Raw genomic sequence first — 57,671 nt, forward strand, 5'->3', positions numbered from 1 at the left:
AATACCATACTCCATAACAAATTTATTTACAGCGATAATATTTTCTGATTTGCCATCCTGTGCTGCAATCAGCTCCCTATCGGTGGCGAAAATGTATCCACCGCCGGGGGCCATTATATCCAATATTTCTTTGGCCTTGGCGGTACATTCCTGTTCAGTTCCATATTGCAGTAAAGTCGACGGGAAAAGTCCGACAATGCACATGGTATCTTTCAAACTTTGCTTAATTTCTTTAAGATTTGCATGTTCAAACCAGCCAAATGATTTCTTCGCCGGTAATTCTTGAAGATGATCATAATAGCGTGACCAATCGCCTTCATAGAATCCGAGAACACAGACATTTTGGGCAGCAAAAAAGTCCATCATTTTTTTAAAGGTCGGCCAGTAGAACTTGTCAAAATCCGCCCGTTTCATCATGGTTGGTAAATGCATCGGGAATAGAAGCACTTTGGGAGTCGCTTTGGGCGGCGCCATATGAACCTGTCCCATACCGAACCTCAATATAACAGGCAATAAGGCTTCAATAGCTTCTAAGACTTCCTCCGGGCGGCGGCGCATGTCCCCGAACATTCCTTTAATGCCCCGGTACATATCCGCAATTACATCAATCGGATGAGTGAGTAGTCCATCCACTAAGAGGGGCATTCCCTGTTGAGCAAGCGCACCCGTTATCCCCCCAGATTTTGCTCCATAAATGGCAAAGTGCATGGCACCTCTGGCCAGAGCCACATCTTTCTCGGGAGAAGACTTAGACAATTCAGCAAATTTTCTTGGTAAAATCTTTTCAACAATGAATCTTAACGGATCTTTATTAAATTCGGGATATTCTCCTTCACTCATTATCCCGGCTTGTTCGTCACAATACTGGAGAATATTATCTTTACTTAAATAGTTAAAACTTTTGCTTCCCAGTGATTGGAGCAGAGCGGCAGGCCGTGTAGACACCATATGAAGCATATCTACCGGAATATCAGTGGCTACTTTCGCCATGGCTTTCGCGCATTTATCCAGATCGATATCGACTTGGGATGGAGTATAACCTGCGTAGTAGGCACACCATGTCCCATAAGTGCCAAGCACAGGTACGCGGTCAGCTTGTTCCAAATTTATTGTCTTGAAAATACGGTTCGAGCGTTCTTGATACGGTGTCATTTCGTTGCTCATGATTTATCCCACCCACCTTTGACAAATTTTCACGCCTTCAGCGGCATTCGTTGAAAAACCATCAGCACCTATGCTTTTGCAAACCACTTCATTAACCGGCACGCCGCCGATAATAACCTTGACTTTATTTCTAAGACCTGCATGATTCAGGCCATCCACGGTATCTTTCATGCTATCCAAGGCAAGCGTCAGTACGCCGCTTAAGCCTACTATATCAGGGTTAACTTCTTTCACCTTGTCCACGATTTGGTCAACAGGAACATTGATTCCAAGGTCAACTACTTCGAAACCTGCCGCTTCAGCCATCGACCTGAAGATGTTTTTGCCGATATCGTGAAGGTCTCCAAAAACTGTTGCCAAAACAATTTTTCCGGCTTTTGCTGAAGAATCTGCGCTTAAAGCCGGTTTAAGCTTGTCCATAACACTTTGCAAAACCTCTCCTGCGAAGACCAAGTCGCCGATAAAGTACTCGCCAGAATCGTAACGTTCTCCTACAAGCGTCATCCCCTGTTGACAGGCTTTAACAATTTCTTGGACTTCCGAAGCATTGTCCTCTTTGCTTAGCACTTGGTCAATAACCTTGTTTAACATGTCTTCGTCCAAATCGGACATAGCTTGGGTCATGGCATTCAAATCCACCATTATAAAATCATCCTCCTAATAATTTCTGATACACATTAAATCATGCTAATTAATTGATAGCGGTATCATATTTATACATGTATATCAGAATTATTTTTCTATATTTTTTGATGCTACGAATTACAAATATTTGTTGGCAACAGCCGCTGATAGCACTTATAAACTAACTAATTTCTAACCTCCCGTTCCTGCGATTTAATGTTTAAAGACAGGCCCCGAGAGATCGGGTGGCGTATACTTATATAATTCGGGCCACTCCAGCCACCATTTATATTTATCTATCTGTTCCGTTCCGTACCCAAACATGTCGTCAATAGCTTTCAGCAATTTTGCAGAAGATTCGTTTTGACTGCCTACCCACGTTCCTGCCTGGTGAAACCAGGAGTCCTCTTTGGAGTTCCATGGGCAAACTTTCATGCACCGCCCGCAGCCTTGACCGTTTTCGTTAATTATTCTGAGTTGTGTACAGGTATCACTGTTGAGGTTCCATCGCATATATCCGTTGTACTCGGTCTGATCCATATCAGTCGAAATTGATTGGGTCGGACAGTTTTCCGCGCATTTTTTACATACCCTGCAAAACTCCTGGATCCCAAAATCAATCGGTTTATCTGGCGCCAGTGGCAAATCAGTGGTCACAGCAGCCGCTTTATGCCGGTATCCTAAACGGGGATGAATTGTACAGTCACCGGCCCGGGACATTTCCCCTAAGCCTGCAGATATGAGAACCGTCGGCATTACAACAACATAATTGACAAAATGACTCGCCCGGGCATTATATCCAAGGGCACGGATATAGTTGGCCAAAATAACAGCAATGTTTGCGACCGCATGGTAACCCCTTAGTGACTGCGAGCCGCTAATCCCATCATATCCGGTCGACGCAAGCATAGTTTCCAAGTGTTGGTCAACCATCACGGCAATGACATAGGGCAGCCGTTCCGTTACCGGTTTAACACACTCCGACACCGGTTTGTTCAATAGTCCCGCCGGGTCAACAACCTTCTCAGAATAATATCCGAACTCCGGCATTTTTCCGATAGCGACATCGTCGGCGCGCAAAAAATAGGCAGTATCTTTAATATGTTGTGACATCTGCTCAGGATCAGGTATCGGCAATTTCTTCGGGGCGGCCGGTCCTTCAACTACAGAGTCCGACCCTACTAAAACAACTGTCATCAGCTGTGCCAATGGAAAAGGATGGGTAGGAAGCGCCAAAGACGCCAGCTGTATCCGGGGATCTGGGAGCAGCCCTCTGGTAGCACGATTAAATCCATTATCTGCTTCACTGACATTTTTGATTTTCCCAACTATTTTTGAGGTACCCAGCCACTGATCATTGCTTTCTACATAACGTATGCTGGCGCTGCCGAGGTCATGTACCGGATGCAATTTGGACCATTGTCCTTTCGCTGCAGCAGTATACCCCAGACTTCCTTCCGCCGCATTTGCCGCCTTAGAAGAAGTTTTGACCACTCCAACTGTGCCCAAGGCTATGGCTGCGGCACCGGCTTTGAGAAAATTCCTGCGGCTTAGCTGGGACTTCCTGTTGTGTTTATTAATCATCGTTTTATTCACATCCAATCAGCTTATTGTTTAACTTTCGAATTGTTAATGTTTATCTTTCCCTAATGCTGAAAAAATGGGATCCGGCGGCAAAGGTTCAGTCAGAATGCTTACAGGTGGAAGCTTATACAGTTCCGGCCATTCCAGCCACCATTTATATTTATCGACAGTTTCTGTTCCATACCCGAACATATCATCAATCGATTTTAATAATTTTGATGATGTTTCACTTTTGCTTCCAATCCAGGTACCAGCTTGATGGAACCAGGATTCCTCTTTGGAATTCCAGGGACAGACCTTCATGCATCGTCCGCAGCATACACCGTCCTCATTACTGGCCCGAAATTCAGCACATTTGTTCGTGTCATTGTTCCAACGCAAATAGCCGTTATACTGACCCATATCACTATCAGTGTTGATAGCTCCGGCAGGACAATTTTCCGCACATTTCTTACATACACGACAGAAGTCAAGTAACCCAAAATCAATTGGTTTATCCGGTGCAAGCGGCAAATCGGTAGTAACTGCTGCAACTTTATGGCGGAATCCTAACCTGGGGTGAATCGTACAATCGCCTGTACGGGATAGTTCTCCCAAACCTGCGGCGATAATAACAGGAGGCATGACACCGTTATAATCCACAGCATAATTAGCCCTGGCGTTATATCCCAGATTCCGGATATATTGGGCCATAATAGCAGCAATAACCCCTGTCGCATGATAGCCTCTGAAGGACTGGGAGATGCTAATTGCGTCATACCCTGTCGAAGCTAGCATTGTCTCCAAATGCTGATCAATCATTACCACGATCGCATATGGCAAGCGTTCGGTAACCGGCCGAACTAATTGTTCCCTGGTGAATTCCACATACTGTCTTCCCGGAAAAGGCGGATAAATACATTTTGTTCCATAATACGCATACGAAGGCATCCTGCCTATACCCACGTCATCAGCCCGCAAAAAATAAGCAACATCCTTGATGTGTTGTGACATTTGCTCAGGATCAGGTATTTCCATTTTTTTTGGGGCGGGAATACCTTCCAGAAAACCTGCCACCATACCGGCTCCCATTATGATTGCGCTGCCAAAAGGATCCTTGGTATTCATGTTATAAAGCCCCAATTGGCCCCTTTGACTGACTTTTCCCGCAGCAATCTGTTCAAATCCGCCATCGTATTCACTTGGATTTTTGATTGGGCCTATTATCTTCGATGTTCCCAACCACTGGTCGTTATGCTCCACAAAACGTATTGTTGCGCTACCCATGTCATGCACCGGATGCAGTTTGGACCACTGCCCTTTTGCCCCGGGCGCGTACTTCACGCTCTCGCCAACTGCTCCCGCCACTATGGTAGGTGCTTTCAGAGCCGTTGCTACTCCCAGGGCTGCAGCTCCGGCACCAGCTTTGAGAAAATTCCTGCGGCCTAACTGAAACTTTTTCTCTTGTTCATTAACCACCGTATTTTCACATCCTATCAGGCGTGTAATTCACCTATATTCCCCGCTTTTTTCACACCAATGAATCCCAGCAGGCGGGCCTGAACAACGGCAAGAACCACAGATATCCCCAGAAACAGGAATATTGCTGTGCTTGTGGCTTTGACATGTCCAACCGATGCGTTAATGTAGATAAAGGAAACCCCCATCCAGGTAATCCCATACCAGATAACAAACAAGGCCCAATTAACTACTGTTTTCCACATTTGTTCACGTTTAGCACGAGGTTTAATAAATAAAATACCCGCTAAGAATAATACGCCCGCTAAAAAAATTAAGAATGTACCCATCATTTTCACCTCCCTTTTGATAATTCAGTCATTTTTATGACTATAGGTACATTGTATTTAATAATTTTGAGTGAAGTTTAGTTGTATAACTAAAACTATACATCTTCAAAATATTTTTTTGTTTTAAACTGTTGACTAGAAAATTGAATAGAGACACAGGTAATTTAAAATAATACAAAAAAATACTCCATTTCTCTAATGAAATGGAATTCAAAAAATAATTTGAACAAAATGAATTGTCAAACTTAATTCTAATAAATATATTTATAAATATGCTTCTCATGGGTTAATTCTTTAAGTTTTTCCAGATCATGAATAATTATTTTGTCTTTCTTCTTTTCAATAATTTTTTGCTCCTTTAAATACTTTAATACTTTGGAGACTGTAACATAATGTGCTCCTGTTATCTCAGAGATAAATTGCAATGATAAGTCCATACGTATTTCGTAAGAATCTCCTACCGATATTCCATTGGTAAGATAAAGTCCATGCAGCAATCTTAAGATTCTAATCGTTGGATTGTAAAAGTCTCTTTCTATCGTTTGTCTCATATAATAACTTACTTTGGAAAGACAATTTCTAAGCACTTCAAAGATCATGTCTTCATCTTGACGGAAAATAATTCTGAGGTGCTCTTCGAAAAAAAGACATACTTTAGAATCTTCTATGGCAACCGCATAAGTATCATTTTCATTTTCCATCTTATACAAACGACCTAAAATTCCATTTTCTCCTGAAAAATAAATCACTCTTTCCCTGCCGTCTTCCGTCATCAGGTTCAAACTTATCCTTCCGGAAAGCACATAAACCAGCATATAATCCTTACCTCCCGGTAAGATTACATTACTGTCCTTAGCATAGGTTTTTACTACTCCTATATGCGTGAAATCCCTCAGTTTTTCAATCGGATAGAAAGTGTCAGGAATAGCCCTTGCCCCCTCGCATCTTCCATAATCGTATTGCATACGCTTCCTCCTTCCAATTATTCACCACCATTACCAGCCCAGGATTTATTTTGCCACCCACTAAATCCCTCTTGTAATAACAGATGTACGTCCCGCAACTAAATTCTACACCAAAAAACAATTAAAAACGTAACAATTGAATCTAGTCCGCGCCAGGAAGAACACATTAACCAAATACCGTACTTAAAAAGCAATGCAAATTCAATGCATATATTTTACATTATACTTAAATTTATTATACAATTATTTTTGCTATTTTAATTTAACATATAACTAAAACCTCAAGTTTTACACTTTTAATATTTCCTCTGATCAGGTATTCGACACTCAGAAAAAGATGGGGTTTTACCAACTGTTTTGTAAGCGCTAATAACGGTGCCTTGAAAAAAGATGAACCCTGGCACATTACATTTTTTTCTAAAATGGCAAGGGGACGTAACGAAACTTTTGTTTCGATGCGTCCCCTTAATAATACTTAGAAATTAAGTTAATTCAATCAACTAGGAATATTGATTTTATAAAGCTCCGGCCATTCCAGCCACCATTTATATTGGGTAATCTCTTCTGTGCCGTAACCGAACATATCATCAATGCTTTTTAGCAATGCCGAGGCGGTCTCGCCCTTGCTTCCTATCCACAAGCCAGCTTCATGGAACCAGGAGTCTTCTTTAGAATTCCACGGACAGACTTTTACACATCTGCCGCAGTTGACACCCTCGTCATTGCCAGCCCGAAATGTTGCACATTTCTTCATATCGCTGTTCCAGCGCATGTAACCATTTTGTTCGACTGGATCTTTATCGAAGCTAATGGCTTGGGCAGGACATTGTTCTGCACATTTTTTGCAAACCCGGCAGAAATCTAGTAGTCCAAAATCAATGGGTTTATCCGGTACCAACGGCAGATCCGTTGTGACTGCACCACATTTGTTACGGAACCCCATTCTAGGATGAGCAACGCAGTCACCTGTACGGCTAAGCTCACCCATTCCGGAAGCTATAAGGGCTGGCGGGACGGCGAGATCATAGTTGCCAAAGTGATGCGCCCTGGCATTATAACCTAAACTCCGAATATATCGGGCCATGATTACTCCAATATTTGCGACGGCATGGTAACACCGGAATGATTGGGATACAGATATGCCGTCATAGCCGGTAGATGCCAAATAGGTTTCCAAATGCTGTTCCACCGCAAAAGTAATAACATAAGGCAAATCCGGCTCTGTGTTCGGGATCTGATGGATCGGCGTATCCGGGGGGACAATACCTGCCGGGAAAAGCCCCTGGGGCGGAACTTGCTTAAAGCCATAATAAGCATAGGACGGCATTTTGCCAATACCGACTTCATCTGCCCTGAGATAATACGCAACGTCTTTCATATGCTGAGACATTTGTTCGGGATCCGGTAAAGGAAGTTTCTCCGGACTTGGGGTACCCATTACAATCTCATCAAGGCTAATCGGCCCGATTGCCCAACCTATTCCATCCGTTAAAGGATATCTCTTGGTTTGGGTTAGGAATCCCCATCTTGCCTTCTCACCGAGTAATCCTCTGAGAGCCAAAGTGAAACCTGAGTCATATTCACTTGATCTTTGAACCGTTCCCACAATCTTACTTGTTCCCAACCACTGGTCGTTATGCTCGACAAAACTTACTGAAGCACCGCCATAATTATTTACAGGACGAAGTTTTGACCATTTTCCCTTTGCTGGCGTATAGTTTAGGGTACTTACAGTCGCATTTGCTATCTTCGATGGAGCTGCAATCGCTCCCATTACGCCCATGGCTGCGGCAGCCACACCGGTTTTCAAAAAGCCGCGGCGGTTTACCTGCCCAGGCAGCTTTTTGCTTTCGGAATCCGACATCAATTTTCCTCCCCTCAAGCCTTTATAGACTCGTTGACCTTCTTTTTCATACCAATAAATCCTAAAATGCGGGCTAATACGATGGCCAGTACTACCGAGATCCCACCAAATAGAAAGATAGCTGTGCTTGTGGCCTTGACGTGTCCTACGCTGGCATTAATGTAAACAAATGATACCCCTATGCATGTTATAAAAAACCAAATAATAAAGGTCACCCAAACAGCCACGGTTTGCCATGTTTTATTTTGCTTGGCTCTGGGCTTAACAAAAAGAATTCCCGCTAAAAAAAGAATACCCGCCAGGAAAATTAACAAAGTACTCATTCTTTCACCTCCTTTAATCTTACAAATTGTATCCTTACACGCTTCATTGTACTCATTATTAAATGTTGGGCATTATCGGCTGTTAATATTTTCTTCGTTGCTACTAAATATTTTTTATCATTGTTAACATAATGGCCATATCTTATCTTGACAGATTATATGCCGAAACAGATTGAGTATTTTATTAGGCCCTGAAATATAAGAAGCTGCTGCCAACAAACCATAAAATTGTCGGCAACAGCTTCTTATTAGAAAATAGTATTGATTGATACTGCCAATAGTATAAAACTATTAATAGTATCTTAAAGGAAGTTATTGGTTTAGCGTTACGCTTGTTTTTATTTGCTTGGGATACTAATTTTATACAGCTCAGGCCATTCCAGCCACCATTTATATTGAGGAATCTCTTCAGTACCGTAACCGAACATATCATCAATACTTCTAAGCAATGTCGAAGCGGCCTCACCCTTGCTGCCTATCCAGAGACCCGCTTCATGGAACCAGGAGTCTTCTTTGGAATTCCACGGACAGACTTTTATACATCGGCCGCAGCTGACACCTTCGTCATTGCCGGCCCGGAAAGCCGCGCATTTCTTCATATCGCTGTCCCAGCGCAGGTAGCCGTTTTGTTCCACAAGATCTGTTTCAAAAGAAATGGCTTGGCTAGGGCAGTTCTCTGCGCACTTTTTACAAACCCGGCAGAAATCCAACAGCCCAAAATCAATGGGTTTATCGGGCGCCAGCGGCAGATCCGTTGTGACTGCGGCGCATTTGTTGCGGAATCCCATTTTAGGATGAGCAACGCAGTCTCCCGTGCGGCTGAGCTCACCCATTCCGCAAGCAATCAGTACCGGTGGTATAGCGAGATCGTAGTTGCCAAAGTGATGCGCCCTTGCATTATAACCCAGACTCCGAATATATCGGGCCATAATGACCGCAATATTGGCTGTGGCATGATAACTCCGGAATGACTGACATGCAGATATTCCGTCATAGCCGTTCGATGCCAAATAGGTTTCCAAATGCTGTTCCACCGCAAATGCAATAACATAAGGCAAATCCGGTTCCGTGTTCGGGATCTCGGAAATCGGCGCATCCGGCGGAACAATGCCTGCAGGGAACAGCCCCTGGGGTGGAACCATCTTGCCCCTATAATACGCATAGGATGGCATTTTGCCGATACCGACTTCATCTGCCCTGAGATAATACGCTACGTCTTTCATATGCTGAGACATTTGTTCCGGATCGGGAATTGGAAGTTTTTCAGGGTTTGGGACACCAATACAAATGTCATCATGGCTAATCGTCCCTATTGCAAAGCCTATTCCATCTGTTAACGGATACCGCTTGTTAAAGGAAATGAATCCCCATCTGGCCTTTTCTCCCAGTTTCCCTTGAAGCGCCAAAGTAAAACCTGATTCGTATTCACTGCCTTTTTTAATCGGCCCCACAATCTTACTTGTTCCCAACCACTGGTCGTTTTGCTCGACAAAGCGCACTGAAGCACCGCCATAGTTGGGAGTTGGGCGTAGTTTTGACCACTGTCCCTTTTCCGGCGTATAGTTTAAGGTACTTACAGTCGCATTTGCTATCTTTGATGGAGCTGCGATCGCCCCCATTACACCCATAGCTGCGGCAGCCACACCGGTTTTTAAAAAGCCGCGGCGGCTTACCTGCCTGGGCAACGATTTACTTTCAGAATGATCCGACATCCATTTTTCTCCTTTCAAGCCTGTGAAGACTCGCTGATTTTCTTCTTCGTACCAATAAAGCCTAAAATACGGGCCAACACGACGGCCAGCACGACCGAGATTCCCCCAAATAGGAAAATAGCTGTACTTGTGGCTTTGACATGCCCTACACTGGCATTAATATAAACGAATGATACCCCCATGCATGTTATCAAAAACCAAACAACGAAGGTCACCCAAACAGCCACGGTTTGCCATGTTTTATTTTGCTTGGCTCTGGGTTTGACAAATAAAATCCCCGCTAAAAAAAGAATACCCGCCAGGAAAATCAATAAAGTACTCATATTTTCACCTCCTTTGTCTTGCAAATTGTATTTGTGCAAACTTTATTGTACTTATCTTTCAATAGTTGGGTGTTATCGATGTTAATTTTCATAGAGAATTATTAATAATTTGACACTTTTTTGTATACAAATAAAGAATAGGTACTAAAACTAAGGCTTCTTTAGCTAATGCCGCCTTTAAACAGTATGCTTTTGAATTAAAAAAACTGTTGCCAGCGAACGATCAATCCGCTGGCAACAGTTTCATTTAGATACACTTATTTATTGCTTATCTGCCGGTATTCTGATCTTATACATTTCCGGCCATTCCAGCCACCACTTATATCGGGTAATCTCTTCAGTTCCGTAACCAAACATATCATCAATTTTCTTAAGCAGTGATGAAGCTGTCTGCCCTCTGCTGCCGATCCATATTCCGACATCATGGAACCAGGATTTTTCCTTGGAATTCCACGGACAGGTTTTTACGCATCTGCCACAGTTAACGCCTTCCTCGTTGCCGGTTCTAAATGCCGCACATTTATATGCATCGGTATTCCAGCGCAGATAGCCGTTAAATTCAACAGGATCCACATCATAGGTTATCGCTTGGTTTGGGCAGGTTTCGGCGCATTTTTTACATACCCTGCAGAAATCCAGCATACCGAAATCAATGGGTTTGTCCGGTAACAAAGGTAGATCTGTCGTAATTGCCGCTACTTTATTTCTGAAACCCATTCTTGGATGCGCTACACAGTCCCCCGTACGAGTAAGCTCTCCCATTCCCGCCGCAATCAATAAAGGCCCCATAACCGCTTCATAATTTCCAAAATGATGAGCCCTGGCATGATAGCCTAAGTTACGAATGTATTGTGCCATGACGACAGAAATATTGGCTGTAGCATGATAGCTGCGGAATGACTGTTCAAGGGAGATTCCGTCATACCCCGTTGAAGCCGCATAAGTCTCCCAATGCTGTTCTACAGCAACACAAATAACGTAAGGCATTGACTCCGTAACAGGTACATCTACATAAGGAGTTTCAAGGGTAACAATGCCGGCAGCATAGGCTCCTTCAGGCGGATCCATAACAGCTTTGTAGTAGCCATAGGACGGCATTTTCCCAATCCCTACTTCATCCGCTCTCAGATAATACGCAAGGTCTTTGATATGCATAGACATTTGTTCCGGATCAGGAATCGGAAGCTTATCCGGTTTCGGAGTACCACTTACAATATTGGGTTTGCTTATTTCCTGCGTTGGAAGCATTAATGCATCTCCAAGAGGATATCTTATCGCCTGCGAAACAAATCCATATTGGGACTTCGTTCCCAGCAATCCTCGAATTGCATATGGAAATCCACCGTCAGATTCATTCGTTCTCTCTACTTTTCCAATAATCTGAGATGTTCCAAGCCACTGATCATTATGCTCTACAAACCGGACTGAAGCACCGCCGTAATCCATTTTTGGTTTTAATTTTGACCATTGGCCCTTAATTGGTGTATAATCCATTTGTTTATATAATGAGTTTTTATACCCGAGATCAATTACAGCGTTTGCCACTCCGGGCGAGCTTGTAATTGCTCCCACCACGCCAAGGGCCGTTGCAGCGGCCCCTGCACTTGCCTTTAAAAAACCCCGTCGGCTTAAGCGTGTTTGCTGATTGGGTTTTTTATCATTTTTTTCCGGAATCTCTGACATCAGTTCTCCTCCTTTAGGCTTGTGACGTTTGGTCTACTTTTTTCTTCATCGTGATGAATCCCAAGATACGCGCTAAGATGATAGCCAGCACCACGGAAATTCCTCCAAATAAGAAGATTGCGGTGCTTGTAGCTTTTACGTGCCCTACGCTGGCATTAATGTAAACAAAGGAAATCCCGATCCATGTGATAAAATACCAAACGACGAATAAAGCCCATACCAGCACTGTTTGCCAATTCTTATTTTTGGCAGCGCGCGGTTTGATAAAAAGAATACCGGCTAAAAAAAGGACACCCGCTAAGAAAATTAAAAAAGTACTCATTGTTTTTCACCTCCTTTTATCTTTTCGTTAATATCCTCATCAATTTACATTGTATTGAATTTAACAAAACCAGACTTAGTCTGGTATAAGAATTTTCTTTACAAATTATTTTTTTTTATAAAGGTATAAATAAAAAAAATGCCGACAATGACTTTGTCGACAATCTAATGGTCTTTCGGCTGCTTTCAAGTTTTCATCCACTCTTCAATCAAATCTTGTAACCGTGGCAAATCATAGATAATAATCTTGCCTGAATTTTTCTTCAGAATATTTTCTTTCTTCAAATAGCGAAATAGTTTGCAGATTGTCACAAAATGAACACCGGTTATTTCGGATATCGCCTTTTGTGATACTCTTTCATCAATCTCATAAACATGGCCAACTTGGTCAACTTCTTTTCCCTTCTGACGGCAGAGTTCATAAAGCAACCTTAAAACTCGGACTGATGGTTTATAAATTGCCATTTCTTTAGATTCACGCATAAAATAAGTGCATTTTGATGCATAACAGGTAATAAATTCAATAAGTACTTCTTTATCCTGTTGAAATATACTAAGAAGTTGTTCTTTATCGAAGAAGCAAACCGTACTCCTTTCCTCTGAAACAACATGAACAAAACATTCCTCAATAGCAAATAATCGGTCCGCAAAAGTAAAAGGGTCAGCGTAAAACATAAACTTTTGCCTTCCATCATCATTCATAAAGCTAATACCCAATTTCCCCGAAAGCACAAATACAACTTTATTAATGATCTCTCCAGGCAAAACAATCGTATCTCCTTTGCGATAATTACGTATGACCCCCAAATGCGTATAATTACATAGTTTCAAAATCGGATAAAAATTACCTGGCAGAATACTATAGTGATTGCTTATTACCCTTTCCATTTTTGTCTCCTCCCCGCAAAAGAGTTCCCAAAGCAAATTCTAATAACATCCTTAATATCCTTTTTTAGCATAGGCTAAGATCTTGGCCAAAGTTGTGAAAAAACATAAAAAAACACCGCTGCCGGTGTTTAGTTTTTACTGTTCTCATTGATTATTTCCTTGAGCCTTTCCAAATCATTAATAATAATTTTATTTGTTGTTTTTTGCAAAATATTTTCTTTTTTTAGCCAGCTAAATACTCTGCAAATTGTAACAAAATGGACACCCGTCATTTCTGAAATTGCCCTTTGAGATAATTTCACATCTATTTCATAGACGTTGTCAACTACTTTACCTTCAGTAAGACATAATTCATGAATCAATCGTAAAACGCGAATCGATGGGTTGTAAAGGGCCATCTCCTTTGATCCATTCATAAAATGAAAACATTTTGATGAATAGTTTACGAGAAATTCATTAAGAATTTCATCATCCTGTTTAAAGATTATAAAAAGCTGCTCTTTGGTAAAAAAACAGATTTTGCTTTTTTCTTCTGAAATAACATGAACAAAACAATTTTCTAACGGAAATAGTCGATCAACTATGGAATATTGCCCAGCCTTGTACATCAATTTTTGCCTTCCGTCATCATTCAGAAAATTTACAGTGAGTTTACCGGAAAGTACATATATTATTCTATCTATTGTTTCTCCAGGTAATACAACGGTTTCCCCTTTTTGATAATTACGGACTACCCCCATATGGACAAAATTCTGCAATCTTTCTATAGGATGAAAAGAATCTGGGATAAGTTGCTCTTTAAGAGTTTCCTTCATAATCATTCACCCCTTAAAAAATTTAAACATACCAAAAAATTTATGTCATCTTTAGGATAATTGTTTGCATATGCTAAATTAATCATAGCGTACACCAAAAAAGGAATCAACGATATTAGCGTATGATAATATTATTGCTAAGAAAAATTTTGTATACTAATTGACCTTCTAATGTAACTGCACCGAGTTGGAAGAGGTCATATAAAAAGGTCATATTAAGCGCCATTTGGAAAGCAGTCATTATAAATAATAGCATGTATTTGTATTAAAAAAAAATTCATGCAAATATTAACAAACACTAAAATATACAAATTAGTTGATGATTATAATTTAGTTGCATCCCTCTTATAAGCGTTGCGATTTATAAAAAATACTTGACAATTTATTCTATATAATAAGGATTCTGAAAGCCCTATGCGGTTCGGACGATCTTTTAAAGGTTCGCTACATAAAAAAGATGTCCCAAAAGTTTCTTAATACTTTCGGGACACCCTCTTAAATAAATCAGAAATTAAGCAATATCACTTAGCTGGTACAGTTGGTACAGCTGGTATCTGAAATTTATAATTTTCCGGCCACTCCAGCCACCATTGATATTGGGTAAGATCTTCAGTTCCGTAGCCAAACATGTCGTCAATTGTTTTAAGAAATGTTGAAGCTGTCTCGCCTTTACTGCCAATCCACAGTCCGGCTTCATGGAACCAGGAGTCTTCCTTGGAATTCCAGGGACATACTTTGATACATCTTCCGCAGTTAACACCCTCATCGTTAGCGCAACGGAATACTGCACACTTCTTAGAATCGGTATTCCAACGGAGGTAACCATTGTGCGGTATAGGATCATCATCAAAGGTAATCGCTTGGGCAGGACAGTTATCCGCACACTTTTTACATACTCTACAGAAATCCAGCATGCCAAAATCAATCGGTTTATCCGCTACCAAAGGCAAATCTGTTGTAACTGCCGAAGATTTATGGCGGAAACCAATACGGGGATGGGCCGCTGAGTCACCTGTTCGGGTAAGTTCGCCCATTCCGGCAGCGATTAGACAAGGCGTTATAACAACCTCGTAATTTACATAATGCTGTGCCCTGGCATTATAACCCAGGCTGCGAATATAATTCGCCATGATGACCGCCGCATTGGCAGCAGCATGGTAGGATCGCATGGATTGGACAACTGAAATACCGTCATACCCTGATGATGCCATACTCGTTTCCAAATGCTGCTCTACTGCCAAACAAATAACGTAAGGTAATTTATCTTTGATAGGAACATCTGTCATAGGCGTCTGAAGCGGGATAGCGCCAGAAACATAAGCACCTAAAGGCGGGGCCATGGTGCCTTTGTAATAAGCGTAATCAGGCATAACGCCGATACCCACCTCGTCGCAGCGAAGATAATACCCGAAGTCTTTAATATGTTGGGACATCTGTTCCGGGTCCGGAATCTGGAATTTGTTTGGATTTGGCTTGCCACTGACCATTGCCGCGAGGGGTGACATCGGTATTTGAAAAGAAGCCGCCATAGGATATCTTTTGCCTTGTGTCATTATTCCGTACTTTGCTTTATCGCCTAATAATCCTCTGAAAGCTAAAGCAAATCCAGCGTCTTTCTCGTTTGTTTGAATTACTGGCCCAACAATCTTGGATGTACCTAAGCATTGATTGTTAATTTCAGCATAACGTACTGAAGCACCGCCATAGTTGTTAACAGGACGCAATTTCGACCATTGTCCTTTGGCGGGCTGATAGCTTAAACTAGCTGATGCTGCGTTGGCCATCTTGGATGGCGCTGCAATCGCCCCCATGACGCCCATCGCTGCTGCGGCTACCCCGGTTTTCAGAAAACCACGACGGCTTACTGAAACTTCCTGCCGGGGTTCTTTTTCTTTATTACTTGAATTTACGGACATTAATTTTCCTCCTTTAAGCTTGTAATGAGTCATTGACCTTTTTCTTTGCACCAATAAATCCTAATACACGGGCTAAGACGACAGCCAGAATCAGCGAAATCCCCCCAAACAGGAATATCGCTGTACTTGTCGCTTTGACATGTCCGACACTGGCATTGATGTAAACAAAGGAAATCCCCATACAAGCGATAACAAAGAAAATAACATATAAGGTCCAAATAATCACGGTCTTCCAAATCTTATCCTGCTTCGCACGAGGTTTGATAAAAAGGACACCGGCTAAGAAAAGAATTCCCGCCAAAAAAATTAAGAATATACTCATTTCTTTCACCTCCCTCCTAACTTATTCGATTATAACTTTATCAAGTTCATTTGGTACTGTCAATAATTTTTCGCAAAATTGATTTTCTGCTTGGTATAGATTTATATATATTGACCCCAGAGCAAGACTTGATATGGGGGCGGCGGATGCTACCCTAAATCAGGGGATGGGGCTTACCCAAAAGGAATACATCATTTGAGCCACATCCCGCGACCCATTGAAGCATCCGACGTAGGGTCCCATGTCAAGTCTACCCCAGAGATTTCTAGTTAAATGTCGGCATTAACCAGCTAAGCTATTTTCCTTGTTCATTTCTTCAAGATGCCTCATGCTCATATAAAGTTTAGTTCCCCAAGCTTTACTAGCCACATGTCGGAGTCGCGCACAGACCAGCATCAATGCAGAGTTGCCATCCGGGAAGGTACCAACTACGCGGGTTCTTCGGCGGATCTCCCGATTCAGCCGTTCAATAACATTGTTGCTGCGCAGTTTTGTCCAGTGAGCTTGAGGAAAATCCATATAGGTCAAGGTTTCTGAGATACTATCCTCAACCTTCTTGGCTGCTTCTTTTAATTTCATGTCTTTAAGTTTCTTTGCTACAGCGATAGCTTTCTCTTTGGCCGCCTCTTTATCTTCCTGAGCATGAATAGCTTTAAGCATCGCAGCGACTTCTTTCATCTTAGATCGCGGGGTCACTGAGAATACATTCCGGTAAAAATGAACATGACAACGTTGAAATTTAGCTTCCGGAAAGGTTTCGGTCACTGCTTCTAAAAGTCCTAAACACTTGTCGCCGATGAATAATTGTGTTCCTGTGAGTCCGCGGTCTTTTAGGCTTTTGAGAAATTCCTGCCAACTGGCTTTGTCTTCCTTCATTCCTTCAGCAGCACCAATAACCTCTCTATATCCGTCTTCATTGACGGCCAAAGCAATGAGAATCGCGACGTTCTCGTATTCACCGCCCCAATTGCGCTTGAGATAAATCCCGTCAACATACACGTACGGATATTTGCCCTTCAATGGCCGGTTCCGCCAGGTTTCGATGTGACCGTAGACTTTCTTGTTTAACTGGCTGACCGTTCCGGCGGATACCTTCGTCCCCCAGAGTGCTTCGGTGATGTCCTCCACACGACGGACGGATACACCAGCTAAATACATCTCAATTAGGGCTTCTTCTACGGAGCTTTCGCGGCGTCGATAACGCTCAATGATTGCTGTTTCAAAGGCAACGCCTTTCAGTTTGGGCATCTTCAATTTGACCTCTCCAGAAGTTGTGGTCAGATTCCGCTCATAATGGCCGGATCGATAACCTTTTCGTTCTTCTGATCGCTCATACCGGCCGGCATTCGTTAGCTCAGCGGCTTCCTGATCAAGTAATTTATTCAGGGTTTCCTCCACACTGTGACGGACTAATTCTTTCAACTCCTGCTTTATTGCACCTTCATTTAAGTGTATAATTTTCTCAGACATATTCGCAGCTCCTTCCTGGTAGATTTTGTGTGGTAACTTTATCATACCAAGCAGTTGCGTTTATGTCCTTATTTTTAGGACAATTTATGAATTTGCGAAATTAATGATACCTTATCGTTCATTTTAATTCTTTTTCAATTTTGGATATTAGCAGTTTTTAAGATTTTTAAAATAATTAAATTCCAAGATCATTTATAAATCTCGATTTGTGATGTAAATTTTTGTTTATTTTCGGGGAAAAATAAACCCCATGAATTATTTGATCATGGAGTTTGTTAGCAACCTAAATGGAGCCATTTGGGGCATTACATATAATATTTCATATTCATATCAATGGTATCTTTAAGCCTTTGCAAGTCATAGATAATGATTTTATCCGAAGTCTTCCGCATAATTTTCTCTTTCTTCAGCCATCCAAGAATTTTACAGACTGTCACCGAATGAACACCTGTTATTTCTGAAATGGTCTTCTGTGTTAACTTAATATCTATTTTATAGACATCATTAACTAACTTTCCTTTGGTTAAGCAAAGTTCATTGATCAGTCTCAGAACCCTGGCGGATGGACTATAAAAGTCCATCTCCTTGGCAACATGCATAAAAAAGCTACATTTGCACGTAAGATTTGTAATGAATTCGTCATGTGTTTCATCATCTTTTCTAAATATTTTATATAGTTGTTCTTTTGAGAAAAAACAAACCGTACTTTTTTCTTCTGCGACAATGCTCCCAAGAATTACTTGATACGAAAACAAATTATCAACGACACAATGACGGCAAGCATAAAACATTATTTTTTGTTTTTTATCTTCAAAAAAGTTTAAACTTACCTTTCCTGAAACCACATAAATGACTCTGTCAATTTTTTCTCCAGCCGGGATAATAAACTCTCCTTTTTGATATTTACGTACTACGCCCATATGAACATATTTTTGAAGACCTTTGACAGGATAAAAATTATCTGGGATTATGCAGTAATCTTTGATAATCTCATTCATATGATAACTTCCCCTCCAAAATAAAATGATACGGAGATAATCATTACGTACGCATTAACAAAGTTAGCGTGGGATAACTTTTCTTAGATAAGCGTACCATGCCATCTTCAAAAAATCTACATTAAGTTGAATAGTCTTTGTAAACACACCTTATATCCTGATTGCTACATAAAAAAGGTGTCCCAAAAGTTCTCCTGATACTTTCGGGACACCCTTATAAAACCAAACTTACAAATTAAATATTAATTAGGTTGGTATTTTAATTTTGTAATTTTCCGGCCACTCGAGCCACCATTGATATTTGGTGACATCTTCGGTTCCGTAACCAAACATATCGTCGATTGCTTTAAGGAATTTTGAAGCTGTCTCACCTTTGCTGCCGATCCATAGTCCCGCTTCATGAAACCAGGAATCTTCCTTGGAGTTCCAAGGGCATACTTTAATACATCTGCCGCAGTTAACACCTTCTTCGTTGGCACAGCGGAATACCGAACACTTCGTGGAATCCGTGTTCCAACGGAGGTAACCATTGTGCGGTATAGGATCATCATCAAAGGTAATCGCTTGGGCAGGACAGTTATCCGCACACTTTTTGCACACTCTGCAGAAATCCAACATGCCAAAATCAATCGGTTTATCCACTGCCAAAGGTAAATCCGTAGTAACTGCTGAAGCCTTATGGCGGAAACCGATACGGGGATGAGCTGCAGAGTCCCCTGTCCGGGTAAGTTCACCCATTCCGGCGGCAATTAGACAAGGTGTTATAACAACCTCATAGTTCCCAAAATGTTGTGCTCTGGCATGATAACCCAGCTGTCGAATATAATTTGCCATGATGATCGCTGCTTGGGCGGCTGAATGGTAAGCCCGCATTGATTGGACGACGGAAATACCGTCATACCCTGTTGAAGCCATACTGGTTTCCAGATGCTGCTCACAAGCCATAACGATAACGTAAGGCATCTTATCATTGATAGGAACATCTCCCATTGGCGTCTCAGGGGGAACAGCGTGGGAAGCATAAGCACCTAAAGGGGGCTCCATGTTACTTTTGTAATAAGCATAATCAGGCAGATTACCGATGCCCACTTCGTCGCATCGAAGATAATATGCAAAATCTTTAATGTGCTGGGACATTTGCTCCGGATCCGGAATTTCAAATTTATTTTTATTCGGCTCGCCAGTGAGCAGTTTTAATGGACTGAGTGCTGCAATTGCTGCTGAATACGAAGCCATCATAGGATATCTTTGGCCTTGTGTGAGAAATCCGTATTTTGCTTTTTCGCCTAATACTCCTCTGTAAGCCAAAGCGAATCCAGCATCTTTCTCATTTGTTTGAATCACTTTTGAAACAAGCTCCGTTGTCCCGAGCCACTGATCGTTGTTTTGAGCATAACGGACAGTTGCTCCGCCATAACTCGCTTCAGGACGCAATTTTGACCATTGTCCTTCGGCAGGGGGGGTATAAGTTAGGCTGGCTGATGCTGCGTTGGCCATCTTGGATGGCGCTGCAATCGCCCCCATGACGCCCATCGCAGCAGCTGCTACCCCGGTTTTCAGAAAACCGCGGCGGCTTACTGAAAGTTCTTGCTTTGGTCCTTTTTCTTTATTTCCTGAATTTACGGACATCAATTTTCCTCCTCTAAGCCTGTAATGACTCGACCTTTTTCTTTGTACCGATAAATCCTAATACACGGGCTAAGACTACAGCCAGAATCAGTGAGATCCCCCCAAACAGGAATATAGCTGTGCTTGTTGCCTTGACATGTCCTACACTGGCGTTGATGTAAACAAAGGAAACTCCCATACAAGCGATAGCATAGAAAATAACATATAAGGTCCAAATAATTACCGTTTTCCAAGTCTTATCCTGCTTCGCGCGAGGTTTGATAAAAAGGACACCAGCTAAAAAAAGAATTCCCGCCAAAAAAATTAAGAACGTACTCATTTTTTTCACCTCCTCCTAGCTTATTCGAATGATAATATTACTTTTATCAAGTTCATTTTAATCCTTTTTCAGTTTTTGACTTTAGCTATACCTAAAATCAATAATAAATTATTATTTTCGATATTTTAAATTATTGATTTATATTGTTAACAAATAAGTATATTTATCTATCTTGAAATTCGTTAAAGTTTTAAATCTAATTTAAATAATACACATTAAATGCAAATGCCACCTTTCGGTGGCATTTGCATTTAATGTGTATTATTTAAAATTATCATATCTTTAAGCCTTGGCAAGTCATAGATAATGATTTTATTTGGAGTCTTATTCACAATTTTTTCTTTTTTCAGCCATCCAAAAATTCTACTGACACTTACAAAATGAACACCTGTTATTTCGGAAATTGTCTTTTGTGTTAATTTAATATCTATCTCATAAACATTATCAACAACCTTACCTTTCGTTAAGCAAAGTTCACAAAGCATTCTTAAAACCCTGGCGGTCGGAGTATAAAGGTCCATCTCTTTGGAGATATACATAAAAAAGCCACATTTACAAGCAAAATTTAAAAGAAAATCTTGATGAGCTTCATCATCCTGTCTAAAAATTTCAAAAAGCTGTTCTTTCGTAAAAAAACAAACCGTACTGTTTTCTTCCGAAACAACATGCATGAGACTAATTTTAAATCCAAACGCCCCATCAATGGGACAATAACGGCATGCATAATACATTAATTTTTGCTTGTTATCTTCGAGAAAGTAAATGCTAACTTTTCCTGAGACCACATAGATGACCTTGTCAAGTACTTCTCCAGGAAAACTAATGGTATCCCCTTTCCGATATTTGCGTACGACTCCCATATGAACATATTTTTGAAGACTTTTAACAGGGTAAAAATTATCTGGGACAATACAATAATCTCTGTTAATATCCGCCATCAATCATTTCCCTCCCAAATAAAATTATGCGGACGACGTAGATAATCGTTACGTGCGCATTAATAATATTAGCGTAGGATAACTTTTCTGACATAATCGTACCATGCAATCTTCAAAAAATCTACATTAAGTTAATGACTTGTTTAACTTGATAAATTACTTTTATCAAGTTCATTTTAATCCTATTATAGTTTTGTACTTTAGCTATACCTAAGATCAGAAATAATTTGAATTCGATAACCAAACAAGGGAGCGCCGCAAAACCTAAGTTCTGTTGCGCTCCCTTGTAGTAATATTGGAATATCTTTGATTATTAAAGATTCGAAAACATCTTTTCCTCGGTAAGCGTATGCTCAAGCGTTACCGTGTCACCTGGCTTTACCGTAATAAACTCTTCATCCCACGGTCCAGTAAAAAGTTTCTTTAAAAAACGCGATGACCCCGTAATTGTTTCATGTTGCAATTCTAAGGATTTAGCAAAGTTCTCTGTTTTGGCCATGATTTCCTCGGGCTGGCAAGTTTGCGTATCAATGATCATTAATCTTTTATAATGATGCAGCATGGTTTTAATGATCATGTCTGCTTTGGCTGATCCGTATTTTTCTATATAATGCTGATATTCCGACAATAGGCTTTTCTCATTATCAAGCCATCCCTTGGTCAAAAAATAAGTCCCCATTTCCCGGGAAAGACTCATTCTAAGCTCGTGAGAGCCTAATAATAAAGAAATGCAATCATCTGCCTTCGGGATTATCAGAGCAGCCGTAGGTGATGTAAGCCCAACCAGGCTATTACCGCAGTAACCAAAAGCGAAGAGCACCGTATCAACATTTTCCAGCTGATTAATGGATTCCTGAAGCCTTCTCCGAAGTAAATCCGGATAGTTGTGAAGGCCCGACTCAATGAATAGTACAGGATAATCTACCCCGGTCTCTTTCAAAGCTAAACAAACTTCATCTTTTATTGTTTGACAGGCAATGATAATCTTGGACATTTTAATCAATCCCTTTCTCAAGATGGAAAACGCATCAAAAGAGCAATTCTTTTATTGTATACACGTGTATAGTTTATATTTTAATTTAATCATGTTCATATCAGATGTCAATAACCTTTCTCCACATTTATAATAATTATTTTCAGGTAATTATTTTCAATTATATTTATTGTTTATCAGTCATAGAACTTATAAAAAGAAAGCAGCCTTTATTGCTGCTTTCAGAAAATTCAATAAGATAATTAATATTAAACGACTTAAGGACTTATATATTACATATGATTCTTAAGTTTAAAAGCCTATAAATTCATGAAATTTGGAGCATTGTTAATAATCAATCCTTCTGCGCCGATAACTAACGATGCAATAGAGGCAGCATTTTTCAATGCCGTATAAGTTACCTGGACAGGATCGATGATTCCGTTTTCTATCATATTAACGTAACTATCTTCGGCAGCATTATAACCATATCCGGCAGGAAGTTCCTGAACGTTTTCAATGACGGAATCCCCGTTTTCGCCGGCATTTTCAACAATCTGGCGTAAAGGTGCCTCCAAAGCCTTTTGGACAATCCGCAGTCCGACCATAGCTTCAGGATCATCCAGCTTGATCTCTGCCAATGCATCTGTTACTTCGAGCAAAGCGATACCTCCGCCAGGGACAATCCCTTCTTCAATCGCTACCCTTACTGCATTGACGGCATCATCAATCCGATCCTTTTTTTCCTTCATTTCCAGTCTCGTTGCAGCACCGACTTTAATGATGGCTATTCCCCCTTGCAGCCACCCCAACCTTTCCTGAAGTTTCTCTTTTCTCCAGCCGGGAAGCAAAGGCTCATATTCCGCACGTACTTCAGCGCAACGCGCCTCAATTTCTTCTTTGTTACCTTGTCCGCCAATAATGGTCGTATTCTTCGTATCAACCAGAATCCGCTTTGCTCTTCCTAAGTGGTATCCTTGTACTTCTTCAAGTGGGATCCCGGCCTCTTCTGAAATAACCGTGGCACCAGTAATAACCGCTATATCCTGCAAGTAAGCTTTACGCCGCTCCCCATGACCTGGGGTCTGAATAGCAATGACATTCATGGTCCCTTTTTGCTTATTTGCAAGCAGAAGAGCAAGCAAATCAATAGAAATATCTTCGGTTATAATCACAAGCGGCTTGCCGCTTTTTACAACCTCCTCCATGATGGAGAAAATCTCATAGATATAACTAATCTTGGTATCGGTTACAAGAATATACGGGTCTTCCAAAACCTCTTCTTTTTTCTCCCAAGACTTCACGATTTTCGGGGTAAAACATCCCTTGTCAAAACGTATCCCTTCCGTAATCTCTAACCGGGTTTTCAGCGCTTGATCTTCTTCTACCATGATCATCCCATGGAAACCAACTTTTTCTACAGCTTCGCTAATAAGCCTCCCGATCTCCGGATCTCCTGACGATACAGTAGCCACCTGCTTAACCTTCTCCAAACTGGATATTTTGACTGCGCCTTTTTGAATAGCCTCAATAGCGCTTTCAATTCCATTTTCTATCCCGCTGATAAGAGAAGTGGGATTGCTTCCTGCCGCAATATTCTTCATTCCTTCCCGGATCATGGCCTGGGCCAGAACAATCGATGTCGTTGTCCCGTCACCCACCCTATCATTGGTCTTATCCGATACTTCTTTGATAATTTGGCATCCTAAATTTTGGAACCGGTTAGTTGTGGAAATGATACTGGCAATACTAGCGCCGTCATTTGTAATTTTCGGAAGACCAACCACCGGGTCTAAAACAACATTTCTTCCTTTTGGTCCCAGTGTAACTTTAACACAAGAGGCGATAAGGTCTATTCCTGCTGCGAGTGATTGTCTGGCCTTCTCCCCGGCCAACAATGTTGTATCCATGTTGATTACTCCTCATTATTCAGAAATCATCAGGCATTCAAATTACTCATCAAAACCAAAACAATCAGCAAGATGGTAAGACCATACAAAGCAAAAAGCAAAATTGTAGAAGTTTCTGTCTTTTTCTTCCCCACTTCTTGATCTTCAGGTTTCACTACGGTTTCAGCCTTTTCAGACATTCATATTCTCCACCTTTCTAACCTTTTTCTTGGAAGACAACCCAATGATCTCCCGAATTTTCCGTCCCAGTTGTGCGACCTTGTCCACAAATGTCCCAACCGGACAAAATGCAACACACCAGAACCGACGGTAGAAAAAGCTGGTAAGCAATATGACAAAAAGCAAATACCACTGATTACTGGATCCGTTTAAGCCAAATATCGTTCCAAAGGGTTCAAAACTGGAACACGAAGGGTTTATAAAGAGGAAGGCAAAGAACAAAACTAAAAACAAGATAACTTCTTTTATCGCATGGAACCATTTAACATATTTTCCGATCGGTATATTGACTTTACTAATCATGTGGGTGGCTTCCTGCAAGCCGTGGAAAGGACAAACATACGCACAGTAGATGTTTTTACCGGTTATTAAAGCAGGTGCCAATGCTCCCAACAAAACCAGATACCATATCAGATTTTCGCTCGGAGATGGGAAGTATCCAAGAAGCAGCGCACTGATGTGTCCCATCGATAATGACCTATTTAACCAAAAACCTAAAATAACGATACTAAGTCCCAGAAATACCAACCTGTACTTCGCCAATTGCTTGAAACGGGGTATGAAAACAGAAAGTATAAAAAGTAAAGCAACTGCGACTTCTTTTATTCCTATATTCCAGGAGATCTCTGCTTTTTTAGGTGTAACATTCAATTCTTGGACGGCCACGGTATGTGCAACATCATTCACAGATTTTGCGATAGCCCGTGTGGAAAGCGTTGCCCCCGATACTCTGTCAATGTCAGCGTCCAAAACCAGCGAATCACCCGCATTTTTTTTGGTGTACTGGCGGAAATAGCCGGCCTGGGCTATCTTGTTGAGATAAGAAGGAGTCTCCTTATGCTGCAGGACCACTACATCCTGAATACCCCCGGTCGGATTGATGATAGTCCCTACCATCATGGGCCCCCCATAGCCAACATTACTGCAGATTCCGACATAAGCCATAAGATTTCCATCTGCGCCTATTGCCTTGGCCGTCCGGTCACTTATCGAATCAAAATGGTCTGCTTTCGGAAACAACTGCTGGTAATACCCTTGGACAACATCCTGATCCATTTTATTGGCGTGGTACCCATATACCATTGTCAAAACCAAAATTACAATAGCAAATAATGGCATAAATTTTTTAGCGATTAAGATAAATTTTTTCATAAAACTGGCCTCTCTTTTTTATGGCTTGAAACAAATATAAAAACAATCTGTTTTTTTAACTTAAATCATGGTACTTAGATCAATTGTAAACTGATATTGTTTATCAATGACCCCTTCTGTTGTAAGGAGGATCGAAGCAATACCCATAGCCTTGTTCAACGCGGTAACTGTCACAGCAACCGGATCTACGATCCCTTCAGCCATCATGTCTACAAATTTCCCTGACATTGCATCGTATCCCATGCCAGGTGCAGCCTTGCTGGTCATTTCCACAATTTTGTCTCCGTTACCACCGGTATTACTTACAATTTGGCGTAACGGTACGGCTAAAGCCTGCCGAATGAGACGGATACCGGATAGCTCATCCTCTGAATCCGCTTTTAAATCATCAAGTACTTTTGCTGCCCTTACATAGGTTGTTCCTCCGCCAGGGACGACTCCACTCTCCACCGCCGCTTTCGAAGCCTGTACAGCATCTATAACACGGTCTTTAAGTTCTTTTAGCGCAATTTTCGTATCAGCGCCGACCCTGATAACGGCTATTCCACCAGAAAGCTTGGCGATCCGTTCTTGCAGCTTCTGGCGCTCCCCAGACTCTGATGTTTGTCTGATTAGTGCTCTCAGCTGGTTTGATTTCTCTTCAATCATTTCACTGCTGCCACCACCACCTATTACAGTCGTTTTTTGACGCGTGACAATAATTTTTTCTGCATTACCAAGCATGGATTTCTCAATATTTTCTAACGATAACCCAAGCATTTCCACTAAAACAGAACCGCCTGTCTTGACTGCCAAGTCCTCCAAAATACCAAGACGGTACTCTCCGGTACCTGGAGCCTGAACTGCGATCGCCTTGGCCTCCCTAGCCTCCGTATTATGCGTAATCAGCATTCCCAGCACATCTTTTGTTACTTGCTTTGCTACGATCAACAGGGGTTTTTTCTCCCAGATACACCAATTAAGAACGCGCTTAATTTGCTGGATATTGTCAATCATCTGGTCTGTCATCAAAATATATGGTTTTTCCAAGTTTAGAATCATACGATCGTTTTCCGATAAGAAATACGATGAGAGATAACCACTCTCCAATTCCATACCTTCCGATGTTTCAATGAAAGTACGCCGTTCAATGGTTTCCTGGACGGTTACAATCCCATTCTGTCCAACTTTTTCTACTGCCTGAGCAATAAGTTCTCCCGTCAAGCGGCTTTTAGCCGATATGGATGCAACTTGGGAAACAGTTTCCGGAGTAGCCGGAATGCCTAGCCTTCCAATTTCTTGGCTGACTGCCTGTACGGCCTTTTCCATCCCTTTTTTAAGACGGATCGGGTCTGCCCCCGCTTCGACCAACGGCATTCCACCCTTCACAATGGCTTGTGCAAGGACGATCGACGTCGTAGTACCATCGCCGACCATGTCGTTGGTTTGCCTGGCAACTTCCTTACATAAACGGGCTCCCATATTTTCCCGAGGATCAGGCAAATTAATGTGTTTCGCAACCGTTACGCCGTCTTTTGTAACCAGAGGATAACCCATCATCTGTTCAATGACAATGTTTCTTCCTTTAGGCCCAAGCGTTACTTTCACCAAATCAGCTACCTTGTCAACGCCCCTGGCCAGTGCATACCGGGCTTCTTCATTCAATGTAACCGTTGTTTTTTCCTGTGAGGTCATTGCCTTATCTCCACGACAATTCCGTCTTTAAAGACAATTTCAGCTTTGGTCGCCGTTTCCAACTTATCTCCGACCTTCAGTTCATAAGGTCCTTCCACCGAACCGATCACGATTTCTTCACCAGATTTTAGTTCATCAATCGAAACCATATTCATTCTAATTTCGTCCATCCCGACATGAAATTTTGTACCCTGCGAATCAAATTGCTGCCGGATTTGATTAAGTTGGGTAGCTTCTGCTCCTTTCAACGAGAATTCTGTAAGCATTTTGTTTTTGTTTTCTTCAAACTCTGTCTTTTCATCGTTCAAAGCTACCATTTGTTCGCGCAATTGCTTACGGGTCCTCTCCTTGGATTCTTCCGTTACAATTTGCTTGAGCGTAATCTCTCTGAAAATTTTGATAGATTCCATATGATTTTCTCCTTGTGTTTTATTATGCATTAAAATCTTAACTTAGTTAAATAAATAAATCTTTAAAACATGCTAATTAAGTATACCATAATTGCATATCCTGACAATATTTTATCGTATTTTTTGTAAAATAAGAATTATTTTTTGTTAAATAAGAATTAATGTGTCAGTATTTTGCTTAATTTCCTCTCCTTATTTTTCATCTGCTCCTAAATATCCCCACAAAAGGCTATTTTTAACCCCTCCTATCATAAAAAACATTTTTTTATTTGCGTATATTAAAGTGTGATAGACTATTTTATGATAGACTATTCCATGATAAAATAACAACAAAAAAATAAAAGGAAGTAGATTGGGCATGCATGAAATCAAACTTGGATCATACAAAGGATTAAAGCTTCCTCCAGTATCTATGTTTTCCGAAGATGATTTGAACCTGGGGGCGAGGGAAGCTGTAAAAAAACTGGCGAACCAATGGGCAAAAAATAATATGCCTGCCGTGTATGGTGATGAAGTTGTCATTGGCCTTCGTGCGGAATGCGACAATATGTTCGTTCCGGAGTTATCGAATTCGAATCTGAAGTTTACCTTGGGGGATCCTTCTGTTCTTGAGGCTTTCAGCCAGATTATCAATCACAAAGCTGGAGATGATTTAGTGCTGTCTGTTACTTTCCCCGAAGGTTTCACCGTTGAACGGATGGGCGGAAAAACAGTTACCTTTCAGATTGCCATCCATGAAGTTAACCATAGACTACCCGTTGAACTCTCGGATGAAATCGCCAGGCAAATTAATCCTGAGGTTTCTGGAATAGATGAGCTGCAGGCCAATTTACGCAAAATAATCTCTGAAAACTGGTTACAAAAGATCAAGGAAGAAAGAATTCGATCCATGATTGACGCCATTGCCTCGGGTTCAGAATATACTTTAGATCAAAAGGAATTCCAGGAAGTTCTGGATATTCTTAATGCCCAATCGCAAAAGGAGCTTTTCTCGTCAGGGAATCCTCAAAATCTTGAAGCGCTTATGTCCGGAGATAACAGAATGTTTGAAACGAAGAACATGGCGTTGGCTGAGAAAACCCTTGTCGAAGAACTCATTCTGACCGAAATTGCACGGCTGGAAAACATCGACATCAGTCCGGAAGAAATCCAGGAAGCAAAATCTTTCTTCTTAAAAACATCTCCCGACAAAACGCAATTCAGTCAGCTCTTTCCAAATGATGAATTTTTGGGGGACTACTTGTTTAGAGAAAAGATTATTCACGCTCTTTGGAAATGGAACGGTTGCGATATTTACGGCAAAAGTGATTACGAAAGAATTTTTACATTCCAATAGCCGAAAATATTTTACTATATTATCTTATCGAATTATTTAGTCCGGGTTAAACTGTACCATGAAAACTTGGGCTAAAAAAAGACCATGCCGGAAAGTTTCGCCCGGCATGTCTTAAAATCCACAAATATTGTCCGCGTAGCTTAGTACTCAACAACTTCATTGATTAAACTTTTTAGTTTTTCAAGATCATAAATATAAATTTTATTTTTGACTTTTTTGAGGACTTCTTGTTTTTCAAGTATGTTAAATAATTTGCAAACCGTTACATAATGTGTCCCCGTAATATCCGCTATTGCTTTCTGCGTGAGCTTTGAAGTTATGACATAACTACCGCCTACAAACTTCCCTTCATGAATACAAAGATTATAGAGCAAGCGGAACACTCTACTAGAAGGACGGGAATAGTTTAAATCCCTGGCATGTGCCATAAAATAATACACTTTACTGAGAATATTCTGCAAGATATCAAGGATTACTTGTTCGTCGTCATGGAAAATTTTCAGAACTTGCGCAATGGGGAAAAAACAAACTGTACTGGTTTTGACCGCATGAATTTGCAATTCATGATATTCACTGAGAAATGTTGTCATTCCAATACAACCTTCAGTGATATTAAACAGGAATTTATTATGACCATCTTCCATCCCGATACCTACGGATAAACATCCTGATTGTACATATACAATAGAATTAGATTCTGCACCTTGTCCGAGTACAATGCTTCCTTTGGTAAAGGTTCGGGTATTTGCGAGATGCGTGTACATTCCCAAATGTTCAATTCGATTAAATGTTTCAGGAATTAAAATATCAGGAATTTTTCTCTTTATATTATCATCCATCATCCTATCATCCATTAATTTTCCCCTTCTCCTAAAAAATTCGGATGATCAAAAACATAAAGATACTTCAAGTTCATTAAATAATCTAAATAATCGATTGTTTTTTTGCATTTGATTTCAAGGTTGGCATATGCTAAAATTTAGATGCTTAATTTATGATAACATGAAAGTGTTATGACTGCAATTTTCATATTATTTTTATATTAAATGGAGGCACTATCAATGCATCATTTTCAACTGGGTCAGTATAAAGGAATGAAAATCACCTCTCAGCCCATGCCTACAGAAGCGGAGTTAGAGAATGCAGTGATTCAATCTGTTTTAAAAATGATCGACCAATGGTCAAAAACCAATAGAGTCGTCGAAGAAGGGGATGAGGTTGCAGTCAGCATTTTTGCAACTTGCGACGGTTTGGCTGTTTCCGAACTTTGTTCATCCTACTTGAAATACAAAGTTGGCGATCCAATGATGTTTGACCAATTCAAAAATGCCATCGGGAAAAAGAAAGCGGATCGTTTCCAAATGATTATTGATATTCCGCAAAACAGTCCACTACAACATGTTGCAGGCAAGAAAGCTGAGTTTCTAGCTTCAGTACTAGAAGTTTGGCCGGCAAAACAACTGCAGATCACAGACGCAATTATCCATGAAGTGGATCCTGAAGTTTCGGACATGGAAATGCTGAAAGAGAAAATCCGCAGGTCCATTATAGCCGAAAGCATGCAAACCATAAAGGAAAATGATCTACAAACCATCCTAGACACTATTATCGAGAGCTCAACGTATGAATTGGACGAGGAAATACTGGCAGCAGAAACACAGCAAGTAATAACCAATGCGCTTAAAGACTATGAGATCATAAAGAACCAAAATGCAAATACACCTTTTGGCTCAAGTGAGGCTGATGAATATTTCTATGAGGACTGTGCTGTTTTTGCTAAACAACAGCTTCTCCTCAGTTTGGCTTTTAAGGAGTTAGCACGGGTTGAAAATATTTGTATTTCCGATGAAGAAGCAGAATCAGGAAGAACGCAGATTCTTGAAGGAATCCAGGGGGATCAACAAATGTTTGAAAAGCTTTTCCCTACCCCCGAACTCTTAAAACAAAGTCTGCTGCATGAAAAGATTATCAAGCACCTATATGAATGGAATATCATCAATAATTGATTTTTCTAATATTCAAAAACTTCATTAATCATATTTTTTAGTTTTTCTAGGTTATAGACATAAATTGCATCTTTGGTTTTTCTCAATACTTTCTGCTTTTCAAGGATCGTCAATAATTTGCTAACCGTGACATAATGGGTACCGGTGATTTCGCCAATCGCTTTTTGCGTCAGATTTGAGTGAATGATATAATAGTCTTCAACTTGTTTTCCATCATGAAGACATAGGTTATACAGGAAGCGAAACACCCTGCTCGCGGGACGGGAAAAATTTAAATCTCTTGATTGTGTCATAAAATAATATGCTTTTGAACCGATATTTTCAATGATATCGACAATCAGTTGTTCATCTTCGTGACATATTTTCAAAACCTCATCAATGGTAAAAAAACAAACAACGCTGTCTTTGACCGCAACGATCTGTAGTTCATGATTCTCACTTAAAAAGGTTGTCATCCCAATCGATTGCTCGCCAATTTGGAACAAAAATTTATTATGACCATCATCAGTCCCCATGCTTACGGCAAGACATCCCGACTGCACATACATTACATTATTGGTCTCACTACCCTGAGAAAGTACGACGCTTCCTTTGCAAAATGGACGCGTACATCCGAGATGTACATATTTCTCCAATCTTTCAACACGATTAAACGATTCAGGAATGATTGTTCCTGGAATCTGTCTTTTTATGCTATCATCCATCGATTTTCCCTCCCCTAACAGCAGATGAGTCAGATTGTCAAGCTATTTATCTTATGAACCAATTTGGATAACAATTTAAAAAAATTTGCAAATGCTAAAATTAATTTTACATGACCTATGATAACATTAAATCACTAATATATGCATTATAATAGGTGGGTAGATTATTTGCAGAAAACAAAAAGGTCATTGGCAGAAAGATGGAGGGTCTTTTTCAAATGACAATCAATTTCTGCAATATTTCCGATGGAAGTCATTAAAAGAGCAAGTATCCGTTTTTTGTACGCCTTTAAGCGGCAAGAGAAAAACTCCGCCGCTTAAAGATATATTTCGTAAGAAAGCTGAACTGCTTATAGCTTGGATAAATCATATCTTTCGGGCCATTCCAGCCACCATTTATATTTTCCGATTTGCTCCGTACCATAGCCGAACATATCATCAATTTTTTTCAACAGACTGGAAGAAGCTTCTCCATGACTGCCGATCCAAGTACCTGCTTCGTGGAACCAGGACTGTTCCTTGGAATCCCAAGGACATACCTTCATGCACCTGCCGCAGGAAGAGCCTTCTTTGTTTGTTGCCCGGAATATTGTGCATTTTTTAGAATCAGTGTTCCAACGCAAGTAGCCATTGTATTCAACTGGTTCCTTATCCTTCGTAATGGCGCCGGAAGGGCAGTTATCTGCGCATTTGCCACAAACTCGGCAAAAATCAAGCATGCCGAAATCAATCGGTTTGTCGGGAGCAAGAGGCAAATCAGTGGTTACTGCTGCCACCTTGTGACGGAATCCGAGACGCGGATGTGCAGTGCAGTCTCCCGTTCTGGTTAGTTCTCCCAGTCCTGCCGCTATAATGCAGGGAGGCATCACTGCATTATAATTGGTGAAATGTTGTGCTCTGGCATTATAGCCCAGGTTACGGATATAACTGGCTAGGATACAGGAAATAACACCGGTTGAATGGTATGAACGCATGGATTGGGCAGCACTGATACCGTCATATCCGGTTGAAGCCAGCATCGTTTCCAAATGCTGGTCAACCATGACCACAATCACATAGGGAAGCCTCTCCGTGACCGGTGTCGACTTAGATAAATCATCCTTAAGCAAATCTTCTAAATTAGCAGGCTTATTATAGCTATAATAAGCATACGGGGGCATCTTGCCGATTCCAACTTCATCCGCCCGCAAGAAATAAGCGCAATCCTTAATGTGCTGGGACATTTGTTCCGGGTCGGGAATCGGTAGCTTTTCAGGGGCCGGTTGTCCGCTTACCATAGGTTCAGGAGCAAGGTTCAAGGCGAATCCGGCAATAGCAGCGTTAAACGGATGCTTAAAGACAAATCCATAGCCGAACGCTGCCTTTTGAGCTTCGGCTGTAAGTTTACCACGCATCGCATAAAAGAATCCTGAGTCTGCTTCATGGCTATTTTTAACAGTGCCAACTAGCTTTGAAGTTCCAAGCCATTGATCGTTATGCTCGACAAATCGGACACTGGCACCGCCATAATCCATATTGGGATGTAGCTTGGATTTGGCTCCATTTTGGGGACCTGTCTGGCTTGCCATAGCTTCAGCTGCTTCTGCCGGCAAAACTCCGATTGCGCCAACAATCCCTGCTGCCAGCGCAGAAGCAGCCCCTGCTTTCAGAAACTTGCGGCGGCCCATTTTAAACCGCTCATTCTGTTGATTTTCTTCTTTTTTTGAAGACTTAAACATCTTTTTCACCTCTTTACGCCTTTACGCTTGGATTGATATTCTCACGTTTTTTTCCTAAGAATCCTAAAAGTCTGGCTAATACGATGGCTAGAACGATTGATAATCCGATAAACAGAAAGATTGCTGTACTTGTTGCCTTCACGTGTCCTACGATAGAGTTAATATAGATGAATGAAACCCCTATTGCTGTGATCGAATACCACAAGACGTATAATACCCAGTTAAGAACAGTTTTCCATCTCAAATCCTGCTTAGCTCGCGGCTTAATAAAAATGATTCCGGCTAAGAACAGAATTCCGGCTAGAAATACCAAGAATGTTCCCATTTTTTTCACCTCCCCCTACGCAAAATACTTTTTGGAAACGCGGTTCAGTCTATCGTAACCTTACCGGTTTCCAAGGTGCTATTTGAGTTAATCATACCAGGTTGGTGAAAAATATTAATTTAGTATGTATTAACAGCGGCTAATATTTCGTCAGATTAACAAATATTAACCGCTTTTCATTGTATAACATATCTCAGGAAGATTGCTCAAGGGAAATGAAACCTGAATGTATCAGGATAACTCCGGGAAATACCTAAAAAAGACGCCTCAATTTTTGTATATTTGAGACGTCCTCGCTATTACTAAATGAATTAACCTACTTTACGGTCTTAGTGTTTAAGTGCCGTTAGATCATATCGTTCCGGCCACTCCAGCCACCATTTATATTTTTCAATCTGTTCATCACCATAGCCAAACATATCATCAATTTTTTTAAGGAGACTGGCTGAAGTTTCACCTTTGCTGCCAATCCAGGTACCTGCAGTGTGGAACCAGGATTTTTCCTTAGAATTCCAGGGACATACTTTCATACATCTGCCGCAGGAAGAACCTTCTTTATTATTTAGACGGAATTCCGTACATTTTTTATAGTCGCTGTTCCAACGCAAGTACCCGTTGTAATCAACCAAATCCCGGTCCTGGGAAATAGCTCCTGACGGACAATTATCGGCGCATTTAGCACAAACGCGGCAAAAATCAAGCAAACCAAAATCAATCGGTTTATCCGGGACCAAAGGTAAGTCTGTGGTCACAGCCGCAACTTTATGGCGGAATCCCAAACGTGGGTGAACAGTACAGTCGCCGGTTCTGGACAATTCGCCCAATCCTGCCGCCATAATACAAGGACCCATGACTGCAGCGTAGTTGGTAAAGTGGTGCGCCCTGGCATTATAACCCAAGTTACGGATATAAGTGGCCAGAATAACCGAGACTACTCCAGTCGTATGATAAGAACGCATCGACTGGGCAGCGCTAATGCCATCATAACCTGTAGAAGCCAGCATGGTCTCTAAATGCTGGTCAATCATGACGACAATAACATAGGGCAGGCGCTCTGTCACAGGGACTGATTTCGACAGATCGTCTTTCAGCAGATCATCCTGGCTAGGAGCCTTATGCGTATAGTAGGCATACTCCGGCATTTTGCCGATTCCTACTTCGTCAGCTCTCAAGAAATAAGCGAAGTCTTTGATATGCTGGGACATCTGTTCCGGGTCTGGAATCGGGAGTTTTACCGCTGCCGGTTTTCCGCTGACCATTTGATCCGGCATCAGTGACATAGTAAACTGGGCAATCGAAGCATTGAGAGGATGCTTCATGACGAATTTATAGTGATAAAACGCATTTTGTGCTTCAGGCGAATACTTCCCACGATTGGCCATATAAAAGCCCTGTTCCGCTTCATGATACGGTTTGATAGGACCGACAATTTTGCTGGTTCCAAGCCACTGGTCATTATGCTCAACAAAACTGACACTTGAGCCGCCATAATCAACTACAGGATGGAGCTTGGACTTTGCTCCGGTTTGGGGGCCGGCTGTGTTCTTCACAGCTTCAGCGGCTTCAGCCGGCAAAACGTTCATCGCACCGACCATTCCCGCTGTAAGAGCTGAAGCAACCCCGGCTTTCAGAAACTTGCGGCGGTCCATCTGGAACCCCTTTTGACTATTTTCGTGATCCGAAGATCTAAACATTGCATTTCACCTCTATGCTTCTATATTTGTATTTTGCTGATTGCGTTTTTTTCCAATGAAACCTAAAAATCTTGCCAGCACAATTGCCAGAACGATCGATAAACCTAAGAAAAGGAAGATGGCAGTACTCGTTGCCTTCACGTGTCCAACACTTGAATTAATGTAGATGAAAGAAATCCCGGTGCCAGTAATTGCAAACCATAAAACATACAAAACCCAGTTGAGAATTGTTTTCCATTTTAGATCCTGCTTAGCCCGTGGTTTGATAAATATGATGCCGCCTAAAAATAGAATACCCGCCAGAAATACCAAAAATGTTCCCATGTTCTTTTCACCTCCTCTGTTTCCAAAACACTTCTCCTGAAGTTCGGTACAACCTGTTTTATACCATTTTCAAATGAAGCTTTATGGAGTAATCCTAGCATGATATAAAAAAAACGACGTTATCATTGCTAATAAAATTTTATTTTTAATTCTTTCTTTTATTTCTGAATCTAAATACAATTTAGGACATCAAAAATACGACGCACCTAGACGGTGCGCCGCATGAAATTGTACATTAGGCTTTTGACTACACGATGCGTTTTGACTGTACCTTTAGCTTGGCATCTTGATTTTATAGAGTTCAGGCCACTCGAGCCACCATTTATAATCTTCAATGATTTCAGTTCCGTAGCCAAACATATCATCGATGCCTTTAAGAAATTTTGCAGCGCCTTGGCCTTTGCTGCCAATCCAGATTCCTGCTTCGTGGAACCAGGAATCCTCTTTGGAATTCCAGGGACACACTTTAATACATCTGCCGCAGTTGACACCTTCTTCATTGCTGGCCCTGAAAGCTGTACATATTTTTGCATCCGTATTCCAACGCAGATAGCCGTTATGTTCCACTGGATCTACGTCGAAGGTGATCGCTTTAGAAGGACATTCATCTGCGCATTTTTTGCAAACCCTGCAGAAATCCAACATCCCAAAATCAATCGGCTTATCCGGAGCTAATGGCAAATCGGTGGTGACAGCTGCTACTTTCGTGCGGAACCCAAATCTGGGATGAGCAACACAGTCTCCTGTGCGGGTAAGTTCACCCATTCCGGCAGCGATCAGACATGGACCCATTACGGCTTCATAGTTGCCAAAATGTTGGGCTCTCGCATTATAGCCTAAATTCCGAATGTATTGCGCCATAATGACAGAAATATTAGCCGTAGCATGATAGCAGCGGAACGATTGCGATACGGAGATTCCATCATATCCAGTCGTTGCCAAGTAGGTTTCCAAATGCTGCTCCACCGCAACAACAATAACATTTGGCAGGTTACCCGTCACAGGCGCTTTTGAGATTGGGGCATCAGGGGGAACTGCACCTGATGCATATGCTCCTTGCGGCGGGGCCATTGTGCTTGCGTAATAAGCATAGGAAGGCATTTTGCCAATACCTACTTCGTCAGCTCTCAGATAATAGGCAAGGTCTTTGATATGCTGTGACATCTGTTTCGGATCCGGAATCGGCAGTTTATCAGGTCTAACGGGTCCATCCACCATATCAGGCCCGCTGATTGCTCCAAGAGGGTTTAAGAACCCAGTCCCCAGTGGATATCTTGGAGCTTGTTGGAAATACCCATATCTTGCTTTTTCACCCAAAATACCTCTAATGGCCAAGCAGAATCCGCCGTCTTGTTCATCGGTTTTTTGAACGGACCCAAGGAGCTTACTTGTCCCAAGCCACTGGTCGTTATGCTCCACAAAACTGACCGAGGCTCCTCCGTAACTCATCTGCGGCTTCAGTTTCGACCATTTACCCTTACCTGCCGCTTTATAACCCAACGCACTAACCGTTGCGTTCGCCATCTTTGATGGAGCCGCAATTGCACCCATAACACCCATAGCAGCAACTGCTGCCCCGGTTCTCAGAAAACCGCGGCGGCTTACCGAAAATTGCTGCTTGGATTCTTTCTCTTTATTTCCTGAAATTTCGGACATTAACTTTCCTCCTCTAAGCCTGTAATGACTCGGCCTTTTTCTTTGTACCGATAAATCCTAAGATACGGGCTAAAACCACAGCCAAAATCAGCGAAATCCCCCCAAACAGGAAGATAGCTGTGCTTGATGCTTTGACATGTCCTACACTGGCATTGATGTAAACAAAGGAAACTCCCATACAAGCGATAACAAAGAAAGTTACATATAAGGTCCAAATAATCACGGTCTTCCAAGTCTTATCCTGCTTCAAACGCAGTTTGATAAAAAGGACACCGGCTAAGAAAAGAATTCCTGCCAAAAAGATTAAAAATGTACTCATTATTCTTTTCACCTCCTTACTCAAATATCTTTTAGAAGTTGCATTCCATAATTTATTTTAAGCATAATTTAAATTTAAAGTTTTAGTCTCACATAAAAGTATTATTTATTAGACAAAAAATTTTATATTTTAACTGGTTTAATTAACATCCATTAACTTTTTTGTGTGTATTTTGTATTATGCTAATTGTTAAAAAGAATCAAATGGAAAATTTGTATCAAAGTTCCAGCCACTCATTAACTAATCCTTTAAGCCTTTCCAAGTCAATAACCATGATCTTATTTGTTGTTTTATACAAAATGTTTTCTTTCTTTAGAAATCCGAATATTTTGCTTATCGTCACAAAGTGTACACCTGTTATTTCAGAAATAGCCTTTTGAGATAGTTTAATGTCTATTTGATAGACATTATCAACCGACTTCCCTTGGGTGAGGCAAAGCTCGTAAAGTAAACGTAAGACCCGGACCGATGGATTATAAAGAACCATCTCCTTGGCTTCCCGCATAAAATAGCCACATTTTGATGAATAGTTTATGATGAAATCAGAAAGCACTTCTTTGTCCTGCTGGAAGATTTTAAAAAGTTCTTCTTTGGAGAAAAAACAGACTGTGCTATTTTCTTCTGCAATAACATGAACATAACATTCGTCAAATGGAAATAATCTATCGGCATAGGTATGCGGATCAGCATAGTACATTAATTTTTGCCTTCCGTCTTCATTTAGAAAGTTTATGCTCAATCTTCCTGAAAGCACATAAACGATCTTGTATATTAATTCTCCAGGCAAAACAACGGATTGTCCTTTGGAATAATTCCGAACAACTCCCATATGAATGTAATTTTGCAGCTTTTTAACGGGATAAAAATTATTTGGTAAGATGTAATAACTATTTGTTTTTTCCATACTTACATTCTCCCCTTGAATTTTTTACTGACAACTTTCTCGCAGGTAAAAATACTTGGTTTACAAAAAGATACTCCTTATACGTTTCATTCCCTATATCACTTCCTTACCTTACTTTGCTTTGCAATTCAAACAATTACAAAGCTTGGCTATATGTTATATTTTTTTTCTATATATTTTTTTAGTACAAACTAAATGCCTTGGATTTATTTAGCATTCGCTAAATTGTCCGCCATTATAACATGATAAACTCCTATGTAAATAACCACTCGATAAGAGTGGTTATTTATTATTTCCGTTCATTATTTCTTATATTTTCCAAAGGGAGGATTTATTATGGAAAATGCAAATCAGGAAACTCCTTATAGCCCCGAGATTAGTAATGGCGCTGATATTCTGGAATGTCTTAATAGAGCACTTCCTTACTTTCACAAAATGATACCTCTGGATAACATGATTGCCCTCTCTGATACCGAAAAGTATCTTAACAGTGTCGAAAGTGAAAAAACAAGGATGCCTTTCAACGTCATAGGAATGCCGCTGCCTCCGGGTGATGCCCTTGCTGAAGCGGTACGCACTGGTCAGCATACTGTTATGACAGTCCCTGCGGAAGTATTTGGTTTTTCCTTTAAAGGCTTTTCCTTTCCGGTCAAAGATGATAACGGTAAAATAATCGGAGGCATCGGCCTGGCCTTTAATCTGGAAACCCAGAATTTACTTACCGACACAGCACAATCTTTGTCTGCCTCTTCCCAGGAGGTCACAGCAACAACCGAGGAATTGTCTGCCGCTGCCATGAAACTGGCCCAGGAACTGGAAGGAATAAAATCCAGGGGCGAAAGAGTTCTGGAAGAAATCAAAAAACCGATGAAATTCTTAAGTTTATTAATGATCTAGCAGCCAACTCCAACCTCTTAGGCATCAATGCCGCTATTGAAGCTGCCCGGGCAGGCGAACAAGGACGTGGATTTGCCGTTGTCGCGGAAGAAATAAGGAAGATGGCTACCAACAGTGCTTCTTCAATCAAAGATATAAAAGAAATTGTCACTTCTATTAAAGACGAATCCACGAAGTTAATTAGTCAAGTCATCCAAGCCTCCGGATTAGGCGAAAGTCAAGCTGCTGCTTCTGAGCAAATCACAGCTTCCATGTCCGAATTGGCATTATCGGCTGAAAATATCATGAAAGTAGCCCAGATACTTTAGCTTAACTGGGGAATCGTTAAGCAAACCCTAAGTATCAATTTGTGTAAGTAAACAGGTAAATAAAAAAGCGACGTACTTAAACGGTGCGCCGCAGAAAATTTATATTATGGGTTTATAAAATTATAAGCGGCAGATATTGCACCCACCGCTTAAGATTTTATATTTGTTATTAGTATTTGATCTTATATCTTTCCGGCCATTCCAGCCACCATTTGTATTTATCAATCGTTTCAGTGCCATATCCAAACATATCATCGATAGATTTGAGGAGTCTCGCATTACTTTCTCCTCTGCTGCCTATCCATATCCCCGCTTCATGGAACCAAGAATTTTCTTTAGAGTTCCATGGACATACTTTCATACAACGTCCGCAAGAAGAACCTTCTTCGTTTGTGCACCTAAAGATCGTACATTTTTTGAAATCGGAATTCCACCGCAAATACCCGTTGTGTTCGACATAATCCTTATCAACTGTAATCGCACCGCTTGGGCAGTACTCCGCGCACTTTCCACAAACCCTGCAAAAATCCTGTAATCCAAAGTCGATCGGTTGATCAGGCACAAGCGGAAGATCCGTTGTCACTGCAGCAACCTTATGCCTAAATCCCAAACGAGGATGAATCGAACAGTCTCCCGTTCGGGAAAGTTCACCCAACCCGGCAGCAATGACGACCGGAGGCATGACAGCCCCATAATTTCTAGCATGATGTGCACGCGCATTATAACCAAGATTTCTAATATACTGAGCGAGTATAACCGTAATGTTTGCGGTTTGGTGATAACCGAGGAACGATTGCGAACCACTGATCCCGTCATAGCCGGTAGACCCCAGCATTGTCAATAAATTCTGATCAATCATGACAACGATTACATAGGGCAGGCTCTCCGTATACGGCTTTGTCCAGGTTTCAACAGGCGCTAACATTTTATCTCTTCCTACCAACGCTCTGTGCGAATAGTACGCGTAAGCAGGCATTTTTCCAATACCGACTTCGTCCGCCCGTAGGAAGTACGCGCAATCTTTAATATGTTTGGACATTTGTTCAGGATCTGGAATCTCCAGTTTCTGAACAGCAGGTTTCCCGCTGACCGCAACATCCGGACCAACATATGTAAGCCCAGCAGCGATTGATGCACTAAACGGATGTTTAGCGACAATGGTGAGCGATCCTACTCTGGTCTTTTCTCCCAATAATCCTCTTCCTGCCAGGTTGAAACCCATGTCCGCTTCACTTGTATTTTTAACAGCACCTACAATTTGAGTTGTCCCCAGCCATTGATCATTATTCTCTACAAAACGGACAGCAGCTCCTCCATAGTTTACTTCAGGGCGCAATTTTGACCATTGTCCCTTGGCCGCAGGGGTATAAAGTGTGTCACTGGCCGCATTAGCGACTTGGTTAGGAACTTTTACGGCTCCTATAATGCCCATCGCTGCTGCGGCAGTTCCTGCTTTCAGGAAACTCCTACGGTTAATTTTGAGCCCTTGTTTCTGCTCACTTTTCTCCATCTTTTCTCCCCCTTTAAGCTTGTAAAGAAGTTGGATTCCCTGTTTTCTTTATTCCAATGAAACCTAGTAATCTGGCCAGGATAACTGCCAACACTACAGATATCCCTAAAAACAGGAATATCGCAGTACTTGTTGCTTTCACATGACCAACAGATGCGTTGACATAAACAAAAGAAATCCCAATCCAAGTCATCCCGTACCAGATAATATACAAGCTCCAGTTCAGGACAGTCTTCCACCTTTTTGCCTGTTTGGCATAAGGTTTAATCAGAAGAATCCCCGCTAAAAATAAGATACCAGCTATAAAGACTAAAAAAGTACCCATAACTTTTTCACCTCCCCTTTTTAAATAGTCACCGGAAACTCTCCCTTAGTTCCATAATGGTTCCAAGTGGATATATTTTAGTTTCCAGATGCTACTTCATTTGAGAAAATATTGCTATGGGTACATTGTATAAAATGTCTTAAGAGAAAAGTTTTAATCTAGATTAAAAACCATAGACATGTTAAGAATGTTGTTTTTCTTCAATTAGACTCCAAAAATTTGCATATCATAACTAAGACTTATATAGTTATTTTGTATAAAAATATGAGTTCCCTGTGTCAGCGTTTTGAGCTTTTCGCTATCATAGATAATAATTTTATTCTTCTTCTTTTCCAAAATATTCTCACTTTTTAAACAATTCAATACTTTGGAAACGGTCACATAATGTGCACCAGTAATTTCCGAAATATTTTTTAGAGACAAATCAATATTGATTTCGTAAGAATCCTCAAGCGGTATAGACTGCGTTAAGTAAAGCTCATAGAGCAACCTTACAATTCTGACCGCCGGACTAAAACAATCTATTTCTGCAAATTGTTTTATGTAATATGACATTTTAGTTACATAGTTTTTTAATAAATCAAATACAAGTTCTTCATCCCGACGAAAAACTTCTCTAAGTTGTTGCTTAGAGAAGAAACAGATGCGACTGTCTTCTATAGCCATCACATAAATATCATTACAAGTCTCATACAAACGTCCGATTAAACCGTACTGCCCGGCATAATATAATAATCTTTCCCGTCCGTCATCAATTATTTTATCGACCCTTAACTTTCCCGAAACCACATAAATTATTACAGAAGTCGCTTCACCAGGCATGACAACAACGCTTCCTTTAGCAAAATATTTTGTGGTCCCCAGGTCAACGTGTTGTTGAAATCTTTCAACAGGAAAAAATGTGTCCGGAATCGGTACCAGATTTTTATTCAATTCTTCTTCCATATCCTAATTCCCTTACCTCCATTTTTTTCTGTCTGTTTCGGCATTACTGTTGAGGGTAAAAAAACATGTAAAGACATAAAAGATCATTAGATTGAGGTAAAGCAGTAGATATATCTACTGCTTTATTTTTAAGCAAGCGAGGTTTTATATTATTTTACCTGGTATTTAAATATTCCGCAGGTAGTCGAGACTACCTAATTTTGTAGATTTACATGAGAGACATAAATAAGGTAAATCCTATAAGCAATCCTGCTTTTGCTTCCTCACAAGGAAGAAAATCCAACATGGGCTTTAAAGCCTCATGTCCGTCCGGATATTTTGTGTAATCAATATTTTCTTGCATTAATAATTCCTCCCTTATTTGTAATTTCTGACGAATTCGCTGACAGCTAATAAATTTTCCCGATTGCAGTCCTGGGGTGCAGTTGTAAACTTGTCTGTGCTGAGAATAAGGCCCCCGTCTGCCCCAACTTCATCAATGACTCTTTTTACATAATCAATACATTGTTGCTTTGTTCCCTTGCTAATTAAATCCAGAGGTATTCCGCCCCATAAACATAAGTTCGGAAATCTCTTTCTGGTTTCGAATATATCATCCGATTCAACGTAGAAACAAAAATGTCCTTTGGGAAGTTCCTGCAAGTATTCCGTTATATGCTTTGTTGTACCTTCACTGAGTATAAACATTGTATTGCCCGTTTCGACGACCTTATCCGCAATTTCTTTAAAGTATGGCCAATAATATGTCTCAAACTGATGACGGTTTACCATATTCTGACTTAACAAGATGACGAAAGCTGTAAAACAACTCGTTGGGGAATCAACCTTTTTGATTTTATTGATCTCACTTTTGACAAAAAACTCATGATACGTATCACAAAATGCTTTTACTTTTTCCGGGCGAACCCTAAGATCCCTGGAAAGTCCCTTCATACCCCTTAAGAAATTATATAAAGATTCAAAAGCAGGGTATATTCTTGCGCCATTTTGCGCATCTAAGATGGGAGGAACCCCGCACTCATCAATAAGCCTTTTCGTTGTTTTTTCCATAGCTTGAGCGTATTCTAAAAATTTGCCCAGGGTATTTTGCAATGTTTCCAGCGGCATATCCTTCGTAAATAAAGAATACTTTCTAGGCATGATGTCTTCCCATAAGGTCTTCACAGGATTATTAATAAAATTATCATAATCTTCTTCTTTGAAGAAACATTGTTCTTTTACCATCATCGTGTTATTTTCGTCATTGATAAGATATTGATAATTACCCAGACTTCTTGTCATTTGCAATGGGTTTCTGTCGCCGATGTCCAATAGCAGGTCAAATTGATATCTTTGTTGAAACTGAATAATCGCATCTTCCACACCCTGCGTGCTTACCAAAGCCTCGCTTAATTTCATTCCTAAGTCATAATAACGCCACAGACAGTCATTGGTAACAAAGGGTACTCTGGATGGGCGTTTTTTCATACGCACGGCATCATCAAATATCTGAATTCTTTCGTTAAACAGTTGTTTGCTGTCCATAATCTCACCTTTCTTTCCATAATTATTTTTTAAATTTACCTGTCACTTGTATTAAACCATATTCTAACCTTAATCTACCCATTTCTTACAAATTGTCACGCCTTCCGCTGCATTTGTGGTAAATGCATCTGCCCCAATGTGCTTACAAGCTTCCGCCGTTACGGGGTTCCCGCCAATGATCACCTTCACCTGCTCGCGTAGTCCTGCATCCGTAATCGCTGCCACGGCATTTTTCATCGAATCCAAAGCAATGGTTAAAACCCCGCTCATACCTACGATTTGAGGCTTTATCTCTTTTATTTTTTCTACAATGGTATCGGCAGGTACATCAATTCCGAGATCAATCACTTCAAAGCCGGCTGCCTCCGACATACTCCTGAAAATATTTTTACCGATATCGTGTAAGTCCCCTTGAACAGTGGCGAGAAGTATGCTTCCGGCTTTCTCCGTATTTTCTCCGCCTAAAAGGGGTCTAAGCGTTTCAATTGCAGTAGTAAGCAATTCCCCGGCGAAAATCAGATCACCAACAAAATATTCACCCTTTTCGAAAAGATCTCCAACGATCGCCATTCCTTGCTGACAAGCATTTACAACCTTTCCGGCTTCATCGCCGCTGGGGTTGGTTGCCGCGAAATCTTTTAGAATCCTTATTACCAATTCTTCATTAAGATCTCCCATCGCCTGGGTCAATACCCGATAATCTGCCATCGTAACATCTCTCCTTTATAACATTTTTTTGATTAAGACCAGCGTTCCAACTAAATTTCTAACCATTTTGTACTTACTTCGTATAATTTTTCAATAGTTTCAGGTTTATCCTGTCCCGGAAGATTAACATCGATCTCGTAACCTTCCTTGGCAAGCATATATGAAAGGCTGGCATAACTCGGCCTATATTTTCTAAATTGCTCCTCCTGTATTACAAGCTTATTATTTGGATAAACAGGAACTAATAAATCCTTTTCGTAAATACAGTCAAAAGAAGAAATTCGCCACATATCTTCCCTTTTTTCCACTCTGAAATGCAGCCGTGAATATGACATTAAATCTACTGGAAACCCGTCTAGTTCTCCTAAAATATGAATGGTTGCCATCATCTCGGCAACAGCCCTGTATTTATTTAACCAAACTAAGGTGTTGTTAATTTTATGCTTTGCATCAGACTGCATTTTCTTGGATGCTTCAATAAACTCATGTCCTGTTCCCCTGAACCACGATATATTGACAGAAGAATCGGGATGAAAGCATTTCTCCATTTCATTCCATAACTTTTGGTCCCTGCAGTATCTTTCAAACTCAATCAATTCTCTAATATTAGATTTATCAACAACTTCTTCCACCGTGTTACTTCCCATACGTCTTTCAAACAACATACTTTTTACTCCTTACTTTTCAATAAAATCAGCTTAAATTAATCTTTAATCGTTGCAAAGATCAGTCTGTCAGCAATTAGCAAATCCATTAGTAAACATTAAATTATACTATAGTACAATTTGACAAATACATAATAGAGCCCGGCTATCCCACCTCGGAAATATGCTCATGGTTTAAAATTCGTTTGCGTTTTTGGATTTCATTATATACAATATATACAATTACACATAGCTGAACAATGTATCATAATTTAATTTTTAAGAATCAAAGGATGATTAATTCGTACTACAGCACAAACAACCATCCTTAAAGGAGCGCGAATGCGATTAACAGAGATCGTAACCCGGATCAATAAGTTTGTTACCTATTCTTTGCCTTTTAAAGACGAAACGGTAAATATTCAAACCTATGCCTTCATACAGAAGGAACAGACATATTATATTCCCGGATGCCTTTATATCGGAACAGTATCAGAATTGCCGCCAATACCCCCTAATATGAACGTGATTTTTTTATGCATCGAGGATATAGCACTTCCAAGATTATATTTGGAAGCAACACATCTTAACCTTTGTTGCATTGCTAATTCAGAAATAACCCAGCACGAAATACTCGATCACGTCTCAGTGATCATAAACGAAGACGTTAATTTTTCCTGGAACCTTCAAAAATTATTTGATGCAGTATATTCAAATCTGGGGTTACAATCCCTCATAGATACAGCCACAGAAATCTTCGGACACCCTATGCTTTTACACGATACCAGCTTTAAAATCCTGGCATTCTCCGATGAAGCAAAAAATATTATTGGAATTATTGAAGATAAAAACGGCGACAAATATATCGATGCGAAAACAATCTCATTTATCCGCGATAATCATATCTATTCAAAGATACGCAACCATGGATATTCTGTTTACGTAAAAAAATCTGAACAATATAATGGAACACTCGTTGCAATCATCCATATACACGGAATTGAAGTCGCACAGTTAGCTATCTATGAAGCAGGCAAACAGTTTCAGGAAATCGATTTCAAGCTTATTAAACATTTTCGAAAAATATTATCGATAGAATTACAAAAAAATGATTTCTTTAGCATCAATAAAAACCTGTTGCCTAACTATTTCCTTACGGACTTGCTGGATAAGAGAATTAGCGACGAAGATTCGGTCAAAAGACGTCTTGATTATTTGAAATGGCCGGAGACAACCGCTTACCAGATCATGGTGATTAATAACGGAACAGGTAATGAATTTGAAAGTAAAGTGCCGTTTATTATCCGGTCGTTACAATCTTTCATCCCGAGTCATCAATGTATCGTCTATAAAAATGAACTCGTTGTCTTTATAGATGATACAATCAGGCATATTTTATTAGATGTATCAAATTCGGAATTTGTTGAATATTTGAAAGCAAATTCTCTTTATGCCGGTATCAGCATACAATTTGCCAGATTATCAGAAAGTAGAAAATATTATTCCCAAGCTTTAAAAGCATATGAGCTTGCTCAACGCAAAAATATATATTTTTGCCTTTATGAAAAATGCACGCTGTATTTTCTTACTGAATTGATCAGTTCCCAAAGCGACATTGTTGATTATTGCCATCCCTCGATTATTCAGCTGGCAAAAGAAGAAAAGGATAACGGGACGCCTTTTTTAGAAACGCTAAAATATTATTTATATCATACACATTCTCCGAATGATGCCGCCAAAGCTTTGTGTATTCATCGCAACACGTTGTTTTATAGAATTAATAAAATAAAGCAACTGACGGGTATCACTTTGGATAACGCTGACGAACGCTTTCAGCTTTATCTTTCGATATTGTTACTAGAGTTTAATAATATAAGTCCGTCAAGTTTATCAAAGCAATGACACGGGTCAATGTGTATTCTTCTAAGTTAAATAAATATTCTTTTACTTAATCCTTGCTAAACTTTTATTGGATTAGTCGTATTATACTATGTAATAGTTGCAGTCCGTCGTTTTTGATGGAACCGCAATTGCACCCATGACACCCATAGCGGCAGCTGCCCCGGTTCTCAGAAAACCGCGGCGGTTTACCAAAAACTGCTGCTTGGGTTCTTTTTTTTAATAAATCCATTTTTCGCTTGACCATATACAGGTACTTTCCTGCTACAAAATAAAAAGGCGGTGTCGCAAAACTACTAAAAAGTAGTTAGGCAACACTGCCTTCTTCTATAGTCGAATGAAAAGCCAGCTAAATTATAAAATCATATGATCTGATTCTCCATCAGTGATGAATGAAGCAAATCATTATTTAGATGGCTGAGTTGTTTGGGTTGACGGATATCCGGCCGGCATAGGAAATAGTTCAGGCCACTCCAGCCACCATTTGTATTTTGTAATTTCTTCTGTGCCGTATCCAAACATATCGTCGATCTGTTTAAGAAGAGATGCTGATTGTTTTCCATGGCTGCCGATCCAAACGCCGGCCTCATGGAACCAGGAATCTTCTTTGGAGCTCCAAGGACAGACCTTAATGCAGCGTCCGCAACTGAAGCCCTCCTGATTACCCGTACGGAAGGCTGCGCATTTCTTAAAATCGCTGTTCCAACGCAGGTAGCCGTTGTATGCTACGGGTTCATCATCAAACGAGATCGCTTTACCCGGACAATTATCTGAGCACTTCTTACAAACCCGACAAAAATCAAGCATTCCAAAATCGATCGGCTTATCAGGGACAAGCGGGAGATCCGTCGTAACAGCCGCAACCTTATTGCGGAAACCCATACGCGGATGCGCAACGCAGTCACCGGTTCGTGTCAGTTCTCCCATACCGCACGCGATCAGTATCGGCCCCATCACTGAAGCATAATTGGCAAAGTGGTGGGCCCGGGCGTGATAGCCAAGCGAGCGAATATACTGAGCCAGCATAATGGAAATATTGGCTGATGCGTGATAGCAACGGTAAGATTGGCTTTTAGCAATGCCGTCATAACCGGTAGAGGCCATATACGTCTCCAGGTGCTGCTCCACAGCGACACAGATAACATAAGGCAGCCGCTCCATAACAGGTATTTCCTTCATGAGAAGCAGGGGGTCAACTTTACCGGTGGCATAGTCCCCATGTGTTGGTGAGATTCTATTGGAATAATATGCGTAAGGGGGCATCTTGCCGATTCCGACTTCATCAGCCCGCATATAATAACATGTGTCTTTAATATGCTTGGACATGATTTCAGGATCAGGCACAGGCAGTTTTTCCTTCCTCGGCGGTGGACCGACAACAGCTTGGTCTGTACTTATAAAACCAATGGCATAACCGAAGCCTGCAGCCATTGGGTCTCGTTTGCCCTGAGTCACATAGTTCCAACGCGGTATTTCACCCAGTTCTCCACGGATCGCCATGGTAAAACCGTTATCGTACTCACTTATATTTTTTACTTCGCCTACAATCTTTGACGTACCCAACCATTCGTCGTTATGCTCCGCATAACGCACGGCAGCTCCACCATAATTTACTTTGGGCACTAGTTTGCACCAGTTGCCGTTCGCGGGCGATGCATAATCCAACGAAACCAACGAAGCATTTTCAGCTTTCAAGACATCTGGATTAATTGCGCCGATGACTCCTGCCGCTGCCGCCGCCACGCCAGCTTTAAGGAATCCACGTCTACTTAAGTTTATCTTTTTTTCTTCCATCTTAACACCTCTTTACAGAATTTGACCATTAAGCTTGCATCGTTTGATTGCTTTTCTTTTTGACGCCGATATAACCTAATAGACGGGCCAGAACAACAGCCAATACAACAGAGATTCCTCCAAACAAGAAGATTGCTGTACTCGTTGCCTTCACATGTCCGACCGAGGCATTGATGTAGATAAATGAAATTCCAATCCAGGTTATTGCATACCACACAACATATAAAGTCCAGTTTAAAATTGTTCTCCACTTCAGTTCATGTTTGGCACGGGTTTTTAAAAAGAGTCCGCCGGCTAAAAATAAAATGCCCGCCAGAAAAACTAAAAATGTACCCATAACTTTCTCACCTCCTTTCGAGTGAAATAACCTGTTATGGGTACATTATATTTAAATTTTTATGCTCAAAGTTTTATCACGACTTTAACATTTCTATTATTTTTTTACAAAGAGAACAAATCGTTATCCAAGCTTCTGCCTTGATTACTAAAGATATGTGTTTCCTGCGTCAGGCGTTTTAAACCTTTCAGATCATGAATAATAATCGTATTTTTATTCTTTTCGATGATATTCTTTTTTTTCAGCCCGCCCAATACCTTCGAGACTGTAACATAATGTGCACCTGTGATTTCCGAGATCCTTTTCAGGGAAAGGTCGATTTTTATTTCAAACGAATCTCCTACGGCAACGCCTTTCGTCATACACAGTTTATATAATAACCTTACCACTCTGATCGTGGGATTATATAAATCCATTTCAGCCATTTGCCGCATGTAATAAGAAATTTTAGCATGATAGTTTTTTATAATATCAAAAAAAACTTCCTGATCTTTTTGAAAAATTTGTTCCAACTGCTGCTTTGTAAAATAACAAATCTCTGTTTTCTCGAGCGCAACAATATAATACTGATTATAAGCTTCAAATAATCTTCCCATCATATTGTATTTACCGGCAGTATAAATGAACCTTTCCCTTCCATCATCAACTACCAAATTTACTTTTATTCTACCCGATAGAATATAAATGAGAGCCTTGGGTTCTTCTCCCGGTATAAGGACTGCACTGCCTTTCTTAAAAGTTTTTATGGTTCCTAATTCAATATACTTATACAGTCTTTCGACAGGATACAAAGAATCAGGAATAATCATCTCAAATTTTATTTGTTCAATGCTGCTCCCGCTATTTTGCCTTTGCATTTTCTTACATGGCGTTGAAGAATTCATTTTTACACCCCATTTTAGGATTGATTTAATATTTTTACTTTCTAAAAAGAGGTCAAAACCATAATAAATTTATAAGTTCTTGCGGCAATCAATGCTTAACTTCCCAATTTTCATTACGTCCCTGATATTCTTTGATTCAGCCTTGACTTCATGTTTACATTTCCCCTTTCTAATTATTTTATTATAACTAATGAATTTACTTATCCTTAATAATTTGTGATGTTGATTTGGAATTAAATAGAACACATAGAACAAGTTAGAATCGAAACGTTCAAACGCTTATTATGTTAACTATACAATAGCAGCAACGGCTAATTGTTTAAACCATGATAACATTTTTCACGGTTTGGAAATCAATACATATTTCAATATTGCCTAATATTCATAAAAAGCAGAAACTTGTCAGATTCGAATCCGGATTCGAATCTTAGTTTTTTCCGGGTGGTCATCTTCCTGGGGATTCCGGCACAAGAGTGGGAGGAATTTATGGCCTGCCTGAAAAAGGCCTTGGAGATTGCGGCCAACATGGTTTTTTCCAGTTAGATAATGCGTGCTTAGCTGGGCACGCCAACATAAAAAAGGAGTATTCTAAGCTACTTAAATTAGTAGTTTAGCAATACTCCATAGTTAACCTGCTCTTTATTAAAGTTATTATTTATTGGTCATCATTAATGCGTCAAAATGCCATAGGCCATAGATTAGTATTTTTGAAGGCCTGGCAGCACATCAGGTGTAGGCCACAATTCCGGCCACTCCAGCCACCACTTGTACTTTTCAACTTGCTCAGTACCATACCCGAACATATCATCCATGGACTTGAGTAACGTAGATAAAGTTTCTCCAGAACTGCCGATCCATACCCCGGCATCATGGAACCAGGACGCCTCTTTCGTGTTCCAGGGACAGACTTTCATACAGCGGCCGCAGGAAGCACCTTCTGCATTTGTTGTACGAAATATGGTACATTTCTTAAAATCACTGTTCCAGCGCAGATAACCGTTATACTCAATAGCATCGTCATCCTGGGTAATGGCACCGGCCGGACAATTGTCCGCACACTTTTTGCATACCCTGCAAAAATCTTGCAGACCAAAATCAATGGGCTGATCGGGAAGCAGCGGCAAATCCGTCGTAACAGCGGCAACTTTATGACGGAACCCTAAGCGTGGATGAATAGCGCAGTCTCCCGTTCTGGAGAATTCGCCAAGACCGGCGGCAATGACGCAAGGGGTCATAACTGCTTTATAATTGCGGGCATGATGAGCCCGGGCATTGTATCCAAGGCTACGAATGTAGTTAGCAAGCGTGACCGCAACGACACCGGTAGCATGGTAACCTCTGAATGATTGCGCAATACTGATTGAATCATACCCTGTAGACGCTAGCATCGTCTCCAGATGTTGGTCAATTGCAACGACGATGACGTAAGGAAGTCTGTCCGTTACCGGCGTAACTGCATTGGCAACATCATTCATTGCCAACGCTTTTGGATTTGTAATCTTATCCGAATACCAAGCATAATCCGGCATACGGCCAATTCCAACTTCATCGGCCCGCAGGTAATAGGCAAAGTCTTTAATGTTTTGAGACATTTGTTCCGGATCAGGAATGCTCAGTTTAACAGGAGATACTTTGCCTTGCACTGCAGCCTCTGTAGCCAAAATTACTAAAGTATCATTCTCTGCAGCTCCTTCCGGAGCCTTTCTAACAAAATACATCCTGCCTCGTTGGGCTTCAGGGCCGTATAAGCCGCGGCCAGCCTGTGAAAAACCTGCTTCCGCTTCGCTTATATTTTTGATTTCACCAACGATCTTCGAGGTTCCAAGCCATTGATCGTTATATGAAGCTAATTTGACTTTTGCAGCTCCATATTGTCCACTGGGTTTTAATTTAGATTGTGCTCCATTTCTGGCAGCACTTGATCCAACAGCAGCCTCAGCAGCAACAGCAGTTTTCATACCTATTGTGCCCATAATCCCCATCGATACTGCTGCTGCAGCCCCTGCTTTAAGAAAATTTCTGCGGTTGATTTGTAACTCTCTTTTCTGAGCGTTATTCTCCATTTTTTTATCACCCCCCTGTTAAGCTTGTAATGTAGTTTCCTTTTTCTTAGCACCAATGAAACCGAGTAAACGGGCCAGGACAACTGCAAGCACTACTGATATTCCTAGGAATAAGAATATTGCCGTGCTTGTTGCTTTGACATGCCCGACTGCGGCATTGATGAAAATAAAGGAAATCCCGATCCAAGTTATCCCATACCATACAACATACAGGCTCCAGTTAAGGATCGTTTTCCACCTCAGCTCTTTTTTGGCGCGAGGTTTAATAAAAAGAATACCGGCAAGAAATAACAGACCCGCTAAAAAGACCAAAAATGTACCCATAGCTTTTTCACCTCCCCTTTTTCCAAGTGGAAATTAAATCGTTACAGGTACATTGTATTCAATCAGTATCGCTCAATTTATGTCGCGGATTAAATCTATATCCTTTTTAAGATATTTTTTTAATTTTTCATCGTCGTTGTCGATTAAATAGGACTGCTTTCATGACCGGTAAAAATATGCGTTTCATGTGTTAACATTTTAAGTTTTTTCATATCATAAACAAATATTTTCTCCCTCTTTTTTTCCAGAATATGATGTCTTTTTAAATAACCTAATGCTTTAGAAACGGTTACATAGTGGGCCCCAGTAATTTCTGAAATACTCGTCAGAGACAAGTCATTATCTACTTCACAAGAATTAGCCCCTGCTGTACCTTTGGAGTTACAAAGTTCATACAACAACCGAATGACTCGGACTGCCGGGTTAAAATAATCCATCTCGGCCACTTGCCTCATATAATAGGATGTTTTAGAGAGATAGTTTCTTATCACATCAAAAATAATTTGTTCATCCTCACGGAAAATTTTTGCAAGCTGCTCTTCATTTAATAAGCAGACCCTGCTGTCTTCCATCGCAATAATGTAAAGATTATGATACGTTTCAAATAACCTACCTACAAAAGTATGCATGCCGGCAAAATACATTAATCTTTCCCGGTCATCATCAAAAACCAAATCAACTCTTAACTTGCCGCTTAATACATAAATGATTGCATGTGGTTCTTCTCCTGGAAAAACCACTGTACTTCCCTTGGCAAAAGATTTTACCGTTCCCAAGTGGACATAGTCCTGTAATTTTGGAACTGGATAAAAGGTATCGGGTACAATTGCTCCACATTTTCTGAAGTTTTCCATGCCCTTCTTTTCCCCCTTTATCATTTTTTACCAGAGATCAATATTAAATTCTTCCCATGTTTCATCCCTCACATTCTCTAAAAATATTTTTAATTTGTTTACATACACTAAAATTATTTTTGATCATCTATGCTAAAATGCTGGATTATAAGTTCATTGTTTTTTAGGTGAAAAGATAGCACGAATATTATACAATAAAACTTCTTTGTATGATTTAATTCACGACAACTTTATGTACGAAGGTTCTTTAAGGTTGCTTATTAGGGTCATTGATTGGTTGGATATATTTTGATTTAAAGAAAAAAGGAATGACATTAACTACTAAAATATGTAGTTAGCGTCACTCCTTCATTTAATTTGGCATATCGCGGTTAATTATTTATTGAATATTATTAGATGATTATTGGATGGTTAAAATACGGCGATTAGTATTTTACAAGGCCTGGCATCGTTTCAGGCGTAGCCAACAACTCCGGCCACTCCAGCCACCACTTATACTTATCGATTTGTTCAGTACCATAGCCGAACATATCATCCATGCCCTTAAGCAGTTTGGATGAGATTTGTCCATGGCTGCCGATCCATGTTCCGGCGCTATGGAACCAAGATTCCTCTTTTGTATTCCACGGACATACTTTCATACACCGGCCGCAGGAAGAGCCTTCTTTATTTGTGGTCCGGAATTTCGTACATGTTTCCATGTTGCTGTTCCAGCGCAAATAGCCGTTATACTCAACCGGCTCCGTATCCTGGGTGATGGCACCCGAAGGACAATTGTCCGCACATTTTTTGCATACCCTGCAAAAATCCTGCAGACTAAAATCAATCGGTTGGTCCGGGGCCAACGGCAAATCCGTTGTAACTGCAGCTACTTTGTGACGGAATCCTAAACGTGGATGAACAGAGCAGTCTCCTGTTCTGGATAATTCACCCAGTCCGGCTGAAATAATACACGGTGTCATAACGGCCTTGTAGTTTCTGGCATGATGTGCCCTGGCATTATAACCAAGATTACGAATATAATTTGCTAAGACGACAGCAATAACACCGGTAGCATGGTATCCTAAAAAGGATTGGGCACCGCTGATTTGATCATACCCGGTAGAGGCCAACATTGTCTCTAAGTTCTGGTCCACCATGACTATAATAACATACGGCAATCTGTCTGTCACAGGCGTAACGGCCTTCTCAACATTGTTGACCGCTAAAGCATGCTGATCCGTGACCTTATGAGAATACCAGGCAAAATCCGGCATTTTGCCGATTCCTACCTCGTCGGCTCGCAAATAGTACGCAAAGTCCTTGATGTTCTGGGACATTTGTTCCGGATCAGGAATATTCAGTTTGACTGGGGAAACTTTACCTTGCACTGCCGGTTCTGTTGCCAAGATCATCAAAGTATCGTGTTCAGCTGCTCCGGCAGGGTCTTTTCTGATAAAATACCCCCTGCCAATTTGAGACTCTTTTCCGTATAAGCCACGACCGGCCCGTGAAAACCCTGTCTCTGCTTCGCTGATATTTTTGACCTCACCAACAAGCTTTGTCGTGCCAAGCCATTCATTATTAAATGTAGCAAATTTGACCGGAGCCGAACCATATTGTCCGGTTGGCTTCAGCTTAGATCTCGCGCCATTTACTGTAACACTTGAACCTACAGCAGCCTCAGCAGCAACAGCAGGCATCGCACCAACCGTACCCATAAGTCCCATGGTAACCGCCGCTGCTGCACCGGCCTTCAAAAACTTGCGACGGTTCATCTGGAGGCCCTGCTGCTGGTTTCTATCGTCACTGAAATTTTTTGACATGACTATTTTGCCTCCTTCATTTGTTTCATTAGACTTAATCCGTTTTTCCCGAGGAAGCCCAGGAGTCTTGCCAGAATAACCGCAAAAATAACCGACAGGCCAAAGAATAAGAATATTCCTGTACTTGTGGCTTTGACGTGACCAACACGGCTATTCAGAAAAACAAATGAGATGCCTGTACATGTAATCAAGTACCAAATGACATAGAGAGACCAGTTGAGGATCGTCATTATTTTATTTTCACGTTTCATAAATGGTTTTAGCATTAAAATACCGGCTAAGAAAGCAATTCCGGCAATAAAAACCAAGAATACGCCCAAAAGACCCACCTCCATAAAATTTTGTAGTTTTTTGTACGTACATTCACTACCACTAAATTAAAAGTACCAAACTGAATACCTAAAAACTTTAGCTAGCGCTAAGTTTGATTATTTTTGTTAATACCCGCTAAAAACATGAGAGATCCGGTTTATTACAATAGGTATGATAAGAGCAAAAAAATAAACCTATTTCAATAGGTGACGAAATCATTGTCTCAGTAAACGCACATGAGGGACAAATTGTCCCGGAATTATGTATGGCAGATTTTAAATATACCCTCGGTGACCGAAGCTCCAAGAACAATTAAAAACGCCCTCGGAAAAAAAAGAGGGCGAGCATGTCATCTGTAATTTTCTATTGGGATCAAAATAACAGTAAAATAATTGCACAGGATTTAGACGATTAAAAAACATGTGTCCCCTGAGTCATCATTTTCAGCTTTTCTGCATCATAAATGATAATCTTTTTCCTCTTTTTTTCCATAACTTTATTTTTTCTTAACCAGCCTATTACTTTGGAAGCGGTAACATAATGCGTCCCCGTTATTTCAGAAATATTCTCTAAAGACAATTGGATGTTAATTTCATAGTAATTACCAACTTTTACGCCATTGGCAATATAGAGTTCGTGGAACAACCTGACAATTCTGACTGCTGGATTGAAATAGTCTATCTCCGCAGCTTGCTTCATGTAATAGGAAGTTTTTGATAAGTAGTTTCTTATGATATCGAAGGGGATTTCATCATTCATGCTGAAAATTTGCTTAAGCTGTTCTTTTGAGAAAAAACAAACCTTACTGTCTTCAAGCGCAATCGCATAACTTTCATTGCAAGTCTCATATAATTTACCCACTAAACCATGTTTACTGGTAAAGTAAACCAGCCTTTCCCTGCCGTCATCGAGTAGCTTATTCACTCTTAGCCTTCCGGAGACCACATAGATAAGTGAAGAACATTTGTCTCCCGGCCACATGACAGCACTGCCTTTAGCAAAAGTCTTCACAGTCCCTAAATTAATAAATTCCTGCAACCTATCAACTTCAAAAAATGTATCCGGAATAGCCCCTCCACATTTTTCGTCTTCTTCCATCCACTTTTCCCCCTTCACCAAGATTTTTTACCGAATCAACATCATACTAAAATTCTATCATATTTTAATCCACCATATTCTAAAAAAGTATAATTTTTTTGCTTAAAGTATAATTTAGATCATTTCCTGAAATAAACGAACCCTCATAAATAAAAATCCATGAGGGTTTGTCTATAATAACTTCTGCACATATTCAAACATATCACACCTGTCATTTCAGAAATAGCCTTTTGTGACAACTTAATATTAATTTCATAAACATTGTGAACTAACTCTCCTTTTACAAGACAGAGTTTGTAAAGCACTGAGCAATTAATCATTTTCGATATAAAAAAGCTGTTGACGTCCAGCTTTTTCGTTCGTCGTACAACAGCTTTTTTATTGCATTCATTAATTTTTCAGAGATGCCTTTGAAAAATTAGAGTTTATAGAACTCCATGAGACGGCAGCGGCGCGGTTAGAACGCTTACG

Annotated in this window: 60 protein-coding genes (2 of these 60 running past the window's edge); 6 read left to right on the top strand and 54 right to left on the bottom strand. The window is 40.5% G+C overall.

Going from position 1 to position 57,671, the window contains the following annotated elements:
• The 27 genes from AB3489_RS11095 to AB3489_RS11225 form a co-directional block, all read right to left on the bottom strand.
• Nucleotides 1-1,164: the 5' portion of a uroporphyrinogen decarboxylase family protein gene (locus AB3489_RS11095; RefSeq protein WP_368292925.1), read on the bottom strand. The gene continues 6 nt to the left of window position 1, outside the view; only the first 1,164 of its 1,170 coding nucleotides appear in the window; its start codon is at nucleotides 1,162-1,164; its stop codon lies off the left edge, out of view.
• 3 nt (nucleotides 1,165-1,167) lie between these two features.
• Nucleotides 1,168-1,806: a B12-binding domain-containing protein gene (locus tag AB3489_RS11100; protein ID WP_368292926.1), complete on the bottom strand. Its 639-nt coding sequence runs from the start codon at nucleotides 1,804-1,806 to the stop codon at nucleotides 1,168-1,170.
• A 195-nt stretch (nucleotides 1,807-2,001) separates the two neighbouring features.
• Nucleotides 2,002-3,372: a reductive dehalogenase gene (locus AB3489_RS11105; RefSeq protein WP_368292927.1), complete on the bottom strand. Its 1,371-nt coding sequence runs from the start codon at nucleotides 3,370-3,372 to the stop codon at nucleotides 2,002-2,004.
• A 45-nt stretch (nucleotides 3,373-3,417) separates the two neighbouring features.
• The gene (locus AB3489_RS11110; RefSeq protein WP_368292928.1) at nucleotides 3,418-4,830 is read right to left on the bottom strand and encodes a reductive dehalogenase; all 1,413 of its coding nucleotides are present in this window, start codon (nucleotides 4,828-4,830) and stop codon (nucleotides 3,418-3,420) included.
• A gap of 17 nt (nucleotides 4,831-4,847) precedes the next feature.
• On the bottom strand, nucleotides 4,848-5,159 hold the full coding sequence (locus tag AB3489_RS11115; protein WP_368292930.1) for a dehalogenase: 312 nt from the start codon (nucleotides 5,157-5,159) through the stop codon (nucleotides 4,848-4,850).
• Nucleotides 5,160-5,410: 251 nt separating this feature from the next.
• A complete protein-coding gene (locus AB3489_RS11120) occupies nucleotides 5,411-6,124 on the bottom strand; it encodes a Crp/Fnr family transcriptional regulator (RefSeq protein WP_019225051.1) in 714 nt (237 codons plus the stop codon).
• Nucleotides 6,125-6,620: 496 nt separating this feature from the next.
• Complete coding sequence (locus AB3489_RS11125) at nucleotides 6,621-7,988, bottom strand: reductive dehalogenase (protein ID WP_368292931.1); 1,368 nt, start codon at nucleotides 7,986-7,988, stop codon at nucleotides 6,621-6,623.
• A gap of 14 nt (nucleotides 7,989-8,002) precedes the next feature.
• Nucleotides 8,003-8,311, bottom strand: coding sequence for a dehalogenase (locus AB3489_RS11130; protein ID WP_368292932.1), 309 nt, complete (start codon nucleotides 8,309-8,311; stop codon nucleotides 8,003-8,005).
• Between the two features lie 338 nt (nucleotides 8,312-8,649).
• A complete protein-coding gene (locus AB3489_RS11135; RefSeq protein WP_368292933.1) occupies nucleotides 8,650-10,023 on the bottom strand; it encodes a reductive dehalogenase in 1,374 nt (457 codons plus the stop codon).
• Between the two features lie 14 nt (nucleotides 10,024-10,037).
• Complete coding sequence (locus AB3489_RS11140) at nucleotides 10,038-10,346, bottom strand: dehalogenase (protein ID WP_368292934.1); 309 nt, start codon at nucleotides 10,344-10,346, stop codon at nucleotides 10,038-10,040.
• Nucleotides 10,347-10,607: 261 nt separating this feature from the next.
• The gene (locus AB3489_RS11145) at nucleotides 10,608-12,029 is read right to left on the bottom strand and encodes a reductive dehalogenase (protein ID WP_368292935.1); all 1,422 of its coding nucleotides are present in this window, start codon (nucleotides 12,027-12,029) and stop codon (nucleotides 10,608-10,610) included.
• Nucleotides 12,030-12,042: 13 nt separating this feature from the next.
• On the bottom strand, nucleotides 12,043-12,351 hold the full coding sequence (locus AB3489_RS11150) for a dehalogenase (RefSeq protein ID WP_368292936.1): 309 nt from the start codon (nucleotides 12,349-12,351) through the stop codon (nucleotides 12,043-12,045).
• Nucleotides 12,352-12,536: 185 nt separating this feature from the next.
• The gene (locus tag AB3489_RS11155) at nucleotides 12,537-13,238 is read right to left on the bottom strand and encodes a Crp/Fnr family transcriptional regulator (RefSeq protein ID WP_368292937.1); all 702 of its coding nucleotides are present in this window, start codon (nucleotides 13,236-13,238) and stop codon (nucleotides 12,537-12,539) included.
• Between the two features lie 128 nt (nucleotides 13,239-13,366).
• Nucleotides 13,367-14,053, bottom strand: coding sequence for a Crp/Fnr family transcriptional regulator (locus AB3489_RS11160; protein WP_025205306.1), 687 nt, complete (start codon nucleotides 14,051-14,053; stop codon nucleotides 13,367-13,369).
• 521 nt (nucleotides 14,054-14,574) lie between these two features.
• On the bottom strand, nucleotides 14,575-15,969 hold the full coding sequence (locus tag AB3489_RS11165) for a reductive dehalogenase (protein WP_368292938.1): 1,395 nt from the start codon (nucleotides 15,967-15,969) through the stop codon (nucleotides 14,575-14,577).
• Between the two features lie 13 nt (nucleotides 15,970-15,982).
• Entirely contained in the window at nucleotides 15,983-16,291 is a 309-nt protein-coding gene (locus AB3489_RS11170; RefSeq protein WP_368292939.1) for a dehalogenase, read from the bottom strand.
• A 282-nt stretch (nucleotides 16,292-16,573) separates the two neighbouring features.
• Nucleotides 16,574-17,761: an IS256 family transposase gene (locus tag AB3489_RS11175; protein ID WP_131930284.1), complete on the bottom strand. Its 1,188-nt coding sequence runs from the start codon at nucleotides 17,759-17,761 to the stop codon at nucleotides 16,574-16,576.
• A gap of 305 nt (nucleotides 17,762-18,066) precedes the next feature.
• Entirely contained in the window at nucleotides 18,067-18,759 is a 693-nt protein-coding gene (locus AB3489_RS11180; RefSeq protein ID WP_368292941.1) for a Crp/Fnr family transcriptional regulator, read from the bottom strand.
• Between the two features lie 246 nt (nucleotides 18,760-19,005).
• Complete coding sequence (locus AB3489_RS11185) at nucleotides 19,006-20,388, bottom strand: reductive dehalogenase (RefSeq protein ID WP_368292942.1); 1,383 nt, start codon at nucleotides 20,386-20,388, stop codon at nucleotides 19,006-19,008.
• Between the two features lie 13 nt (nucleotides 20,389-20,401).
• A complete protein-coding gene (locus AB3489_RS11190) occupies nucleotides 20,402-20,707 on the bottom strand; it encodes a dehalogenase (protein WP_368292943.1) in 306 nt (101 codons plus the stop codon).
• Between the two features lie 251 nt (nucleotides 20,708-20,958).
• Complete coding sequence (locus AB3489_RS11195) at nucleotides 20,959-21,645, bottom strand: Crp/Fnr family transcriptional regulator (RefSeq protein ID WP_368292945.1); 687 nt, start codon at nucleotides 21,643-21,645, stop codon at nucleotides 20,959-20,961.
• A gap of 313 nt (nucleotides 21,646-21,958) precedes the next feature.
• Nucleotides 21,959-22,639 (bottom strand): DUF1638 domain-containing protein, encoded by a 681-nt coding sequence (locus AB3489_RS11200; RefSeq protein ID WP_368292946.1) that lies wholly within the window; start codon nucleotides 22,637-22,639, stop codon nucleotides 21,959-21,961.
• A 299-nt stretch (nucleotides 22,640-22,938) separates the two neighbouring features.
• On the bottom strand, nucleotides 22,939-24,528 hold the full coding sequence (gene groL / locus AB3489_RS11205) for a chaperonin GroEL (protein WP_368292947.1): 1,590 nt from the start codon (nucleotides 24,526-24,528) through the stop codon (nucleotides 22,939-22,941).
• A 29-nt stretch (nucleotides 24,529-24,557) separates the two neighbouring features.
• A complete protein-coding gene (locus tag AB3489_RS11210; RefSeq protein ID WP_165904896.1) occupies nucleotides 24,558-24,707 on the bottom strand; it encodes a hypothetical protein in 150 nt (49 codons plus the stop codon).
• Nucleotides 24,700-25,899: a 4Fe-4S binding protein gene (locus tag AB3489_RS11215; RefSeq protein WP_368292948.1), complete on the bottom strand. Its 1,200-nt coding sequence runs from the start codon at nucleotides 25,897-25,899 to the stop codon at nucleotides 24,700-24,702. The genes AB3489_RS11210 and AB3489_RS11215 overlap by 8 nt, the downstream gene beginning before the upstream one ends.
• Nucleotides 25,900-25,959: 60 nt before the next feature.
• Nucleotides 25,960-27,573, bottom strand: coding sequence for a molecular chaperone GroEL (locus AB3489_RS11220; protein ID WP_368292949.1), 1,614 nt, complete (start codon nucleotides 27,571-27,573; stop codon nucleotides 25,960-25,962).
• Nucleotides 27,570-27,983, bottom strand: a complete 414-nt coding sequence (locus tag AB3489_RS11225; RefSeq protein WP_368292950.1) for a YlqD family protein — start codon at nucleotides 27,981-27,983, stop codon at nucleotides 27,570-27,572. Before AB3489_RS11225 ends, AB3489_RS11220 begins: the two co-directional genes overlap by 4 nt.
• Nucleotides 27,984-28,341: 358 nt before the next feature.
• Here AB3489_RS11225 and AB3489_RS11230 point away from each other — a divergent pair, with 358 nt between their 5' ends.
• Nucleotides 28,342-29,319 (top strand): trigger factor, encoded by a 978-nt coding sequence (locus AB3489_RS11230; RefSeq protein WP_368292951.1) that lies wholly within the window; start codon nucleotides 28,342-28,344, stop codon nucleotides 29,317-29,319.
• A gap of 140 nt (nucleotides 29,320-29,459) precedes the next feature.
• Here the strand turns inward: AB3489_RS11230 and AB3489_RS11235 are convergent, their stop codons facing one another.
• Nucleotides 29,460-30,173, bottom strand: coding sequence for a Crp/Fnr family transcriptional regulator (locus AB3489_RS11235; RefSeq protein ID WP_368292952.1), 714 nt, complete (start codon nucleotides 30,171-30,173; stop codon nucleotides 29,460-29,462).
• A gap of 207 nt (nucleotides 30,174-30,380) precedes the next feature.
• Here AB3489_RS11235 and AB3489_RS11240 point away from each other — a divergent pair, with 207 nt between their 5' ends.
• Nucleotides 30,381-31,325 (top strand): trigger factor, encoded by a 945-nt coding sequence (locus AB3489_RS11240; protein WP_368292953.1) that lies wholly within the window; start codon nucleotides 30,381-30,383, stop codon nucleotides 31,323-31,325.
• Between the two features lie 5 nt (nucleotides 31,326-31,330).
• On the opposite strand, the gene AB3489_RS11245 is transcribed toward AB3489_RS11240, so the two are convergent.
• The 8 genes from AB3489_RS11245 to AB3489_RS11280 form a co-directional block, all read right to left on the bottom strand.
• Complete coding sequence (locus tag AB3489_RS11245) at nucleotides 31,331-32,029, bottom strand: Crp/Fnr family transcriptional regulator (RefSeq protein WP_368292954.1); 699 nt, start codon at nucleotides 32,027-32,029, stop codon at nucleotides 31,331-31,333.
• 350 nt (nucleotides 32,030-32,379) lie between these two features.
• The gene (locus AB3489_RS11250) at nucleotides 32,380-33,747 is read right to left on the bottom strand and encodes a reductive dehalogenase (protein WP_368292955.1); all 1,368 of its coding nucleotides are present in this window, start codon (nucleotides 33,745-33,747) and stop codon (nucleotides 32,380-32,382) included.
• Between the two features lie 13 nt (nucleotides 33,748-33,760).
• Nucleotides 33,761-34,072 (bottom strand): dehalogenase, encoded by a 312-nt coding sequence (locus tag AB3489_RS11255; RefSeq protein WP_368292956.1) that lies wholly within the window; start codon nucleotides 34,070-34,072, stop codon nucleotides 33,761-33,763.
• 329 nt (nucleotides 34,073-34,401) lie between these two features.
• Nucleotides 34,402-35,766: a reductive dehalogenase gene (locus AB3489_RS11260; RefSeq protein ID WP_368292957.1), complete on the bottom strand. Its 1,365-nt coding sequence runs from the start codon at nucleotides 35,764-35,766 to the stop codon at nucleotides 34,402-34,404.
• A gap of 12 nt (nucleotides 35,767-35,778) precedes the next feature.
• Nucleotides 35,779-36,090 carry a dehalogenase gene (locus tag AB3489_RS11265; protein ID WP_131929288.1) on the bottom strand — a complete coding sequence of 104 codons (312 nt, stop codon included), beginning with the start codon at nucleotides 36,088-36,090 and terminating at the stop codon, nucleotides 35,779-35,781.
• 273 nt (nucleotides 36,091-36,363) lie between these two features.
• Complete coding sequence (locus AB3489_RS11270) at nucleotides 36,364-37,746, bottom strand: reductive dehalogenase (protein WP_368292958.1); 1,383 nt, start codon at nucleotides 37,744-37,746, stop codon at nucleotides 36,364-36,366.
• 13 nt (nucleotides 37,747-37,759) lie between these two features.
• On the bottom strand, nucleotides 37,760-38,065 hold the full coding sequence (locus AB3489_RS11275) for a dehalogenase (protein WP_368292959.1): 306 nt from the start codon (nucleotides 38,063-38,065) through the stop codon (nucleotides 37,760-37,762).
• Between the two features lie 217 nt (nucleotides 38,066-38,282).
• Nucleotides 38,283-38,969 carry a Crp/Fnr family transcriptional regulator gene (locus tag AB3489_RS11280; RefSeq protein WP_368292960.1) on the bottom strand — a complete coding sequence of 229 codons (687 nt, stop codon included), beginning with the start codon at nucleotides 38,967-38,969 and terminating at the stop codon, nucleotides 38,283-38,285.
• Nucleotides 38,970-39,305: 336 nt separating this feature from the next.
• On the opposite strand from AB3489_RS11280, the gene AB3489_RS11285 reads away from it, so the two are divergent.
• Together AB3489_RS11285 and AB3489_RS11290 are read left to right on the top strand one after the other, a co-directional pair.
• The gene (locus AB3489_RS11285) at nucleotides 39,306-39,866 is read left to right on the top strand and encodes a hypothetical protein (protein ID WP_368292961.1); all 561 of its coding nucleotides are present in this window, start codon (nucleotides 39,306-39,308) and stop codon (nucleotides 39,864-39,866) included.
• Nucleotides 39,854-40,174 carry a methyl-accepting chemotaxis protein gene (locus AB3489_RS11290; RefSeq protein ID WP_368294628.1) on the top strand — a complete coding sequence of 107 codons (321 nt, stop codon included), beginning with the start codon at nucleotides 39,854-39,856 and terminating at the stop codon, nucleotides 40,172-40,174. Before AB3489_RS11285 ends, AB3489_RS11290 begins: the two co-directional genes overlap by 13 nt.
• Nucleotides 40,175-40,343: 169 nt before the next feature.
• Here AB3489_RS11290 and AB3489_RS11295 read toward each other — a convergent pair whose 3' ends face one another.
• The 7 genes from AB3489_RS11295 to AB3489_RS11325 all read right to left on the bottom strand — a co-directional run bounded on the left by AB3489_RS11295 (nucleotide 40,344) and on the right by AB3489_RS11325 (nucleotide 45,851).
• Nucleotides 40,344-41,684 carry a reductive dehalogenase gene (locus tag AB3489_RS11295; RefSeq protein WP_368292963.1) on the bottom strand — a complete coding sequence of 447 codons (1,341 nt, stop codon included), beginning with the start codon at nucleotides 41,682-41,684 and terminating at the stop codon, nucleotides 40,344-40,346.
• Between the two features lie 13 nt (nucleotides 41,685-41,697).
• Entirely contained in the window at nucleotides 41,698-42,009 is a 312-nt protein-coding gene (locus AB3489_RS11300; RefSeq protein WP_368292964.1) for a dehalogenase, read from the bottom strand.
• A 204-nt stretch (nucleotides 42,010-42,213) separates the two neighbouring features.
• Nucleotides 42,214-42,954 (bottom strand): Crp/Fnr family transcriptional regulator, encoded by a 741-nt coding sequence (locus AB3489_RS11305; protein ID WP_368292965.1) that lies wholly within the window; start codon nucleotides 42,952-42,954, stop codon nucleotides 42,214-42,216.
• Nucleotides 42,955-43,162: 208 nt separating this feature from the next.
• On the bottom strand, nucleotides 43,163-43,297 hold the full coding sequence (locus tag AB3489_RS11310; RefSeq protein WP_282432013.1) for a hypothetical protein: 135 nt from the start codon (nucleotides 43,295-43,297) through the stop codon (nucleotides 43,163-43,165).
• Between the two features lie 14 nt (nucleotides 43,298-43,311).
• Nucleotides 43,312-44,478 carry a uroporphyrinogen decarboxylase family protein gene (locus AB3489_RS11315; protein WP_368292966.1) on the bottom strand — a complete coding sequence of 389 codons (1,167 nt, stop codon included), beginning with the start codon at nucleotides 44,476-44,478 and terminating at the stop codon, nucleotides 43,312-43,314.
• Nucleotides 44,479-44,547: 69 nt separating this feature from the next.
• Nucleotides 44,548-45,186: a B12-binding domain-containing protein gene (locus AB3489_RS11320; protein ID WP_368292967.1), complete on the bottom strand. Its 639-nt coding sequence runs from the start codon at nucleotides 45,184-45,186 to the stop codon at nucleotides 44,548-44,550.
• 50 nt (nucleotides 45,187-45,236) lie between these two features.
• The gene (locus AB3489_RS11325; protein ID WP_368292968.1) at nucleotides 45,237-45,851 is read right to left on the bottom strand and encodes a nuclear transport factor 2 family protein; all 615 of its coding nucleotides are present in this window, start codon (nucleotides 45,849-45,851) and stop codon (nucleotides 45,237-45,239) included.
• Between the two features lie 372 nt (nucleotides 45,852-46,223).
• On the opposite strand from AB3489_RS11325, the gene AB3489_RS11330 reads away from it, so the two are divergent.
• Complete coding sequence (locus AB3489_RS11330; protein WP_368292969.1) at nucleotides 46,224-47,732, top strand: PucR family transcriptional regulator; 1,509 nt, start codon at nucleotides 46,224-46,226, stop codon at nucleotides 47,730-47,732.
• 81 nt (nucleotides 47,733-47,813) lie between these two features.
• Here AB3489_RS11330 and AB3489_RS11335 read toward each other — a convergent pair whose 3' ends face one another.
• The 4 genes from AB3489_RS11335 to AB3489_RS11350 all read right to left on the bottom strand — a co-directional run bounded on the left by AB3489_RS11335 (nucleotide 47,814) and on the right by AB3489_RS11350 (nucleotide 50,744).
• Nucleotides 47,814-47,924 carry a twin-arginine translocation signal domain-containing protein gene (locus AB3489_RS11335; protein WP_242871511.1) on the bottom strand — a complete coding sequence of 37 codons (111 nt, stop codon included), beginning with the start codon at nucleotides 47,922-47,924 and terminating at the stop codon, nucleotides 47,814-47,816.
• A 210-nt stretch (nucleotides 47,925-48,134) separates the two neighbouring features.
• The gene (locus AB3489_RS11340) at nucleotides 48,135-49,523 is read right to left on the bottom strand and encodes a reductive dehalogenase (RefSeq protein WP_368292970.1); all 1,389 of its coding nucleotides are present in this window, start codon (nucleotides 49,521-49,523) and stop codon (nucleotides 48,135-48,137) included.
• 28 nt (nucleotides 49,524-49,551) lie between these two features.
• Entirely contained in the window at nucleotides 49,552-49,860 is a 309-nt protein-coding gene (locus AB3489_RS11345) for a dehalogenase (RefSeq protein ID WP_068883537.1), read from the bottom strand.
• 104 nt (nucleotides 49,861-49,964) lie between these two features.
• The gene (locus AB3489_RS11350; RefSeq protein ID WP_368292971.1) at nucleotides 49,965-50,744 is read right to left on the bottom strand and encodes a Crp/Fnr family transcriptional regulator; all 780 of its coding nucleotides are present in this window, start codon (nucleotides 50,742-50,744) and stop codon (nucleotides 49,965-49,967) included.
• 399 nt (nucleotides 50,745-51,143) lie between these two features.
• On the opposite strand from AB3489_RS11350, the gene AB3489_RS11355 reads away from it, so the two are divergent.
• The gene (locus AB3489_RS11355) at nucleotides 51,144-51,287 is read left to right on the top strand and encodes a hypothetical protein (protein ID WP_368292972.1); all 144 of its coding nucleotides are present in this window, start codon (nucleotides 51,144-51,146) and stop codon (nucleotides 51,285-51,287) included.
• A gap of 155 nt (nucleotides 51,288-51,442) precedes the next feature.
• Here AB3489_RS11355 and AB3489_RS11360 read toward each other — a convergent pair whose 3' ends face one another.
• From AB3489_RS11360 to AB3489_RS11390, 7 genes are all read right to left on the bottom strand, one after another.
• Nucleotides 51,443-52,807, bottom strand: a complete 1,365-nt coding sequence (locus tag AB3489_RS11360; protein ID WP_368292973.1) for a reductive dehalogenase — start codon at nucleotides 52,805-52,807, stop codon at nucleotides 51,443-51,445.
• A gap of 18 nt (nucleotides 52,808-52,825) precedes the next feature.
• The gene (locus tag AB3489_RS11365; RefSeq protein ID WP_068883543.1) at nucleotides 52,826-53,131 is read right to left on the bottom strand and encodes a dehalogenase; all 306 of its coding nucleotides are present in this window, start codon (nucleotides 53,129-53,131) and stop codon (nucleotides 52,826-52,828) included.
• Nucleotides 53,132-53,274: 143 nt separating this feature from the next.
• On the bottom strand, nucleotides 53,275-53,985 hold the full coding sequence (locus tag AB3489_RS11370) for a Crp/Fnr family transcriptional regulator (RefSeq protein ID WP_068883545.1): 711 nt from the start codon (nucleotides 53,983-53,985) through the stop codon (nucleotides 53,275-53,277).
• A 425-nt stretch (nucleotides 53,986-54,410) separates the two neighbouring features.
• Nucleotides 54,411-55,790: a reductive dehalogenase gene (locus AB3489_RS11375; protein ID WP_368292975.1), complete on the bottom strand. Its 1,380-nt coding sequence runs from the start codon at nucleotides 55,788-55,790 to the stop codon at nucleotides 54,411-54,413.
• 2 nt (nucleotides 55,791-55,792) lie between these two features.
• Entirely contained in the window at nucleotides 55,793-56,110 is a 318-nt protein-coding gene (locus AB3489_RS11380; protein ID WP_141690656.1) for a dehalogenase, read from the bottom strand.
• Between the two features lie 403 nt (nucleotides 56,111-56,513).
• Complete coding sequence (locus AB3489_RS11385) at nucleotides 56,514-57,200, bottom strand: Crp/Fnr family transcriptional regulator (RefSeq protein ID WP_368292976.1); 687 nt, start codon at nucleotides 57,198-57,200, stop codon at nucleotides 56,514-56,516.
• A 425-nt stretch (nucleotides 57,201-57,625) separates the two neighbouring features.
• Nucleotides 57,626-57,671 carry the final stretch of a reductive dehalogenase gene (locus AB3489_RS11390; RefSeq protein ID WP_368292977.1) on the bottom strand. 1,346 nt of this gene lie beyond the right edge of the window, so 46 of the gene's 1,392 nt are visible here — the last part of the coding sequence; the start codon falls outside the window, past its right edge — the gene reads right to left on this strand; the stop codon is at nucleotides 57,626-57,628.

It is taken from the genome of Dehalobacter sp. TBBPA1, assembly GCF_040931655.1.
GTDB lineage: Bacteria > Bacillota > Desulfitobacteriia > Desulfitobacteriales > Syntrophobotulaceae > Dehalobacter > Dehalobacter restrictus.

Excerpts from the sequence above, each read along its gene's own strand:
- AB3489_RS11100 (WP_368292926.1), bottom strand. The coding sequence starts at position 1,806 with ATGGTGGATTTGAATGCCATGACCCAAGCTATGTCCGATTTGGACGAA.
- AB3489_RS11105 (WP_368292927.1), bottom strand. The coding sequence starts at position 3,372 with ATGATTAATAAACACAACAGGAAGTCCCAGCTAAGCCGCAGGAATTTT.
- AB3489_RS11115 (WP_368292930.1), bottom strand. The coding sequence starts at position 5,159 with ATGGGTACATTCTTAATTTTTTTAGCGGGCGTATTATTCTTAGCGGGT.
- AB3489_RS11120 (WP_019225051.1), bottom strand. The coding sequence starts at position 6,124 with ATGCAATACGATTATGGAAGATGCGAGGGGGCAAGGGCTATTCCTGAC.
- AB3489_RS11125 (WP_368292931.1), bottom strand. The coding sequence starts at position 7,988 with ATGTCGGATTCCGAAAGCAAAAAGCTGCCTGGGCAGGTAAACCGCCGC.
- AB3489_RS11130 (WP_368292932.1), bottom strand. The coding sequence starts at position 8,311 with ATGAGTACTTTGTTAATTTTCCTGGCGGGTATTCTTTTTTTAGCGGGA.
- AB3489_RS11135 (WP_368292933.1), bottom strand. The coding sequence starts at position 10,023 with ATGTCGGATCATTCTGAAAGTAAATCGTTGCCCAGGCAGGTAAGCCGC.
- AB3489_RS11140 (WP_368292934.1), bottom strand. The coding sequence starts at position 10,346 with ATGAGTACTTTATTGATTTTCCTGGCGGGTATTCTTTTTTTAGCGGGG.
- AB3489_RS11145 (WP_368292935.1), bottom strand. The coding sequence starts at position 12,029 with ATGTCAGAGATTCCGGAAAAAAATGATAAAAAACCCAATCAGCAAACA.
- AB3489_RS11150 (WP_368292936.1), bottom strand. The coding sequence starts at position 12,351 with ATGAGTACTTTTTTAATTTTCTTAGCGGGTGTCCTTTTTTTAGCCGGT.
- AB3489_RS11155 (WP_368292937.1), bottom strand. The coding sequence starts at position 13,238 with ATGGAAAGGGTAATAAGCAATCACTATAGTATTCTGCCAGGTAATTTT.
- AB3489_RS11160 (WP_025205306.1), bottom strand. The coding sequence starts at position 14,053 with ATGAAGGAAACTCTTAAAGAGCAACTTATCCCAGATTCTTTTCATCCT.
- AB3489_RS11165 (WP_368292938.1), bottom strand. The coding sequence starts at position 15,969 with ATGTCCGTAAATTCAAGTAATAAAGAAAAAGAACCCCGGCAGGAAGTT.
- AB3489_RS11170 (WP_368292939.1), bottom strand. The coding sequence starts at position 16,291 with ATGAGTATATTCTTAATTTTTTTGGCGGGAATTCTTTTCTTAGCCGGT.
- AB3489_RS11175 (WP_131930284.1), bottom strand. The coding sequence starts at position 17,761 with ATGTCTGAGAAAATTATACACTTAAATGAAGGTGCAATAAAGCAGGAG.
- AB3489_RS11180 (WP_368292941.1), bottom strand. The coding sequence starts at position 18,759 with ATGAATGAGATTATCAAAGATTACTGCATAATCCCAGATAATTTTTAT.
- AB3489_RS11185 (WP_368292942.1), bottom strand. The coding sequence starts at position 20,388 with ATGTCCGTAAATTCAGGAAATAAAGAAAAAGGACCAAAGCAAGAACTT.
- AB3489_RS11190 (WP_368292943.1), bottom strand. The coding sequence starts at position 20,707 with ATGAGTACGTTCTTAATTTTTTTGGCGGGAATTCTTTTTTTAGCTGGT.
- AB3489_RS11195 (WP_368292945.1), bottom strand. The coding sequence starts at position 21,645 with ATGGCGGATATTAACAGAGATTATTGTATTGTCCCAGATAATTTTTAC.
- AB3489_RS11200 (WP_368292946.1), bottom strand. The coding sequence starts at position 22,639 with ATGTCCAAGATTATCATTGCCTGTCAAACAATAAAAGATGAAGTTTGT.
- groL (WP_368292947.1), bottom strand. The coding sequence starts at position 24,528 with ATGGATACAACATTGTTGGCCGGGGAGAAGGCCAGACAATCACTCGCA.
- AB3489_RS11210 (WP_165904896.1), bottom strand. The coding sequence starts at position 24,707 with ATGTCTGAAAAGGCTGAAACCGTAGTGAAACCTGAAGATCAAGAAGTG.
- AB3489_RS11215 (WP_368292948.1), bottom strand. The coding sequence starts at position 25,899 with ATGAAAAAATTTATCTTAATCGCTAAAAAATTTATGCCATTATTTGCT.
- AB3489_RS11220 (WP_368292949.1), bottom strand. The coding sequence starts at position 27,573 with ATGACCTCACAGGAAAAAACAACGGTTACATTGAATGAAGAAGCCCGG.
- AB3489_RS11225 (WP_368292950.1), bottom strand. The coding sequence starts at position 27,983 with ATGGAATCTATCAAAATTTTCAGAGAGATTACGCTCAAGCAAATTGTA.
- AB3489_RS11230 (WP_368292951.1), top strand. The coding sequence starts at position 28,342 with ATGCATGAAATCAAACTTGGATCATACAAAGGATTAAAGCTTCCTCCA.
- AB3489_RS11235 (WP_368292952.1), bottom strand. The coding sequence starts at position 30,173 with ATGGATGATAGGATGATGGATGATAATATAAAGAGAAAAATTCCTGAT.
- AB3489_RS11240 (WP_368292953.1), top strand. The coding sequence starts at position 30,381 with ATGCATCATTTTCAACTGGGTCAGTATAAAGGAATGAAAATCACCTCT.
- AB3489_RS11245 (WP_368292954.1), bottom strand. The coding sequence starts at position 32,029 with ATGGATGATAGCATAAAAAGACAGATTCCAGGAACAATCATTCCTGAA.
- AB3489_RS11250 (WP_368292955.1), bottom strand. The coding sequence starts at position 33,747 with ATGTTTAAGTCTTCAAAAAAAGAAGAAAATCAACAGAATGAGCGGTTT.
- AB3489_RS11255 (WP_368292956.1), bottom strand. The coding sequence starts at position 34,072 with ATGGGAACATTCTTGGTATTTCTAGCCGGAATTCTGTTCTTAGCCGGA.
- AB3489_RS11260 (WP_368292957.1), bottom strand. The coding sequence starts at position 35,766 with ATGTTTAGATCTTCGGATCACGAAAATAGTCAAAAGGGGTTCCAGATG.
- AB3489_RS11265 (WP_131929288.1), bottom strand. The coding sequence starts at position 36,090 with ATGGGAACATTTTTGGTATTTCTGGCGGGTATTCTATTTTTAGGCGGC.
- AB3489_RS11270 (WP_368292958.1), bottom strand. The coding sequence starts at position 37,746 with ATGTCCGAAATTTCAGGAAATAAAGAGAAAGAATCCAAGCAGCAATTT.
- AB3489_RS11275 (WP_368292959.1), bottom strand. The coding sequence starts at position 38,065 with ATGAGTACATTTTTAATCTTTTTGGCAGGAATTCTTTTCTTAGCCGGT.
- AB3489_RS11280 (WP_368292960.1), bottom strand. The coding sequence starts at position 38,969 with ATGGAAAAAACAAATAGTTATTACATCTTACCAAATAATTTTTATCCC.
- AB3489_RS11285 (WP_368292961.1), top strand. The coding sequence starts at position 39,306 with ATGGAAAATGCAAATCAGGAAACTCCTTATAGCCCCGAGATTAGTAAT.
- AB3489_RS11295 (WP_368292963.1), bottom strand. The coding sequence starts at position 41,684 with ATGGAGAAAAGTGAGCAGAAACAAGGGCTCAAAATTAACCGTAGGAGT.
- AB3489_RS11300 (WP_368292964.1), bottom strand. The coding sequence starts at position 42,009 with ATGGGTACTTTTTTAGTCTTTATAGCTGGTATCTTATTTTTAGCGGGG.
- AB3489_RS11305 (WP_368292965.1), bottom strand. The coding sequence starts at position 42,954 with ATGGAAGAAGAATTGAATAAAAATCTGGTACCGATTCCGGACACATTT.
- AB3489_RS11310 (WP_282432013.1), bottom strand. The coding sequence starts at position 43,297 with ATGCAAGAAAATATTGATTACACAAAATATCCGGACGGACATGAGGCT.
- AB3489_RS11315 (WP_368292966.1), bottom strand. The coding sequence starts at position 44,478 with ATGGACAGCAAACAACTGTTTAACGAAAGAATTCAGATATTTGATGAT.
- AB3489_RS11320 (WP_368292967.1), bottom strand. The coding sequence starts at position 45,186 with ATGGCAGATTATCGGGTATTGACCCAGGCGATGGGAGATCTTAATGAA.
- AB3489_RS11325 (WP_368292968.1), bottom strand. The coding sequence starts at position 45,851 with ATGTTGTTTGAAAGACGTATGGGAAGTAACACGGTGGAAGAAGTTGTT.
- AB3489_RS11340 (WP_368292970.1), bottom strand. The coding sequence starts at position 49,523 with ATGGAAGAAAAAAAGATAAACTTAAGTAGACGTGGATTCCTTAAAGCT.
- AB3489_RS11345 (WP_068883537.1), bottom strand. The coding sequence starts at position 49,860 with ATGGGTACATTTTTAGTTTTTCTGGCGGGCATTTTATTTTTAGCCGGC.
- AB3489_RS11350 (WP_368292971.1), bottom strand. The coding sequence starts at position 50,744 with ATGAATTCTTCAACGCCATGTAAGAAAATGCAAAGGCAAAATAGCGGG.
- AB3489_RS11360 (WP_368292973.1), bottom strand. The coding sequence starts at position 52,807 with ATGGAGAATAACGCTCAGAAAAGAGAGTTACAAATCAACCGCAGAAAT.
- AB3489_RS11365 (WP_068883543.1), bottom strand. The coding sequence starts at position 53,131 with ATGGGTACATTTTTGGTCTTTTTAGCGGGTCTGTTATTTCTTGCCGGT.
- AB3489_RS11370 (WP_068883545.1), bottom strand. The coding sequence starts at position 53,985 with ATGGAAAACTTCAGAAAATGTGGAGCAATTGTACCCGATACCTTTTAT.
- AB3489_RS11375 (WP_368292975.1), bottom strand. The coding sequence starts at position 55,790 with ATGTCAAAAAATTTCAGTGACGATAGAAACCAGCAGCAGGGCCTCCAG.
- AB3489_RS11385 (WP_368292976.1), bottom strand. The coding sequence starts at position 57,200 with ATGGAAGAAGACGAAAAATGTGGAGGGGCTATTCCGGATACATTTTTT.